Genomic DNA, 42,721 nt, shown 5'->3' with positions numbered 1-42,721 from the left:
AATCCGGATGGTCCTGGGCCTGCCCGAAGTCAAAGCCCCGCACTGGATCGACCCCACCGGCACCTGGCGGAAACCACCCCAACACCGAGCCCACGACCCACGCACTCGACGACGCGGCGAGGGGCCACCGCCTGAGGGTCCACCGGTGGTGTGAGCGCTACGGCGCTCGAGCAATTACCGCCCGTCAACCGGCCTTCGTTAGGGTCGAAGGAGAAGCATGACAGCGACAACGAAGGTGCTTCGGAAGAAGGATTCACCATGACGACCTCCGAAAACTCGGCCGGCACCATCGGCGAAAGGATGGCCGGCGCTGATATCGAGGCCGACCTCCAGAACATTCTGCAGGCGGTTCCCGAACCTGTTCCCGAGACTGAGGCGCACGCCGTTCTCGGGCGCGTGTTCCAGGGCGTGCTTTTCGACATGGACGGCACCCTGGTCGACTCGACCAAGGCCGTGAACCGGTCCTGGCAGCAGTGGGCGGACGAAATGGGCTTCGGCGCCCTGTTCTCCGGCATCCAGCACGGCCGCCCGGCCCGCGAGATGGTGGCCGACCTCGTATCACCCGAGCAGGTCGAATCCTCGATCCTCCGCGTCAATGAGCTTGAACTCGCCGACACCGACGACATCACCATCCTGCCCGGTGCCGCAGAACTGATGGCCGCCCTCCCCGAAGACCGCCGGGCCATCGTCACCTCGTGCGACAGTGCCCTCTGCCGCATCCGTCTCGACGCCGCCGGCTTCAGCGCCCCGGCCACCGTGGTCACCATTAATGACACCGTCAAGGGAAAGCCGGCACCCGACCCGTTCCTCGAGGCGGCCGACCGGCTCGGCCTCGACGCCCGCCAGTGCGTTGTCGTCGAAGACGCTCCCGCCGGACTCGCCGCGGGTCGTGCGGCCGGCTGTGCGACCATCGGCGTTGTCGGCACCCACTCCGCCGACGAACTGGACGCCGACCTCGTTGTGACCAGCCTCGATCGCCTACGCATCGAACTGCACGATCACGGCGTGGTTTTTGTTCTCCAGACCCAGCCGAGGTAGTAGACAGGACACATGACAGGGCGAGAGCAGACCGAGATCGAGCGCAAGTACGACGTCGAGGGGCTCCGGCCCGTTCCGTCGCTGCAGGGGCTCGATGGCATCACCGCCGATCCGGCCGAGGCGCCCTTTGTGCTCACGGCCGTGTACTACGACACCGCAGACCACGACCTGGCCCGCCACCGCATCGTTCTGCGCCGTCGCGAGGGAGGCGGCGATGCCGGCTGGCACCTGAAGATGCCGGCCGCCGAGGGGCGCACCGAGGTGCACTGGCCGCTTGATGTCGGCGCTGCAGAGAGCTCTGAGCACATCCCGGACGAGGTGCTCGAGCCCGTGCGCGCCATTGTGCGCGACCGGCCGCTCACCCCGCTGGCCAGGGTCAGCACGGTGCGCACCACGGTGCGACTCACCGATGCCGACGGCCACGCCCTCGCCGAGATCGCCGATGACCTCGTCTCCGCTTCTGATGTGCGCGGGGGAACGTACCGCAAGTGGCGTGAATGGGAGCTCGAACTGCTGGACGGCGCCCCCGACACCCGCAAGAAGCGCACCAGACTGCTCGATTCCGTCGAACAGGTGTTGCTCACCGCGGGTGCCACTCCGTCCACGAGTGCGGCCAAGATCGCCCGCGCCGTGGGCGTTGAGTCCCTGACCGAGCTCGACCGCGCCGAGGTGCTGCCGGGTCTGCTCCCCGCCCCGGCCCTGCAACACCCGGACTCCGCCGGCGCCGTCGTCGTCGGAGCGCTGCGCGACCTGACCGCCGCCCTCATCGATGATGACCCCCGGGCCCGAGCGGATGCCCCGGACGCGGTCCATCACATGCGCACCACGGTGCGCCGCCTGCGCAGCGTCCTCGCGGTCTACGGCCGGCTGTTCGAGACCGCGGCCGTGAAGGAGCTCCGTTTCGAGCTCAAGCACCTGGGCACCGAGTTGGGGCACGCGCGCGACGCCGAGGTGCGCGGAAGCCGAGTGGCCGCGGAACTCGACGGCGTCGACCAGTACACCACCGACGATGCCGAGATCCGGCTCGTGGGCGGTGCCAGACGTGACTACGCGGAGGCCCTCGCCTCGGTGCGCGACTACCTCCTGAGCACCCGCTACTACAGGCTGCTCGATTCCCTCGAGAACTTCACGGCCTGGCCGCCGATCACCCCGAAGGCCGAGCGTCCCGCCGCCACCGAGATCAAACGCGACCTCGGCAGGGCCGTCGCCGCGCTCGAGCAGCTCAGCACCGCAGTGACCAACGCGGATGAGCCGGAGGCGGCGTTGCACGAGGTGCGCAAGGCGGCTCGCCGGCTGCGCTACGCCGCCGCCGCGGTGGCGTCTGCCGAACCGGTGGCCGAGGGCCCGGCGACGAAGCCGGCCAAGAAGTCAGCCAGGACGGCAGCGAAGAAGGCGGCCGCGAAGCGCGCCAGGGCCACCGCCCGATTCGCGAAGCTCCGCAAGCGTTACGCCCACGTGGCCCGGGTGGCGAAGCCGCTCGTGAAGCGGCTCGGCGACCGGCACGACAGGCTGCTCTACATCGAGGAGCTCGACCAGGCCGCACAGGCGGCTCATGAGAGCGGCGAGAACGCCCTGGTCTACGGCCTGCTCGTGGCGCGTGCCGAACGCCTCGACGACACCGTGCAGGTTGTCCTCAGCGAGGCCGACCGCTCGGTGCGACACCTCAAGCGGCTCGTCCGCGAGCTCTGAGGCCTGATGACTGCGCCTCGTGACCTGCTCCGCCAGAGCACCGTGCTGCTGAGCGCGATCCTCGCCTTGGCCGGGTCGTTCATCGGGTCCGGAGCCGCGGGCGGCACGCCCATCCAGGACGCCTCCGGGGGAGCGCTGGCCGCCGATGCCACCCCGATCGCACCGGGCGGACCGGCCTTCGCCATCTGGACGCCGATCTACGCCGGCCTCGTGCTCTACGCGATCTGGCAGTTCCTGCCGCGACAGAAGACCGACCCCCGACAACGCCGGCTCGGCTATCCGATCGCAGCCTCGCTGCTGCTGAACGCGGCCTGGATCCTCAGCGTGCAATTCGACCTGCTCTGGCTGAGCGTCCCGGTCATCGCCCTGCTGCTGGCCGTGCTGGTCTGGGCGTTCCTCATCATCCTGGACACCCGCCCACGCACGCTGGTGGAGACTGTCCTCGTCGACGGCACGATGGGCCTGTACCTGGGCTGGGTCTGCGTGGCCACGGCCGCCAACATCACGGCCGCCCTCGTCGCCGCCGGCTTCGACGGCTTCGGCCTGCCCGCCGATGTCTGGGGTGTGCTGATCATCGCGGTAGCCGGTGTGGTCGGTGTGCTCCTCGCCGTTGCCGGTCGTGGCCGGCTCACCCCCGCCCTCGCCCTCTGTTGGGGCCTGGCCTGGGTGGCCGTAGCCCGGCTCACCGGCGACCTGCTCTCCACCCCCACGGCGATCACCGCCATCGTGGCCGTCGTCGTGGTCGTCGCCGTCACGCTCGTGCTGCGCATCAGGGCGCCGCGCACATGAAAACAGCCCGCCCGCCGAAGGCGAGCGAGCTGTAACAGGTAACGCGGAGTGCTACTCGGCGTCGAGGTCAGTCTCGAGGATCGTGACGAGGCCGGCGAGGGCCTCATCCGCTCCGTCGCCCTCGGCGCGCAGCACGACGACCTGGCCGTTTGCGGCACCCAGGCTCATGAGCGACAGGATGCTCGACGCGTCCATGGCGTCGTCGGCCGGGTCGCCCTCGAGCGCGATGGTGACCTCGACCGGCAGTGCGCCGACGGCCTCAGCGAAGATCGCTGCGGGACGGGCGTGCAGGCCGACGCGGCTGGCGATGGTGGCGGTACGTTCTGACATGGTTCCTCCTGAAACTGTACGGATTACAACTGTATTGCCCGCGCGATGTGCACACGCCTTGAGGCGGGAACACATCGCGCGGTTGACGCGTGGGGCTTAGAGTCCCAGTTCGTCGAGAATGGGCAGTTCGGCGCGGACCCGGGCGCGTGCCTCGAGTGCGCTCGGTGCGGCCAGGGCGATGCCGGCGAGGCGCTGTGCCTCGACGACGGTGACCTTCGCCAGCACTGCCGCGACGGCAGCGAGGGCACGGGCGGTCATCGACAGGGTGTTCACGCCCAGGCCCACGAGCACCACGGCGAGTGCCGGGTCGGCCGCGGCTTCGCCGCAGACGCCGACGGGCTTGTTGTTGCCCTCGGCGACGGAACCGGCCACGGTGAGCTGGATCAGGCGCAGCACGGCGGGCTGCCACGGCGTGTTCAGCGCGGCGAGCGGGCCGAGCTGGCGGTCGGCGGCCATGGCGTACTGGGTGAGGTCGTTGGTGCCGAGGCTCGCGAAGCTCACCTCGCCCAGGATGGTCTCGGCCGTCAGCGCGGCGGAGGGAACCTCGACCATGACACCGGGGGTCTTCAGCCCGGCCTCGCCGCACATGCGGGCGAAGTCGGCGGCCTCATCGGCGGTGGAGATCATCGGGGCCATGACCCAGACATCCGCTTCGGTGCCCTCTGCGGCAGTGGCCACGGCGGCCAGCTGGCGCTTGAGCACGCCGGGCGAGGTGAAGTCGGTGCGGTAGCCGCGCACGCCGAGAGCCGGGTTCGGCTCGGACGCGTCGGTGAGGAACGGGAGCGGCTTGTCGGCGCCGGCGTCGAGCGTGCGCAGGACGACCTTCTTGCCGGGGAACGCGTCGAAGACGCCGCGGTACGCGGTGACCTGCTCGTCGAGGGTGGGTTCTTCGTCGCGGTCGAGGAAGCAGAACTCGGTGCGCAGCAGGCCCACGCCCTGGGCGCCGGCGGCGGCGGCCTTGACGGCATCCGCTGCACCGCCCACGTTGGCGAGCAGCGGCACGAGGTGGCCGTCGGCCATAACGCCCTCGCCGGAGAATACCGCGAGGGTGGCGGCGTTGGCGGCCCAGGCCGTGGCGGCCTCGAGCTGTTCGGCGTCGGGGTCGACGGTGATGCTGCCGGCTGCGCCGTCAACGTAGACCGCGGTGCCGTCAGTGATGGACTCGACACCGACCGCGGCGACAACGGCCGGCAGGCCGAGGGCGCGGGCGATGATCGCGGTGTGCGACTGCGGTCCGCCACCGGAGGTGACCAGGGCCAGCACGACGGCCGGGTTCAGCGTGGCCGTGTCGGCCGGCGCCAGGTCGTCGGCAACGAGGATGAACGGTTCGTCGGAGGCGGGGATGCCCGGTGCGGGCACCCCGCGCAGCTCAGCGACGATCCGGGAGCGCACGTCGAGGACGTCCGTGGCCCGCTCGGCCATGTAGCCGCCGAGGTTGTGCAGCATTTCGGCCACGGAGGCCGCGGACTCCCAGATTGCCCGCTCAGCGGAGGTGCCGGTGTTGATCAACTTCACGGCGCCCTTGATGAGCATGGGGTCCGCGGCCATCAGTGCGGTGGCCTCGAGAACCGACTTGCCCGCTCCGGTGGCGCTGACCGAGCGCTGCTTGAGCTCGGCCTGCACCGCCTTCGCGGCTGCGCGCAGGGTGACGGCGGCATCCTCTGCCGTCGTCGACGAGGCCAGCTGTTCTCCTGCTGGCGGCTCGCTCACGGCTTTGGGCATCTGCCGAACGGATCCGACGATCCGACCGGGGCTGACCCCTACTCCTGTGAAACTCTGCACGGAACTTCCTCTATTCTTCGGCGTTAATGGTGCCCACTAATGTTAGGCGTTCACCAGGGTGTTGTTCTGCTTGATAGAGCCCGTAGTCGGGGCCTTTCGGACGTAGCGCTTGAGCGCGATTACCGCTATGGCCGTGATGGCCGTACCGATGAGAATCGCCAGAATGAAGCCCAAAACGTTCTCGATGGCGAAGAACACGAAGATTCCTCCGTGCGGCGCCTTCGACGTGACACCCCAGGCCATGGTCAGCGCACCGGTGGTAGCCGCGCCGAGCATGCTCGCGGGGATCACGCGCAGCGGGTCTGCCGCGGCGAACGGGATCGCGCCCTCGGAGATGAACGAGGCACCGAGCAGCCAGGCCGCCTTGCCGTTGTCGCGTTCGACCGGGCTGAAGAGCTTGCGGTCGAGCACGGTGGCCAGGGCCATTCCGAGCGGCGGCACCATGCCGGCGGCCATGACCGCGGCCATGATCTGCCACGGCGCCTGGTTGGCCAGCGTTGCGGCACCCAGGCCGGCGACGGCGAAGGAGTAGGCAACCTTGTTGACCGGGCCGCCGAGGTCGAACGCCATCATCAGGCCGAGGATCAGGCCGAGGATGACGACGGACGCGCCGGTCATGCCGTTCAGCCAGTCGTTCAGGGAGACGGTGAGCCAGGCGATCGGGCCGCCGAGCACCAGGAACATCAACCCGGAGGCGAAGATCGAGGCGAGCAGCGGGATGATCACGACGGGCATCAGGCTGCGCAGCCAGCGCGGAACGGTGAAGGAACCGATCCAGGCTGCCGCGAGACCGGCGAGCAGTCCACCGACGATGCCGCCGAGGAAGCCGGCGCCCATGAAGCCGGAGACCGCACCGGCGACGAAGCCGGGAGCGATGCCGGGGCGGTCGGCGATGCCGTAGGCGATGTAACCGGCCAGAGCGGGAACCAGGAAGCTCATCGACAGCTGGCCGATCTTGAAGAAGACCGCACCGAGGTAGATCAGCATGCCGCCGTCAGGCAGGTTCCAGAGGCTGTTGTCCAGCACCACCTTGTCGGCGACGTCGGTGATGTCGTAGCCGCCGAGCAGGAAGCCCAGGGCGATCAGCAGGCCTCCACCGGCGACGAACGGGATCATGTAGCTGACACCGGTGAGGAGGGCGCGCTTGACCTTCTGGCCCACGTGCTCGTTCTCGGACACCGAATCGGATGCCGCGGCGGCGCCACCGCTGACGCGGCGGGCGTTCGGGTTGTCCACGGCCGCGAGGGCCTCCTGGACCATCTTCTTCGGTTCGTCGATGGCGCGCTTGACGGGGGACTGGATGAGGGGCTTGCCGGCGAAACGGCCCTTGTCGCGCACGTCGACGTCAACGGCGAAGATGACGGCGTCGGCCGAGTCGATGACCGAGGCGGCCAGCGGGGTGGCTCCGGCGGAACCCTGCGTCTCGACCTGCAGGTCGATACCCATCTCCTTGGCAGCCGCGACGAGCGCATCCGCTGCCATGTAGGTGTGGGCGATGCCGGTGGGGCAGGCGGTGACGGCGACGATGCGACGGGCCCCGTTGCTCGGAGTCCCCTCGGTGCCGGCTCCGGTGGGCGCCGCGGTGACGCGCGGGGCGGCCGGGGCGGTGCTGGCGGAGTGCGCTCCGGCTGCGGCCGCTGCGGGAGCCGGCGCGACGATGTCGGTGACCAGGGTCACGATCTCTTCGGGGCTCTTCGCGGCGCGGAGAGCGGTGGTGAAGTCGGCCTTCATCAGCGAGCGGGCCAGCTTCGACAGGATCTTCAGGTGGTCCTGGTCGGCGCCTTCGGGGGCGGCGATCATGAAGATCAGGTCGGCGGGTCCATCGGCCGAGCCGAAGTCGACAGGCTGGGAGAGGCGGGCGACGGCCAGCGTCGGCTCCGTGACCGCGGCGGAGCGGCAGTGGGGGATCGCGAGTCCGCCGGGGATGCCGGTGGAGGTCTTCGCTTCGCGGGCGAGGGCGTCGGCGTACAGGCCGTCGATCTCGGTGGCTCGGCCGGCTCCGACGACGAGCTCGGCGAGGTGCCGGATCACGGTCGACGGTTCGGCACCGAGGTTTTGGTCCAAAGCAACGAGCTCTGGGGTAATCAGTGCACTCACTGGTCATCCTCCTTTGGATGGGTAGCACATGCCGTCACTGTGACGGCGCTGGGATCGGTTTGGGACACGGCCGGCACTGTCGAGCCGGGCAGGGATGCGGCAGCGGCGCCGTGGGCGACGGCCTGACGCAGGCAGTCCGGGGCGGATGCTCCGGCCAGGTCGCTGAGCAGGAAACCCGCCAGCGAGGAATCTCCGGCGCCGACGGTCGAGACCGCGACGATCGGGGGACGAGTGGCGAGCCAGTAGCCCTCCGCGGTGACCAGCAGGGCGCCCTGGGAACCGAGGGTGGCCAGCACGGCGCCGACTCCCGCGGTGATCAGGGTCTGCGCGGCGCGCGCGGCCAGGTGCGGGTCAGCCTCGAGGCTGTCCGGGTCAGAGATACCGGTGAGCTCCGCGAGCTCGTCGGCGTTGGGCTTGAGCAGGTCGGGGCCGGCGCTGATGGCCGCGGCCAGGGGAGCGCCGGAGGAGTCGATGGCGACCTTGGGGGCCGCCGCGCCGAAGCGGGTCTTGAGCTCCCGGGTGAGGTCGGCGTAGAAGGTGTCAGGCACCCCCGGTGGCAGCGAACCGGCCAGCACCAGCCAGCTGGCGCCCTGGGCCTTCTCGAGGACGAGCTCCACCAGAGCGGCCTGCTGCTCGGTGCTGAGCACCGGACCGGGCTCGTTGACCTTGGTGGTGGTGCCGTCGGGTTCGGTGATGGCTATGTTGCTGCGCAGGGTCGCGCCGATCGGCAGGCCGAGGTGCGGGATGCCCTGCATGGTCAGCGCGAGCAGCACCGGGTCCTCCGCGTCGCCGGGCAGGATCGCGAGGCTCTGAATGCCGGAGGCTGCGAGGGCGCGGCAGATGTTGACGCCCTTGCCGCCGGGTTCCTGATGGGCGTCCAGGGCGCGTTGCACGTCGCCGCGGGCGAGCGGGCCGGCGAGCTCGATGGTGCGGTCGAGGCTGGGGTTGGGGGTGAGTGTGACGATCATGCGATTACGACCTCGACATCCGCCGCGGCCAGGGCTGCGGCAAGTTTGGGGGAAGGGGGAGCGTCGGTGATGAGCGCGTCGATGTCGCTCAGGGCGGCGAACCTGACCAGGGTCTCCTGGTCGAGCTTGGAGGAGTCGGCCAGCGCGACGACGCGGCGGGCGGAGCGCACGATGGCGGTCTTCACGGCGGCCTCGACCGAGTCGGGGGTGCTGAAGCCGAAGTCGGCGGCCACGCCGTTGGCGCCGACGAAGGCGATGTCCGGGCGCATGGCGTCGAGCTGCTGGGTGGTGCGGGTGCCCACGATGGCGCGGGTGAGGCCGCGCACCCGGCCGCCGAGGATCTGCAGCGAGATGGCCTCGTTGCCGGCCAGCTTGTACGCGATCGGCAGGGCGTTCGTGATCACCAGCAGCTGGTCACCGGCCTTGGCGGGCGTCCACTCGAGGAGCCTGTCGGCGAGCAGTTCGGTGGTGGTGCCGGAGTCCAGGATGATCGACCCCGTCGTGCTCGCGGGAATCATGGCCAGGGCGGCATCGGCGATGCGGGCCTTCTCGTCGTGCCGCTGGCTCTGTCGTTCCTCGAGGCTCGGCTCCGACATGCTCAGCCGGTCGATGGCCACGGCACCGCCGTGCACGCGGCGCAGGTGCCGGCTCAGCTCGAGGGCGGAAAGGTCGCGGCGCACGGTCTCCGGCGTGATGTCGAAGCGCACAGCGAGTTCGTTCACGGTGACCCGGCTGCGGTCGGACACCATCTCGGCGATCATCGACTGACGCTCTTCGGCGAACATCGGGCCTCCTCGACGGTGAGAGCTAGGGGCAGAGCGCGGCCCGGGGGAGCCGCGCAAAAGTTTGTATGCCTGACTTTAGACCCGTTTGTTTTTGCTTGTCAACATAAACGCAGATAAACAAAGATCCCTGCGTGCGAACGAGTTCCCGGCGAGGCCGGGTGTGTGGAGAACTTTGGCGGGATGGAGGTGGTTTGGGGCACTCTCGACCGGTGACCGCACGCATCCCGCTCCCCGACGGATGGGCCGACCGCCCGTTCCGCATCGGCGATGCCGTGCGCGCCGGGGTGAGTACCTCCCGGCTCGACGGTGGTGACCTCGACCGGCCGTTCTGGGGCATCCGCACGCCGGCAACGGGGAGTGCAACGCCGGCCGGCCGCCCCCAGAATTACCCAGCGCGTCGCAGTGACGTCGAGGCGCTCTGCCGGGCATTCCAGGTGCGGATGCCGAAGGACGCCTTTTTCACCCACATCACTGCTGCCCTGGTGCTGGGTTTGCCCGTGCCCGGCCGGCTGGCGCGGCTGCGACCGCTGCACGTCGGCTGTGTCGCTCCAGGCCGGGCGATGGTGGCACGCGACATGGTCGGCCACAGCCTGCGGATCGACCCCGATGACCTCGTCGACCGGGGCCCAGTGCGGCTCACCGGCCCGGCGCGCACCTGGCTGGACCTGGGCGCGTTGCTCACCCGGGGGGAGCTGGTGGCTGTCGGTGACTACCTCCTGTACTGGGAGGCCCCGATTCTCACGCGGGGCGAGCTCGCGGACGCGCTGGAAAAATACCCGAGCCGCAGTGGTCTCACGCGCGCCAGGACCGCCCTGCCGCTACTCCGCACCCGCTCGGAATCGCCGCGGGAGTCGATGCTCCGGGTGATCATCGTGCTCGCTGGCCTGCCGGAACCCGAGTGCAACTACAGGGTGTTCGACGAGCAGGGCCGGTTCCTGGCCAGGGGAGACCTCGCCTACCCCGAGTACAAGCTGCTCATCGAATACCAGGGCGACCACCACCGCACCGACCGGGCGCAGTGGCGTGCGGACATCCGCCGGATCGGCCGTCTCGAAGACCACGGCTGGCAGGCGTTGCAGTTCACCGACGATGACCTGCAGGACCCGGCCGCGCTGGTGGCGCGGATCGCGCTGCGGTTGCGGGCCCGAGGACGGTGAGGGCTATTGGTAGTGCGACAGTCCGCTCAGCTCGCCGCCGTCGGTGAGGAACTCGGCTCCGGTGGAGAAGCTCGATTCGTCACTTGCCAGGAACAGCACCAGGTTCGCCACCTCGGTGGCCTGGCCGAGGCGGTGCAGCGCCACGTGGTTCTGCGGCATGTCGAGCCCGGCGGTCATCGGGGTGGCGATGCCGCCCGGATGCACCGAGTTGACCCGCACGTTGTACTTGCCGAGGTCCAGCGCCACGGACTTGGTGAGCCCGCGCACCCCGAACTTCGCCGCCACGTAGCCGGGCAGCGCCTCGTAGCCTTGCAGGCCGGCGGTCGAGGACACGTTGATGATCGAGCCGGCCTTCGACCGGATGATCATCGGCACCGCCGCCTTGATACCGAGGAACACCCCGGTGAGGTTGACCGCGATGATGGTGTTCCAGGACTCCAGGGTGTACTCCTCGATGGGACCGAAGTTCACGATCCCGGCGTTGTTCACGAGCACGTCGAGGCCACCGAATTCGTCCACCGCCACGGCGACGGCGGCGTCCCAGTGCTGGGCGCGGGTCACGTCGAGGTGCACGTACCGGCTGGCCTCGCCCAGTTCTGCCACGAGGGCCTTACCGTCCTCGTCGAGCAGATCGCCGATCACCACCTGGGCGCCCTCCTCGACGAGGCGACGGGCCATCGCGGCACCGAGTCCCCGTGCTCCACCACTGATGAGTGCGACCTTGCCGCTGACACGGGCCATGGTGTTACCTCCATTCCAGTCGTCATCGAAGAAACGAGTTCGACGGGGAATGTACACGCGCAGGGCTCTGGCCAGTACTGTCGGTGGCCGACGGTAGCGTGAGTGACATGAAGATCCTGCACACGAGTGACTGGCACATCGGGCGCACCTTCCACACCCACCAGACCCTCGACCACCTACGTGTCGTGCTCGACGCCCTCGTCGACATCGTGCGCGAGCGTCAGGTCGACGTGGTTGCCGTGGCCGGTGACATCTTCGATTCCGCCACACCGTCGGCCGACAGCTACGCCCTGCTCAGCGGCACCCTGGCGCGCCTGCACGCCACCGGCGCCCGCGTGGTGATGACCAGTGGCAACCACGACTCGGCGACCCGGCTGGGCTTCCAATCGGAATGGGCGGGACTGGCGGGCATCCACGTGGTCACCGGGTTCGACCAGTACCGCACCCCGATCTCGATCGACGACGAACACGGCCCCGTGCACTTCTACGGCATCCCCTTCCTCGAACCGGCCCTGGTGCGCCACCACTACCCCGACGAGCTCCTCAAGACCCACGAACAGGTGCTGGGCCTGGCCATGCGGCAGGTCCGGGCCGACCTCGCCGACCGCGGCGGCCGCTCGGTGGTGCTCTCACACTGCTTCGCGGCGGGCGTTGCCGCCAGTGATGTGGAGCGCGATATCAGCGCCGGCGGCCTGGACCTCGTGCCGGTGTCAGTCTTCGACGGCCCCGACTACGTGGCGCTGGGCCACATCCACGGTCGCGCGCAGATCACCGACCGGGTGCGCTACTCGGGAGCTCCGCTGCACTACTCCTTCGCCGAGGCCGACAAGCCCCGCGGCGGCTGGCTCGTCGAGCTCGACGCGACCGGACTCGCCGAGACCCAGTGGGTCGACCTGCCGATTCCCCGGCGCCTGCGGGTGCTCACGGGAGAGCTCGAGACCCTCGCGCACGACGACGACTTCACCCCGTTCGAAAACGACTGGGTCGCCGCGGTGCTCACCGACCGGGTGCGGCCGTTGGACGGCATGCGCACCCTGCAGAAGCGCTTCCCGCACTGCGTGGCCCTCGAGCACCGACCGACCATCACGCAGACGGCCGAGGAGTCCACCTACTCCGACCGGGTCAAGCACAAGAGCGACCCCGAAATCGTGGCCGGCTTCCTGGAGTTCGTGCGCAACGGCGTGGGCCTGAGCGCCTTCGAGCGGGAGCTGGTCGCCGAGGTGCTGGGCCAGAATCCGGATGCCGCCGCCGAGACGAGCGCGGGGGCCACCGTATGAAGATCACCCGGCTGCGCATCGCGGGCTTCGGCCCGTACAAGACCGAGCAGGAGGTGGACTTCACCCGCTTCGACGCCGACGGGATCTTCCTGATCACCGGCAAGACCGGCGCGGGCAAGTCCAGCATCCTGGACGCCATCTGCTTCGCCCTCTACGGCTCGGTGCCCCGGTTCGACGGCAGCGAGCTGCGGCTGCGCAGCGACCACTGCGACCCGGCCGACCCGAGCTTCGTCGAGCTCGAGTTCACCCTCAAGGGCGATACCTACCGGGTTTACCGCACCCCTGCATACGACAAGCTGAAGAAGAACGGCAGCGGGACCACGCCCGCGAAGCCGGAAGCCCAGCTAGACCGTCTCGAGGCCGGTGGTTGGGTGGGCATCGCCGCCAAGCCCGTCCTCGTTGGTCGCGAGCTTGAGAGCATCCTGCCGCTGAAGCAGGACCAGTTCCTGCAGGTGATCCTGCTGGCCCAGAACCGGTTCCAGCGGTTTCTGCTGGCCAAGACCGACGACAGGCTCACCGTGCTCCGCACGCTGTTCGGCACCCTCCGGTTCCAGCAGCTGGAGGCCGAACTGCTCACCCGCCGCAAGGTGCTCGACGACGAGCTGACGCTGGTGCGGCACGAGATCGACGGCATCGTGGCCGCGACCCTGCGCCTGCTGTGGCGCGAGGACGACGCAGCGGCCGATGACGCCGGGGAAAGCTCTCGACCCGAGTCCCCGGTCGACCCCGGCCTCGACTGGTTCGACGCGGCGCTGGGCATCCTCGACGAACGCCTGGCGGCCGCCACCCGGCACGCCGGGACCGCCTCGGCCGCTCTGACCGCGGCCACCACCGCGTACCAGGCCGCCGAGGACCGGCGCCGACGCCAGGACCGCCGGGATGCGGCCGCCCGCACGCTGACCGCCCTCGAGGGCCGCGGAGACGAGATCCTCGACAGCCGCCAGGCCCTGCGCCTGGCCGAGCACGCCGCCAGGGTGTGGCCGCAGGTGCGGGCCCGCATCGACGCCGAGGCCGCGGTCACCACGGCCGAGGCCGCCACGACCGCCGCCCGGGCCACCTGGCAGCGGCTCCTGGCCGACGACGCGGACTCTGCAGACTCTGTTGCGTCCGCGGATGCCGCCGGCCTCACCGCCCTGATCGACGACAGGCTGCGCCAGCTCGGTGGCCTGGACGACCTGCTCGTCGAGGAACGCCGGCTGCCCGCGCTCGACGAGCAGATCGCCGACCTCGAGCGCCGCACGGCCGCCCAGATCCAGGCGCTCGACGACGCCAGGCTGCTGCTGCTCGCGCTGCCCGAACGCATCGACGCGGCAACGGATGCCCTCGCCGCGGCCACCCTCGGCGCCGCCCGTGCCCCGGAGGCCGAAGCGGCGCTCGCGCGGGCGGGGGCGGCGCTGGCCGCGGCCGATGACGTGCGCCGGCTGGAAACCGAGCTGGTGGGTGTGCACCGCGCCGAGCGGGAGTCCGTGGCGGAGAACACCGCGGCCGCCCTGCACTATCAGCAGCTCGTGGATGCCCGGCTCGGCGGCTTCGCCGTTGAGCTCGCCGCCGGACTCGTCGACGGCGAGCCCTGCGCGGTGTGCGGGGCCACCGAACACCCGGCGCCCATGACCGGCGACGCCGAACCCGTGACCGAGGCCGACCTCGACGACGCCCGCGGCCTGATGAGCCGCCGGCAGGCCGTCGTCGATGACGCCCGCAGCCAGTCCCGGGCCGTCGACACCCTGCTCACCGCCGCCCGCACCCGCGCCGGTGACGCGGACGTCGACGAGCTCGACGTCGCGCTCCGGCGGGCCAGGGACACCCTCACCGCGGCCACCGGCCACCGCTCCAGGCTGCCCGCCCTCGAGGCCGAGCTCGCCGGCCTTCGCGCCGACCAGGCCGAGGCTCAGGCCGCCATCGCCCCGCTCCAGCTGGTGCGCGACGAATCCGCCGTGCACCTGGCGGAGCGCCGCACCGAGCGCGACGGTATCGCCGCCCGCGTCCAGGCCCAGCGGGCCGGGTTCGACAGCGTCACCGAGCGGGCCGGCCGGCTGCAGAGCGAGCTCGACGCTGCCCGGGCCCTGGCCGCCGCGCTGGCCGCCTCAGTGTCGGCACGACGCGCGGCCGAGGCCCGCACCGCCGAGCTGGCGGTCCAGCTGCAGGAGGAGGGCTTCGCCGACGAGGCCGCCGCCGGCTTCGCCAGGCTCACCCCGGCCGAGATGCAGGCCGGCCAGGCCGCCATCCGCGCCTACGACGACGAGCTCGCCGCCGCCCGCGGGGTACTGGCCGAGGGCGACCTGGCCGGGCTGCCCGAGGACCCCATCGACCTCGGCCCGACCAGGCTCGCTCTCGAGGCCGCCGGCACCGCCCGCGACGACGCCCTGGCCCGGCGCGAGTCGCTGCGTGAACGCGCCGCCGCGCTCACCGCGCTCGTGGCGGATGCGCGGGCCCGGTTCGCCGTCGCCGCCGACCTGCTCACCACCCAGGCCCAGGTGCGTCAACTCGCCGCCGTGGTGCACGGCGACGATCCGAACACCAAGCGCATGAAGCTCGAGACGTACGTGCTGGCCGCGCAGCTCGAGGAGATCATCGCCGCGGCCAACAACCGGCTGCGCACCATGACCGGCGGCCGGTACGCGCTCGAACACGACGACGCCCTGCAGTACCGCGGCAGCCAGGCCGGGCTGGGTCTGGCGATCCGCGACGAGCACACCGGCCGGGCCCGGGCCACCCACTCGCTGTCCGGCGGCGAGACCTTCCTCGCGTCGCTCGCCCTGGCGCTGGGGCTGGCCGAGGTGGTCTCCAACCAGGCCGGCGGCATCGCGCTGGACACCCTCTTCGTGGACGAGGGGTTCGGCTCGCTCGACGCGGAAACCCTCGAGACGGCCATGAGCACGCTCGACAGTCTGCGGGCCGGGGGCCGCACCATCGGCCTGATCAGCCACGTCGAGTCGATGAAGGAGCAGATCCCGGCGAAACTCGCGATCCGGGTGACCGCGCAGGGCTACAGCGAGATCGTCCCGTAGGCACGCCGCGATCGTGCGGATCGCGGCACACTGTGTTCATGAGCCGAACCGAAGCGCAGCCCGCCCCCTCATCGTCCGCCGCCGCAGGCTGGACCACCCTCACCTTCGTCTACCTGGCCCTGGCCATCGTGGGCCTGATCGGCACCTGGACCTGGAACATCCAGGCGATCATGCAGGCCAGTGACTTCATCGGCGACTGGACCATGAGCGGACCGGCGGTGTCGTCGCTCACCACCGACCTGCTCGTGGCGGCCATCGCGGGGAGCGTGTTCATCATCGTGGAGGCCCGCCGACTGGGCATGCGGGCCGGTTGGGCCTACGTCGTGCTCGGGTTGGTGACGGCGTTCGCCTTCACCTTCCCACTGTTCCTGGCCATGCGGCAGCGCCGGCTGGTGATGACGCGCTGAGGCTTAGCTCGCGGCTCAGCTCACATCCCCGGCCGCGAGGCCGGCGTCGTCGCCCGCGAACCGCTCCCGCAGGGCATGGAAGTGCGACACCGTCAGGCCGTGCCGCAGCAGGTACGGTTCGGTGCCGCCGAGGGCGTCGATGGCGGCCAGGGCTTCATGCAGGGCGGCCGGCCGCGGCTCGGCGAGCAGGGCGGCGGCCACGGCTTCGTCGTGCGGCAGGCCGGCGGCGAGCAGGGTCAAGGCGAGAACCAGGCCGGCCGGATGTTCGCCGCCGGGGCCGTGCGCCACGAGCGGCCCGTCGCCCGCGGCGAGAACGGCCACGGCCTCCGTCAGCTCACGGCCGCCATGGGCGACCAGGTCGGTGTAGCCCTGTTCTCTCTGCGCGACGGGATTGGTCATGCTGCAGTATCCGTCGCCGAGGTGAACGGCAGGTGACGCTCAGGCCAAACCCGGCTGCAGTTCCGGGGGAGTGCGCCGGCCCAGCCGGCTCAGCCCGATCGCGATGGCCGAGATGCCGACGATCACGACGGCGATCACCAGGATGTAGAGCACCACCGACGGCCAACCGCCCGGCTCGCCGGGGTTGAGAAACGGGTAGGTCCACCAATCGGTGAACGTGCCGCGCAGCAGCGCATAGGCCAGCCAGGCCAGCGGGTAGATCAGTGCGAACCAGATCCGCTTCCAGGCCAGCGCCGGGCGGCCCGGAGCCAACAGCCAGTCGAGCAGGATCAGCGCCGGCGCCCACACGTGCAGCACCTCGTTGGGCCAGTCGAGCCCCACGAAAGTGCCGTCGGCGGGCTGGTTGCGCAGCAACAGGTTGTAGACCACCCCGGTGATCACGGCGTACGCGAGCGTCGACATCCGCACCCGTGCCAGCAGCTCGGGTTCGGCGGCCACCCGCAGCGCGAGAACGCCGCCGACGAAGAGCACCACCACGTTCATCAGGCTGGACTGGATGGTGAAGAAACCGAAATACGCGGCCGGGTCGAACGCGTCGTTCAGGATCTGATCGGTGATCTGGGTCACGATCGCGGCCAGCACGAGCACGGCGAGCAGGATGCGCAGCACCCCCACCATGCGTCGGAGGGGGGACGGGGAGTCGTCGAGCCCGGCGGGCACAGCAGCAGAATTCACCTGATCAGGTTAGTGCAGGGGGCGAACTAAAACGGGAAGAGCAACCGGTGCAGGAACTGGCGGGTGCGCTCGTGCTGCGGGTTCCGCAGCATCTCCTTGGGATCGCCGTGCTCCACGATGGTGCCCCCGTCGACGAAGGCCACCTCGGAGGCGACCTCCCGGGCGAACTCGAGCTCGTGCGTGACGATCACCATTGTCCAGCCCTCGGCGGCGAGCTCCTTGATCAGGCGCAGCACATCGCCGACAAGCTCGGGGTCCAGGGCGCTGGTGGGCTCGTCGAAGAGCAGCAGGGTGGGGCGCAGGGCCAGGGCCCGGACGATGCCCACCCGCTGCTGCTGCCCGCCGGACAGCTCGAACGGGTAGCTGTCGCGCTTCTCGCCGAGGCCGACCCGCTCCAGCAGCGCCAGGGCCTCGGCCTCGACCTCGGCGCGGGGGCGCCGCTGCACGACGACGGGTCCCTCCATCACGTTCTCGAGCACCGTCTTGTGCGGAAAGAGGTTGTAGTGCTGGAACACCATCGCCGAGCGGTCCCGCAACGTGCCGAGGGTCTTCTTCGGCACGCCGGAGCGGGAGCCGTGGGCGGCGGCGAAGTCGATGGTGACGGGCGCGTGAGTGGCGTCATCCGCGCCGATGATCTCGATGGTGCCGCCGTCGGCGATCTCCAGGCCGTTCAGGCAGCGGAGCACGGTGGTCTTGCCCGAACCCGACGGCCCGATCAGCGCCAGCACCTTGCCGCGCGCGACCGTGAGGTCGATCGATTTCAGGACCTGGTTGTCGCCGAAGCTCTTCTGCAAGCCTCGAACCGTGAGCAGGGCCGGAGCGCTCTGGTCGGGGTTCCGGTCAGTGGGCGACATAACGGTCCAATCGCTTTTCGAGCACGCCCTGGCCGCTGGAGAGCACCAGGCAGATGAGCCAGTAGAGCAGGGCGGCCTCGAGGTACAGGGCCATGAACTGTTGGCTGAACGCGGCCACCTGCTGGGCCTCGCGGAACAGCTCGGTGACCAGGATCAGCGAGGCCAGGGAGGTGTCCTTGACCAGGCTGATGAAGGTGTTCGACAGCGGCGGCACCGACACCCGGGCCGCCTGCGGCAGGATGATGCGGGTGAGGGCGCGCCGGTGCGACATGCCGATCATGTACGCGGCCTCCCACTGCCCCTTGGGCACCGAGAGGATGGCGGCGCGGATCACCTCGGCCGCGTAGCCGCCGACATTGATCGAGAAGGCGATGATCGCGCTGGGCCACGGGTCGATGACGACGCCCAGCGACGGCAGGCCGTAGAAGATCACGAACAACTGCACCAGGAGGGGCGTACCGCGCACGATGGAGATGTAGACCTGCGCGATCGACGACAGCCACCGCCGCCTCGACAGGCGCATCAGGGCCAGGCCCAGGGCCAGCACCAGTCCGATCGCGAATGACGCCAGCGCCAACGGGATCGTCCCGGTGATGGCGCCGTGGATCAGCGGCCACAACGAATCCAGCAGGAGCTGCCAGGTGGACTCGGTCACTGAGAGACGTCGGCCCCGAAGTAGGTGTCGGAGATGGCGGCCAGGGTGCCGTCTTCGCTCAGCGTGGCGAGGGCATCCGACACGGCATCGGCCAGGGCGGTGCCCTCGGGGGCGAAGGCGAAGGCGCTCTCGGAGCGTTCCTCGGTCTCGGCGGCGATCTTCAGGCCCGCGGCGCCGGTCTGCTTCTTGTAGTCCAGGTAGGTGAGCTTGTCGTTGACGGTGGCGTCCACGCGGCCCTGCTCAACGAGGGCAACGGACTGGGCCCAGCCCTCGACGCCCTGCACGGTGGCGCCGCTCTCGGTGGCCAGGGTATTCCAGTTGCTCGTGAGCGACTGGGCCGTGGTCTTGCCGGCCAGGCTCTTGAAGGAGGTGATGTCGGTGTTGTCTTCCGGCACCACGATGACGCCGGTCGAGTACGTGTAGGGGGTGGAGAAGGCATAGGCCTCTTCGCGCTCCGGGTTGATCGACACCTGGTTGGCGATGGTGTCAAAGCGGCCGGCCTCGAGGCCGGCGAAGATGGCGTCCCACTGGGTCTCTTCGAATTCGGCCTCGACGCCCAGCTGGTCGGCGACGGCGCGGGCCACCTCGACGTCGTAGCCGGTGAGCCCGCCGGAGCCGTCGGCGTGGAAGGAGAACGGTCGGTAGGTGCCCTCGGTGCCGATGGTCAGGGTGCCGGATTCGAGGACCGAGCTCAGCGACTCGTCGGTGCCGGCCGTGGCGCCGTCGCTGCCGGAATCACCGGCGGAGGCGCTGCATCCGGTCAGGGCCACCGCGGCGGCAATAGTGAGGACGGTGGCGGAGACGAGGTGGCGCTTCATGTATGTGTTCATCCAATGTGCTGATCAAGGTGCTGGTGGCTGGCTCATGTTACTGCTGGCGCTGGTGCTGCGGCTGGGAATACCCGTACACCGAGGTTAACAAGCCCGGGCCCGCTGGGAATATTCCGATGACGCCGGATGACATACACGACGGCTCCCCGTGACCCCCCCCGTTCGAGAACCTGTCGGCTCCGGGGCATTCGGCATAGGCTGCCGCCGTCGCACTCAACCCGAAGGAGTACGCGTGAAACTCTCGATGGCTCAGCATGATCGTTCGGCCGCTGTTTTGCTCGGCATGGCTTGTGGCGATGCCCTCGGTGCCGGATTCGCCTCCGCGGGTGCGCTGTCACCCACCGTTTCGGTGGGGATGCGCAGCGGAGGCGGCACGAACTGGGCCCGCGGGGAGTGGACCGACTACACGGCCCTGGCTATCCCGGTAGCGCGCGCCGCGGCCGACGGACTCGACCTGCGCCAGGAATCCACTCTCGACCTCATCGCCGCGGAGTGGGTGGACTGGGCCGCCACCGCGCCGTACTCCGGCAACCAGCTCGACGCCGCGTTGTCCGGGCCGGAGCGGACGGCCGCCGCAGTGCGGTCGGCCGCCTGTGCCCGGCACGACAGCGTGGGCCGAAGCGCCGGCACCGGCTGCCTGATCCGCACCGCCCCGGTGGCTCTCGCGTTTCTGCACGATCCCGATGGCCTCGCCGACGCCGCCCGCCGGTTGAGCGAGCTCACCCACTGCGAGCCCGACGCGGGGGACGCCTGCGTGCTCTGGGGGCTGGCCATCCGGCACACCGTCCTGACCGGAGAACTGGACCTGCGGGTGGGCCTGGGCACCCTGTTGCCCGGCCGGCGTGAACTCTGGTCGGCGCGCATTGACCACGCCGAACGCCGGCAGCCCCGCGACTTCTCGCGCAACGGCTGGGTCGTGCAGGCGTTGCAGGGCGCCTGGTCGGCCATTGTGCAGACCAACACCGAGCTCGGCGAGGGCGCTGACGCCGGCCAGTACCGTCTGGGCGTTGAGACCGCAGTGCGCGGCGGCGGCAACACCGACGCCGTGGCCGGCATCGCCGGTGCGCTGCTCGCCGCCCGGTGGGGGCTGGTCGCGGTGCCCAACGAATGGCGCCGACTGGTGCAGGGCTGGCCGGGCCTGCGCGGAGCCGACCTGGTGCGCCTGTCGGTGCTCGCCGCGCACAGCCAGGACACCGACGAGGCCGGCCAGCGTGAGAGGTTTCGGCTCCACGCGGTGAAGTAGGCGCCGTGAAGTAGGCGCCGCTAGGACCGCAGCGCCAGGGTGAACGGCAGCACCGCCGGAGCGCCGGCTCGGCGGAGCAATCGGCCGGCGACGGTGAGGGTCCACCGGCTGTCGCCGAGGTCGTCGACCAGCAGGACCGGCCCGTCGGCGCCGGCGAGGTTCGCGGCCAGCTCCGGGCCCACCTCGAAGGCGCCCCAGACGTTGGAGAGCCGATAGGCGCTGTTGCCGCCGGATTCGCCGGTCGGCCCGCCACCCACCAGGCTCAGTGTGCCCAGCTGCGGCAGCCGGCCCACCCGGCTGAGTTCGGCGGCAACCGAGGCCACCAGCAGCGGATGCTGCCGGGACGGCATGGCCACAACACCCACGGGCCGCTCGGCCCAGCCCCACTCGGCGAGCACCCGCACGCAGGCGGCCAGCAGCGCCGGGGAGGCCGGCGCATCCGGTGTGCCCGGAGCGAAGATGTCGCGCAGGGTGTTGCCCCAGCCCAGGTCGGTGAGCCGGGCCAGGGAACGGCCGGGCAGCACCCTGTCGCCGGCGTCGATGCGGCCCTTGGCGCTCACGCCGAGCCTGTCGGCGCCGGTGGGCCACTGGGCGCGGGGTTCCAGGGCCACGCCCACCCGGTCCAGGGCGGACGCCGCCGTGCTCGCCGCGTCGGAGCGGACATCGGTGGGGTACCACGGCGCCGTGCAGGTGTCGCAGCGGCCGCAGGGCACCGCGGTGTCGTCGTCGAGGGCGCGCTGGAGGAACTCCATCCGGCAGCCGCTGATGCGTTCGTAGTCGAGCATGGCGTTCTGTTCGGCAATGCGGGCCGCGCCGATGCGCTCGTAGCGATCGCTGTCGTAGACCCAGGGCTGCCCGGTGGCCAGCCAGCCGCCGGTCACCCGGCGCACGGCGCCGTCGACGTCGAGGACCTTCAGCAGCAGCTCCAGCGGGGAGCGGCGGAGGTCCACCCGCGCCTCGAGGGCTGGCGTGGACAGTGGGGCGCCACCGTTGGCGTGCAGCGCCGCGAGGACCGCCTCGGCCTTGTGCTGGCTGGGCATCGACGAGGTGGCGAAGTACTGCCAGATGGCCTCGTCTTCCACGCCGGGCAGCAGCAGCACGTCGGCGTTCTCGGTGGCGCGACCGGCGCGACCGACCTGCTGGTAGTACGCCACCGGAGAGCTGGGCGCGCCCAGGTGCAACACAAAGCCCAGGTCGGGCTTGTCGAAGCCCATGCCCAGGGCGCTGGTGGCCACGAGGGCCTTCACCTGGTTGGCCTTGAGCAGCCCCTCGGACTCCTCACGTTCGGCGGTGTCGGTCTGGCCGGTGTACGCGCGCACCGCGTGGCCGGCATCACGCAGCAGCCGCGCGGTGTCCTCGGCGGCCGAGACGGTGAGGGTGTAGATGATGCCGCTGCCGGGCAGCTCGGCCAGGTGGCTGAGCAGCCAGGCCAGCCGGGCGCGGGAGTCGGGCAGCCGCAGCACGCCCAGGCGCAGCGAGGCGCGGGCGAGCGGGCCGCGGATGGTCACGACGTCGGTGCCGCCTCTTGCCACCTGCTCCGCCACATCCGTTACCACCCGGCTGTTGGCCGTGGCCGTGGTGGCCAGCACCGGCACGCCGGCCGGCATGGCCGCGATCAGGTCGCGCAGGCGCCGGTAGTCCGGCCGGAAGTCGTGGCCCCAGTCGGAGATGCAGTGCGCCTCGTCGACCACGAGCAGGCCCACCCGCTCGAGCAGTGCGGGCAGCTGCTCGTCGCGGAAGGACGGGTTGTTCAGGCGTTCGGGGGAGACCAGCAGCACGTCGACCTCGTCGGCGCGGAGCGCAGCGAGCACGTCGGTCCACTCGTGCGCGTTGGCGGAGTTGATCGAGACCGCCCGCACGCCGGCGCGGGCGGCCGCGGCGACCTGGTCTCGCATCAGCGCCAGCAGCGGCGACACCAGGATGGTGGGGCCGGCGCCCTGGCGGCGCAGCAGCAGGGTCGCGACGAAGTAGACCGCGGACTTGCCCCAGCCGGTGCGCTGCACCACGAGGGCCCGGCGGCGCTGGTCGACGAGGGTCTCGATGGCCTCGTACTGGCCCTCGTGGAAGTCGGCGTCGGGCCGGCCCACCAGGGTGCGCAGGATCTCGAGGGCGGCCTCGCGGGTATCCGTCACGGCGTCCACGGTCTCGGTGTCCGGAATCACTGGGCGTCGAGCCTGGCGGCCACATCGGCGGGGAAACCGCCGGTCGCGATCGGGCTCCACCGGGTGGGCGTGATGCGGATCAGGGACTTGTCCTGCAGGGTCATGGCCCGGCGGTACTCCGCCCAGTTCGGGTGTTCACCGGCGATGCAGCGGTAGTAGTCGACGAGCCCGTCGCCGGCATCCGGCATGTGCAGGATCTCGGCGGTGCCGTCGACCTGCACCCAGGCGCCGTCCCACTCGTCGGAGAGCACGAGCACCGAGGTCTGCGGGTCACGTTCGGCGTTGCGGGTCTTCGCCCGGGACGGGTATGACGAGATGACCAGGCGGCCCGCATCATCGACCCCGCCGGACACCGGCGACATCTGCGGCCGGCCGTCGCTGCGGGTGGTGGCGAGCAGCATCCGGTGCCGAGGCCGCACGAAATCGAGCAGGTCGGGCAGGGAGACGGTGGTGCTGGTTGCGAGGTTTCTGGCCATGACCTCAGGCTAGCGGGGCGGACTGACAGACCCCTCGGCCGCGTTCGGCAGCTCGGGCAGGTGCTCAGGCACGGCCGTCAGGTCCATGTACACGGTCTCCCAGAGGTGCCCGTCCGGGTCCTGGAAGCTGCGGCTGTACATGAAGCCCATGTCCTGGGGCTCGTAGGAGAAGCTGCCGCCGACCGCGAGGGCCCGCTCTGCCAGCGCGTCGACCCCGGCCCGATCGTCGGCAGTGATGGAGAAGATACCTTCGGAGGCTGTCGTCGAATCGACGATCGACTTGCTGGTGAACCGGGCATAGCTGTCATGGGTGAGCAGCATCACGTAGAGGTGTCCGTCGTCGAGCACGATGCAGGCCGCGGAGTCATCGGTGAACTGCGGATTGACCTCGAATCCGAGGTCGACATAGAACTTCTTCGACCGCTCGAGGTCGGTCACGGGGAGGTTGAGGAACATCATCATCGACATGGGGAACAGTCAAATCCCGAGCGCCGAAACCTGCAACCCCTACGGTGTGCCGAGCACAAAATCGTGGGTCTGCCCCGGATGCAGCTGCGCGTCGCGCCCCTCGACGCGCACCCGGATGGGTGTGGCCCCGCCGCTGGGCAGCCGCAGCCTGAGACTGCTCGGTGTGACCTCGACGTGGATCGGTTGGTCGCGGTAGGTGATGCTGAAGGTGATCTTCTCCAGCTGGGTCGGCAGCACGGGGTGCAGCCAGAGCAGGTCGTCGCGGATCTCCAGGCCCGTGTAGCAGCGCACGACCATGTCGACGGAGCCCGCCATCGCGCCCAGATGGATGCCCTCGTTGGTGGTGCCGCCCTGGCCGTTGTCGAGGTCGCCGGTCAGCGCCCGGCAGAGCGAGTCCCAGGAACGTTCGCGGTCGGCGCGGGCATCCACCCAGGAGTGCACCACGTTGCTCAGCGTCGAGCCGTGCGTCGAGCGGGTCCGGTAGAACTCGACGGTGCGCCGGATCTGGTCGGGGGAGAGCGAGTAGCCCAGCTCCTCGACCAGGTCGCGCAGCTCCTCCGCCGAGAACAGGTACAGCAACATCAGCACGTCGGCCTGCTTGGCGACCCTGTAGTTGTTGCTGCTGTCGCCCTCGGCGTTGAGGAGCAGGTCCAGGCGGCCCAGCGAGCGGTCCGTCGTGCCGTAGGTGTCCCGGTAATGCGCCCAGTCCAGTTCGGGCAGGTCCTCGTAGCCGTGAAACTGGCTGACCACCCCGTCGGCATGGAAGACCAGACGCAGCCGCCGGCCGATCCTCTCCCAGGTGTCCACCTCGTCGGGCCCGAGCCGCAGCCGGTTCCACAGTGGCCGGCAGGCCCGGCCTTCGAGCACGGCAACGGTGTCGACGGCGCGGCGCATCAGCCAGGCGACCATGACGTTGGTGTAGGCGTTGGAGCGCACGCCCTCGCCGGGGTGGCCGGGCAGTCCGTCGTGGAACTCGTCGGGCCCCATCGTGCCGCCGATGTCGAACCTGTCGGACGCCTCGTCGTACTCCGTGAGGGAGGCGAAGAACCTGGCGATCTCCAGCAGTAGCTCGGCGCCCTGTTCGACCAGGTATTCCACGTCGCCGGTGGCCTGGTAGTAGCCCCAGACGCTGTAGGCGATCGCCAGGCCCACGTGGTGCTGCAGGCCTGAGTGGTCGGGCATCCACCGGTTGGTGCGCGGGTTGAACAGCTCGGTGGGGGTGACCTCGCGCCCGTCGATGCCGCTCTGCCACGGGAACCTGGCTCCCTGATGGCCGGCAGCGCGCGCGGCGGCCCTGGCCTCGCCCAAGCGGCGGTACCGGTAGCCCAGCAGCGCCCGGCTGAGGTCGGGCCGGCGCAGGGTGAGCACCGGGTAGACGAACAGCTCGTCCCAGAAGACGTGGCCGCGGTACCCCTCACCGTGCAGCCCCCGGGCGGGCACGCCGGCGTCGAGGTCGGCATCCCCCGCGGCGACGGTCTGCAGAACGTGAAAGGTATTGACGTTGAGCGCGAGCGACTGTCGCGAACCCTTGTGCAGGTGCACCGCGAATTCGTCCCAGAGAACCTCCCATTCCCGCTCGTGCGCGGCCAGGAGCTCGGCGGTCTGCGGGAGCCGGCCGAGCCAGGTGGCCACCGCCATCGAGGGGGAGAGGATCGCACGGTCCCTGGAGGTGCTCACGACGACGACCTTCTCGACGCGCAGGGGGACGCCCCGCTCGAGGGTGAGATCGAACTCGTGGGCGACCCAGCGGCTGGAGTCGGTGAGGAACCTCCTCTCGGGGTCGAGCAGGGTGCCGCCGGAATAGGCCCGGGTGCGGGCGGCCATGGCGATGTGGATGCCCGACCGGCTGGTCTCCACCTCCAGCAGCACCGCATCCCCCCTCAGTTCCCGCGTGGTGCGGGGCATCAGGTGCAGGTGGGCGAGCAGCCTGTCGGTGGCCACGTTGCGGTTGGCCACCCTGCCGTCGATGGCCGAGCGCACGGTGAGCGGCCCCGACCAGTCCTCGGCGACGAAGGTGGTCTCGAGCACCGCAACATGCGGCGCCGCCTGGGACACGAACCGCCGGCTCTGCACCCCCGTGACGCGGCCGCGCGCATCACGGAACCGCATCAGCCGGGTGAGCACGCCCCGGCGCAGGTCGAGTTCCTGGCTGTAGTCCAGCAGGTCGGCGGTCTCCGGGTGGAACCAGCCGGTGTCGGGGGCGGCGAAGTCGCCCACGCTGCTGCTCCCGACGCCGCCGGCGGTGCGGAACCAGAGGGAGAGCCAGTTGGGGGCGTTCACCAAGTGCTCGTCGTCGCGCACGTGCTCGCCGACGGCCACGGAGTCACCGACGGCTTCGCCCACGTGCACCTCGGTGCTCAACGGGTTGTAGACCCCGGCCAGGTAGGTGCCCGGGTAGTGCACCGCATCCGTGCGCGCCTCCGGAGCGGCGCCGCGGGTGCCCCAATAGCCGTTGGCAAGGGTGCACAACGCTTCGCGGTAGCCCTCCGCCGCCGGGTCGAACCCGTCGAAGCGCAGCAACCACGGGTCGACCGGGCTCTCGTTCTCGGTTTCGGTCACGGTGGCCTCCTCATCTGGTGCCGAGAGTCGCACCGCTGGCCGCGCTTGTCGAGGTGCGGGTGGTTGGATGGACGCATGACTTCACTCTCGGCATACATCGACGATTTCGCCAGCTTCATCACCGCGTCGCCGTCGTCGTACCACGCGGCCGCTGAGGCCGCCCGGCGGCTCGACGAGGCCGGCTTCGAGCGCCGTGACGAGTCGGAGGACTGGACGGCCAGCACGAGCGCCGGTCGCTTCTACGTCGTGCGGGATGGCGCCATCGTGGCCTGGGTGCAGCCGGCCGGGGCCACCCCGACCACACCGTTCCGAATCCTCGGGTCGCACACCGACTCGCCCGGCTTCAAGCTCAAGCCCAAGCCCACCACAGGGTCATACGGCTGGCTGCAGGCCGGTGTCGAGGTGTACGGCGGGCCGTTGGCCAACTCCTGGCTCGACCGTGAACTCGAACTCGCCGGCCGGCTGGTCAGCACCGACGGGGTGGCGCACCTGGTGCGCACCGGCGCGTTCCTGCGCATCCCGCAGCTGGCCGTGCACCTGGACCGCACCGCCAACGAGGCCCTCAGCCTCGACCGGCAGCGGCACCTCAACCCGGTGTTCGGGGTGGGCGACCTCCGCCAGGCCGACCTGGTCGGACACCTGGCCGCGCTCGCCGGGCTGGCCGCTGAGGATGTCGCCGGTTACGACATCCTCACCGCCGACACCAACCCGCCGGCCCGGTTCGGCCTGGACAACGAGCTGTTCGCCGCGGGCCGGATGGACAACCTCTCCTCGGTTCACGCCGGACTGGTGGCGCTCATCCAGGGGGCAGAGAACACCGAGACCATCAACGTGCTCGCCGCGTTCGACCACGAGGAGCTGGGTTCGCAGTCTCGGTCCGGGGCGAGCGGGCCGATGCTCGACGACATCCTCAGCCGCATCGGCGACGACCTCGGAGCCACCATGTCCGAGCGCAAACGCGCCTACGCCGACTCCTGGTGCGTCTCGGCCGACGCCGGCCATTCCGTGCACCCGAACTACCCCGAGCGGCACGACCCGGCCAACCTGCCGCTGGCGGGCCGGGGCCCGCTGCTCAAGATCAACGGCAACCAGCGCTACGCCACGGATGCGGCCGGTGCCGCCCTTTGGGCCCGCTGCAGCGCGGCCGCCGGTGTGCCGTACCAGGAGTTCGTGTCGAACAACACCGTGCCCTGCGGCTCCACGATCGGCCCGCTCACCGCCACCCGGCTGGGCATCCGCACCGTGGATGTGGGCATCCCGCTGCTGTCGATGCACTCGGCGCGCGAACTCGCGCACGTGAACGACCCGTTCTCGTTGTCCGCCGCGATCGGCGCGTTCTTCGCCGGCGCCTAGGGCGGGCTCCCGCGGCGCAGGTTAGTGCTCGCGGCGCAGGTTAGTGCCGGGTTGAACCTGCGCCACGAGACGTAGGGTGCGCCACGAGCACTCGGGTGCGCTGCGAGCGGGCGGATGACCGTGGTGGCGGCTCGCAGGCCGGACTACAACTGCCCGGTCAGCCGCCCGTGCATGGCCCGGCTGCGCTCGTCGAGGCCGTGGAAGGTGACCGTGGCGCCGTGCTGGCGGTACTTGGTTTCCACGGAGTCGAGCACGGCGACGGTGGAGGCATCCCAGATCTGCGCCTGGGACAGGTCGACGTCGACCGTGGCGGGATCGACCCCGTAGGAGAACTGCTCGACGAGGTCGTTGCTGCTGCCGAAGAACAGCGGCCCGCTCACCGCGTAACGCACCGACCGGCCGTCGTCGGCGAGCACCCGGTCGACCCGCACAACGTGTGCCACCCGCCGGGCGAACAGCACCATGGCCAGCACCACGCCGGCGCCGATGCCGATGGCCAGGTTGTGGGTGGCCACGACCACGATGACGGTGGTGAGCATCACGACGGTCTCGGGCACGGGCATCCGCCGCAGGGTGGCCGGGCGCACGCTGTGCCAGTTGACGGTGGTGACGGCCACGACCATCATCACCGCGGCCAGCGCCACCATCGGGATCTGCTCCATCAGGCCGCTGAGCGCGGTGACCAGCAGCAACAGGAACGCACCCGCCACGAAGGTGGAGATGCGGGTGCGGGCCCGGCCGAGCTTGACGTTCACGACGGTCTGGCCGATCATCGCGCAGCCGGCGATACCGCCGTAGAGGCCCGCGAGCATGTTCGCGATGCCGAGCGCCCACGCCTCGCGGCCCTTGGGCGAGCGGGTGTCGGTGATGTCGTCGACGAGCTTGGCGGTGAGCAGGGTCTCCACCAGGCCCACGAAGGCCACGCTCAACGCCGTGGGCCAGATGATCTGCAGGGTCTCCAGGTTCACCGGCACGAGTAGCGGCGTGATGCCGGGCAGGCCGCCGGAGACGTCGCCCTGGTCGCCCACGGTGGGCACGGTCAGGTGCCAGGCCATGGCGATCGCGGTGACCACCACGATGGCCACGAGCGGCGCGGGCACCACCCTGGTGAAGCGGGGCAGCCCGAGCACGATGAGGATGGTGAGGGCGAACAACGGGTAGACCAGCCACGGCACGTCGAGAAGGTGCGGCACCTGGGCGATGAAGATCAGGATGCCCAGCGCGTTGACGAAGCCGATCATCACCGACCGGGGGATGAACCGCATCAGCCGGGCGAGGCCCGTGACGCCGAAGAGGATCTGCACAAGCCCGGCCAGCAGCACCGCGGGCAGCAGGTACGAAACGCCGTGGTCCTTCACGAGCGGCGCCACCACGAGGGCGACGGCGCCGGCGGCGGCGGTGATCATGGCGGACCGGCCGCCGAGGAACGACATCGAGACGGCCAGCACCACCGAGGCGATCAGGCTTACCTTGGGGTCGACGCCGGCGATGATCGAGAACGAGATCACCTCGGGGATGAGCGCCAGCGTGGTGACGACTCCGGCGAGCACCTCGACGCTGAGCGCCTTCGGCCGCCGAAGGGTGGCGCGCACGGTCGGCGGGGTGGGGATGGCTGCGGACGGCGCGGCGGTGGGGCGTGGGTGCACTGTGCAACTGTAATCGGCACAACTGCAATCGGCGCCGCGGCGCTCACCTGAAGGCCGAAACTATAGACAGCAACACTATCCGATAGTTACACTATCCATATGAGGATGGCGCAACTGAGCACGGCCAGCGGGATCCCGGTGGCCACGATCAAGTACTACCTGCGCGAGGGCCTGCTGCCCGCGGGGGAGCGGTCGGGCCCGAACCAAGCGCTGTACGGGCCGGAGCACCTGCGCCGGCTGCGCGTCATCCGGGGTCTGCTCGAGGTGGGCGGGCTCAGCATCGCCGCCGCCCACCAGGTGATCGACGCCATCGACTCCGACCTGGGCCTGTCCCACACCTTCGATATCGCCCAGCGCACGGTCTCGCCCCAGATCGACCTCGCGGCCCTGTCGCCCGAGGCCGTGGCGCAGGTCGATACGGTGCTGAGCGGATGGCACGTATCGCCGGACAACCCCGGCCGTCTGGCCGCGGCCCGGGTGCTGCAGACCTTCGCCGAGCTCGGCCAGCCCGACCTCAGCGGTTGGGTGCCCGGCTACGCGGCTGCGGCGCTCGCCGTGGCAGAGGCCGACCTCGACGAGGTCGACGCCCGCTCCGACCGCGAATCCAAGACCGAGATGGTGGTCGTCGGCACCGTACTCGGCGATGCCCTCTTCGCCGCCCTCCGCCGAGCGGCGCAGGAGCACGTCTCATCCCGGCGGTATCCAGCACCGCCCAACCCGTAAGTCACCCCATCCCGTAAGGAGTCCGTCATCATGGCCAGCACTCGCACCGGAACCGGAACCACCTTTCGCAGCACCCTGCTCAACGGCCCCGCGCTCGGCGCACCGCCCGCCATCCGCTGGCACCGGCCGCTGCTATGGCTCGCCCTCGTCATGGCCGTCGTCGCCGCCGGGGCGCTGGTGGGCCTTCTCGTCGATCCCCGCACGGTCACCGGGGCGCCGCTCTGGGCCAAGCCGCTCAAGTTCGCCATCTCGGTGGGCATCTACGCGGTGACCCTGTCCTGGCTGATCGGGCTGTTGCCCGGCGCTCTCGCGGGCCGCCGCCGGCTGGCCTCGTATCGGCTGGCCTGGTGGGCCGGCACGGTGGCGGCGGTGTGTCTCGTCGTGGAGATGGTGGTCATCGTGGGAGCGGCCGCGGCCGGCCTCACCAGCCACTTCAACGTGACGACGGGCTTCCACGCCGCCCTCTGGTCGGTCATGGCGGCATCGATCGTCACGGTCTGGGTCGCCGCCGTTCCCATCGCCATCCTGCTGCTCCGCGCCGACCTCGGCGACCCGGGCCGGGCCCTCGCGATCCGATCCGGCCTGCTCATCGCCCTGCTGGGCATGGGCCTGGCGTTCCTGATGACCGGACCCACCGCTGCCCAACTCGATGACTACCAGGGCATCGTGGGCGCCCACACCGTGGGTGTCCCCGACGGCGGCCCCGGCCTGCCGCTGCTGGGCTGGAGCACCGTGGCCGGCGACCTGCGGATCCCGCACTTCGTGGGGATGCATGCCCTACAGGTACTGCCGCTGGCGGCCCTGCTGCTCGAAGTGCTCGCCCGATGGATGCCCGCCGTCGCCCGTCCGCTCGCCCGCCGCGGCATCCTGCGCGCGCTCGTGGGTCTCTACCTGGGTGTGCTGGCGCTGGTGACCGGGCAGGCCCTCGCCGGCCAGTCCATCGTGGCGCCGAGCGCCCCGGTCCTGGCCGTCGCGGCGGCCCTGTTCGCCGCCACTGCCGTAGGCATCACCCTCACCCTGCTCCGGGAATCCCGCCGCGTGCGCGGTTAGGGTACGGCCAGGCGGGCTATCCGCGCCCGGGCGGCTTGCTCCGACGTGGAGGATCCGCCGAGCAGCAGTCGCACCAGGCCGAGCACCGCGCCGGTGGCCCAGATCACGGGCAGGGGGCTCCGGCGAAGGCCCAGCATTCGCCGGTATTCGACCGGGATCGACGCCACGGCGCCGGCGAACATGATGCGGTAGAACGGCAGCATGCCGCGCCGAAGAGGCGGGTGGCGGATGAACCGCACGGCCTCGGCCACCCGGTCGCCGCCCATCAGCACTCCGGCGTCGGAGAACGCCTTCAGTTGCGCGGTGAGCTCGGCGTCGGACCGGGGCGGGTCCTGCACTCCCACGAGTTCGCCGGCCGTGGCCCACTCCCGCACGTACCGGTCGGCGCCGCCGGGGATCGGGCCGCCCCAGAGTGTGTGGCTGGCCAGGAAGGCATCCGTGAACACCACGTGCACCCAGGAGAGCAGCTCGGGGTCACCGGCGGAGTACGGCCGCTCGACCCCCTGCGCGTCGACGTAGCTGCCCACCACCCTGTCGTGGAACCGGCCCACCCGGCTCGACTCGCGCTCGGCCTGCTCGGTGGCGGCGAAGGTCACGGTGAGCAGCCACTGGATGGTGCCGCCGAGCCGCCCGAGCGGATCCTCCCGGTACCGGGACCAGTCGTGCACCCCGGCCATGGCGCCCGGGTGCAGGGTCTGCATGAGCAGCGCCCGGATGCCCGCGACCATGGTGGCCAGCCCGCCGTGCACCGCCCAGGCCGCCGAACCCGGCCCGAAGAAGCCGGCGTCGTCACCCAGCTCCATGGTGCCTACCCAGGCCGGCCGGCCCTCGTCGTTGCCGGACAGCGTGGCGAGCAGGTGCGAACGCCAACTGTTCACGAATCCCTCGACGAGCCTGCTCATTCTTCGACCGTAATCGACGAGACCGGGCGGATGGCTGGGGATGCGCCCCGAAATCCGGTGTGGCTAGACTCCGTTCATGAAAAGCGGCGAGCCATGAGAATCGAGAACATCGAGCTGCGCCGGGTCAGCCTGCCGCTGGTGCGGCCGTTCCGCACCTCGTTCGGCACCATCACCGAACGGGAAATCACCCTGGTGCACGTGTCGACCGCCCACACCGAGGGCTGGGCTGAATGCGCCGCCGAGGTGCGGCCGCTGTACAGCTCGGAGTTCATCGATGCCAGCGACCTGGTGATCCGCGACCACCTCATCCCGCGGTTGCAGGCCCTCGGTGACGACCTCACCGCCGAGAGGGTGGGAACCGCCCTCGCCCCGGTCAAGGGCCACCAGATGTCCAAGGCCGTGCTGGAGGCGGCGATCCTCGACGCCCAGCTGCGGGAGAGCGGCCAGTCCTTCGGCGGCTACCTCGGCGCCGTGCACGAGAGAGTGCCGGCCGGCGTCTCGGTGGGCATCATGGACACCATCGACGAGCTGCTCGAGGCCGTGACCGGCTACCTGGCGCAGGGGTACCTGCGCATCAAGCTCAAGATCGAACCGGGCTGGGATCTCGCCCCGGTGCGGGCCGTGCGCGAACGGTTCGGCCCCGACCTGCTGCTGCAGGTCGACGCGAACACCGCATACACGCTGGCGGATGCCCGGCACCTCGCCCGGCTCGACCCGTTCGACCTGCTTCTGGTCGAGCAGCCCCTGGGTGAGCGGGATCTGCTCGGGCACGCGGCGCTGGCCCGGCTCATCCGCACCCCGGTGTGCCTGGACGAGTCGATCGAATCGGCGCAGGACGCCGCGGCGGCGATCAGCCTGGGCGCCTGCAGCATCATCAACGTCAAGCCGTCCCGGGTGGGCGGCTACCTCGAGGCCCGCCGCATCCACGACATCGCGGCCGCCCACGGGGTGCCGGTGTGGTGCGGCGGGATGCTCGAGACGGGCATCGGCCGGGCCGCCAATGTGGCCCTCGCCGGCCTGCCGAACTTCGTGCTGCCGGGGGACACCTCGGCCTCCGACCGCTACTACGCCCAGGACCTCACCGCCCCGTTCGTGCTCGAGGACGGCCACCTGCGGGTGCCGACCGGTCCGGGCACCGGGGTGGAGGTACTGCCGGACGTGCTGGCCGAGGTCACCCGGTCGCGCCGCGACATCCGCTTCTAGCGGCCGATGCCGGTCGGTCGTAGGCTGCCCGCCATGGACATGAAAATCGAACTCGTCAGCATCCCGGTCACCGACGTCGACAGGGCCAAGACGTTCTACGTCGACCAGGTCGGCTTCAACGCCGACTACGACCAGAGAGTCAACGAGGCCATGCGGTTCGTGCAGTTGACCCCGCCCGGGTCGGCCTGCTCGATCGTGATCGGCGAGGGCATGACCGACATGCCGCCCGGCTCGCAGCGCGGCATACAGATGGTGGTCGCCGATGCTGACGCCGCCCGGGCGCAACTGGTGGCCGCGGGTGTCGAGGCCAGCGAGGTGGACGAGCAGGCCTGGGGCCGGTTCGTGTACTTCGCCGACCCCGACGGCAACACCTGGTCGCTGCAGCAGCTGCCGGCCCGCGACTAGGCGCGCCGGGTCCGCCGCATACGCTGGAGGTATGCCCTCCTACCGCGTGACCATGACCATCGGCGCCCTGCAGCCGGGGGTGCGGCCGGACGCGGTCCTGCCCGCCGCTGCGGCCGCGGCCGCGGAGCGCACCACTGTGGAGGCCTCCGACCTGGCCGTGGTGGCCGGGTCGGCGCGCGCCACGGTGCGTTTCATCGCCGACGACGGCGATGCGGCGCTGAAGGTCGGCGACCACGTTGTGGCTCAGACCCGGCTGGTGGCCGTGCCGGTGACCTGGCTGGTCACCGAACGGGTGAAGGGGCGCTGGCTGCCGGTGCGCTGACCGCTTCGGCACCGAGCGCGGCAGCCCGGACACGGTCGTCGCCGCGACGCTGCTCCGGCCGGGCCGGCGCGATGATGGTGCCCCGGCGGCCGTCGACGACCAGCGGATCTGCGGCGCCGAGGATCTGGCTGCGCGCGGTGCCGTAACGGTGCCAGAGGGAGGCCGTCCAGGCGCACAGCAGCGCGTCGATGAGGTCCTCGCGGTGCTTGTAGGCGGCGTCGGCCAACGGTGTCGCTTCGGTGACCAGGCTGTCGGTCGCCTCGTGGGTGGCCAGGTTCAGCGGCGGCGCGGCGGCGTGCAGGCGCCACATCCGCTCGATGAGGTCGTCGCAGACCAGGGCGCGTTGGGCGCGGCGTTCAACGATCGGCAGCGCCGACCCCATCCTTTTGTAACGGGGGCGCCTGTCGTCGTAGCCGAACTCCGCGGCGCCCACCAGCGTCGTGTACGGGTAGCACTCGAAGAAGTTCGGGGCCCCTGCGGCGACGGGGTCGAGTCCGTCGGTGTAGGTCCAGCCGAGCTCCTCGAGCCGGCCACGCAGGGTGACCCCGCCGAGGTGGGGCAGGGCCTGGTTGGAGGCGTTGGCCGACACATGCCAGCGACCGTACCGCGATCCGGTCTCCCGTTCGCACTCGCGCATGCCGCGGGGATTGTTCACCACCAGCGGGGCGTCGACGGCGAGCACCGCGCCGGGTTCGACCATCGACTGCACCCAGTCGATGACCTCGTCGATGCCGCGGGCCCAGCCCGCGTGGATCACCCGCCCCGTGTCGTCGATGCAGGCGAGCCCGCTTTCGTTGGCCGGTTTCGCGGCCGTGCCTTCTGCCCAGGCCAGATCCACCCCGAGGAATCGTGTCATGGCACATACGTACCACGCCCCGAGCGCCCGTGAAAGGTGCGGCGGGTGAGTGCCGACGGCGCGCTCCCGCCGACCGGTCACCCCCGAGTGCGGGCCAGGCGTAAGATTTTCAGGTTGCCCACACGGCGAAGACACCAGCGAATACGGGGGAAGTGGCGATGAACCACACGACAGGACCGAAGAAGAACCGGATGCCGACGGACAAACCGGCGACAAATCGTAAGGTCATCGCGCTGGCAATCGCCGGCGCGTTCGGAGGGTTCCTCTTCGGATTCGACTCCTCGGTGATCAACGGCGCGGTCGAGGCCATCCAGGGCCAGTTCGGCCTCACCGAAGCCATCACCGGCTTCGCCGTCGCCAGCGCCCTGCTCGGCGCGGCGACCGGCGCCTTCCTCGGCGGCCGATTCGCGGACAGGTTCGGCCGCATCCCGGTGATGCTCGTCGGCGCGATCGTGTTCTTCGCCAGCTCCATCGGCTCCGGACTCGCGTTCGGCGTGGTCGATCTGATCGTCTGGCGCGTCGTCGGCGGCATCGGCATCGGGCTCGCCTCGGTCGTGGCTCCCGCCTACATCGCCGAGATCTCGCCCCGGCAGATGCGTGGGCGGCTGGGTTCCCTGCAACAGCTCTCCATCACCATCGGCATCTTCGCCGCCCTGCTCTCCGACGCCGTGTTCGCGTCGACCGCCGGCGGCGCCAGCGAGATGTTCTGGTGGGGCCTGGAGGCCTGGCGCTGGATGTTCCTCGTCGCGGCCATTCCCGCGGTGATCTACGGCGTGATCGCCCTGCTGCTGCCCGAGTCGCCGCGCTTCCTGGTGCTGCACGACAAGGAGGACAAGGCCCGCGAAGTGCTGCAGAAGGTGTGGCCGCACGGCGACGTGGACCGTGAGCTGCGCGACATGAAGGCCTCGATCGAGGACGACACCCGCGCCAAGCGCACCGGGTCGCTGCGTGGCACGGCGTTCGGTCTCAAGCCCATCGTCTGGGTGGGCATCATCCTGTCGGTGTTCCAGCAGTTCGTGGGCATCAACGTGATCTTCTACTACTCGACCACCCTGTGGAGCGCGGTGGGCTTCGAGGAGTCCAGCTCGCTGGCCATCTCGGTGGCCACGTCGGTGACGAACATCCTGGTCACCCTGGTGGCGATCGCGCTGGTCGACCGGATCGGCCGCCGGCCCATCCTGCTGACCGGTTCCATCGGCATGACGGTGTCGCTGGCCACCATGGCCATCGCGTTCAGCCAGTCGGCCATGGTCGACGGTGAACTCGCCCTGCAGGGCGCCTGGGGTCCGATCGCGCTCGTCGCCGCGAACGTCTTCGTCATCTCCTTCGGCGCCTCCTGGGGCCCGGTGGTCTGGGTGCTGCTCGGCGAGATCTTCCCGAACACCATCCGGGCCAAGGCCCTGGGCCTGGCCGCCGCCGCGCAGTGGATCGCGAACTTCCTCATCACCGTGACGTTCCCGCCGATGGCGGCGCTGTCGCTGCCGCTCACCTACGGCATGTACGCCCTGTTCGCCGCGCTGTCGTTCCTGTTCGTGCTCACCAAGGTGCCCGAGACCAACGGCATGTCGCTGGACGAGGCGAACACCCTGCTGCCGAACAAGAACGCGGCAAAGCCGAAGCCGAAGATGCGGCGTTAGCTAGATCAGGTCGCGGAGCAGCTCTTCGGGGCTGACTCCGCGGCTGGTCGCGCGGCGCTTGAGCCGGCCGAGCTCCTCGGCGCTGAGCGCCACCTGCACGGTGTGCGGGCGGTCGACCTCGAAGTCGAACAGGCCCAGGTCGGCGGATGCGCGCGGCGCGGCGACCTTCGCCGCCGCGGTCTTCACGGCCGTGGTCTTCGTGGCCGGGGTCTTCGCGGGGGCGGTCTTCGTCGCGGGCGCCGGCCCGCCGGCGACAAAGCCCGGCCCGATGGGGATCGCGCCGTTTCGCTGGTACGCCTCGGAAACCGCGCGGGCGCGGGAGTCTGCGGCCTCGTTGAGTGGGTGGTTCGCGTGACCCTTGACCCACTCGAAACGGTATTTGCGGCCCACCAGGGCTTCGTCGAGCTCCTGCAGCAGGTCGAGGTTCATCACGGGTTTGCCGTCGGCCTTGCGCCAGCCCTTGGCCTTCCAGCCGCGCATCCACTTGGTGATGGCGTTGATGACGTACTGACTGTCGCAGAGCACGAGCAGGTCGTCGTCCACGTGCGCGGTGGCGCGGAAGAGTTCGAGGACGGCCTTGAGCTCGCCCTGGTTGTTGGTGGCGTGCTTCCAGCCGCCGGCGGCCCAGTTGTTGTCGTCGATGTACCAGGCCCAGCCGGCCGGTCCGGGATTGCCAAGGGCCGAGCCGTCTGCGGCGGCGGTGATAGTCATGGATCCAGTCTGCCAGCCCAGGAGCGCCGTCACTCCCGGTCGGCGGCGGTGACCGCGGTCAGGGCCCGCGCGACGGCGTCGACGGCCACGGCAACGTCGGCGGCATCCGTGGACCAGTTGCTGACCGAGATGCGCAACACCGCCCGCCCGGACCAGACCGACCCGCTCATCCAGACCGCCCCGTCCTCGATGAGCGCCTGCGTCACCCGCACCGTGCGGTCATCGGTGCCGAACGAGACCGATACCTGGGTGAAGACCACCTCGTTGAGAACCTCGACGCCCGGCAGCGACGCCAACCCCTCGGCGAGAGCCCTGGCGTTGTCGGCGAGCCCCTCGACGAGGGCCACCGTGCCGCTGCGGCCGAGTGAGCGCAACGCCGCCCACACCGGAACACCCCTGGCGCGTCTGGACAGTTCGGGAACCAGGTCCATCGGATCGGCGATGCCGGCGTCGTCCCGCACGAAGTAACTGGTGTGTGCCGCGAACGCGGACCGGGCGGCGGCCGGGTCGGCGACCACGGCGATGCCGCAATCGTAGGGAACGTTGAGAGTCTTGTGCGCGTCCGTCGCCCACGAATCGGCGGTGTCCAGTCCGGCCAGGACGGCTGCCCAGCGCGGGCTCGCGGCCGCCCACAGCCCGAAGGCGCCGTCGACATGCACCCAGGCCCCGGCGTCGTGGGCCATCCGGATCAACTCGCGCATCGGGTCGAAGCTGCCCGAGTGCAGGTTCCCGGCCTGCAGGACGACCAGGCTGGGACCGGTGACCGTCGCCAGCGCGTCCGCCAGGGCGGCGGGACGCATGCGCCCCTGCCGGTCGGCGGCGACGAGGGTCGGCTCGCCCAAGCCCAGGTAGCGCAGGGCGAGGATCACCGAACTGTGCACCTCGGCGCCGGCCAGAACGCTCACCCGGGGCGCGCCGGTCAGGCCATCCCTGTTGACGTCCCAGCCGGCCGCGCGGAGCACCGCGCCTCGGCCGGCGGCCAGGCCGACGAAGTTCGCCATCGTGCCGCCGGTGGTGAAGCCCACCGCGCTCGAGGCGGGCAGGTGCAGCAGGTCGAGGATCCAGGCGCCGGCCCGTTCCTCGATCGCCGCGGTCGCCGGCGTCGCGTAGCGCAGGCCGCCGTTCTGGTCCCACGCGCTCACCAGCCAGTCCGCCGACAGGGCAGCGGGCAGGGTGCCGCCCATCACCCAGCCGAAGAAGCGGCCGGAGCCGATGGCCATCAGCCCGGGTTCGGCCAGGGTGGCCAGCTCGGCCACCACAGCGGCGGGATCGGCGGGGACCTCCGGCAGGGCGCGGGCGAAGGACGCCGCCAGCCGGTCGACCGGCGCCGCCGGTTTCACGGGCCGGGACGGCAGCGAATCCAGCCACTCCCGGGCAGACCGAACCGCCTGCTCGAGGGGTTCCCGGTAGTCCTCCGGCCGGAAAGTCATGCGGTCACCATACCCCCGCCCAGAACCTCGCCTGCGGTGGACCTAACCCTGGATGCAGGTACCGGAACTGACCGTTGCGGAGAGGCCGTCGGCTTGGGCGACGACCGGGGCGACCTCGGACATCGCCAGGGCGTAGCCCACATTGGCGGTGTTGGCGGCCTTGGCGAAGATCACGCCGGCCACCCGGCCGTCGACGTTGAGCAGCGGGCCGCCCGATTCGCCCTGCTGCACGTCGGCGGCGAGGGTGTACACGGCGCGATCGGTGGGGGACTGGCCGTAGATGTCGGCGACGAGCATCGAACCGACCGACATGACCCGGGCCGGATCGGAGTCGAACGGGCCGCCGAAGGGGTACCCCAGGCTGACGCCCTCGCTGTTCACGGCCAGGTCGCCCTGCAGGGTCAGTGGTGCGGCGGCCAGTCCGGGCACGGCGATGATCGCGAGGTCGTCGACGGGGTCGAAGTAGACGATGTCGCCGGTCAGGGCGCCGGCTCCGGGCACCTCCACGACGGCTTCGGTGACCCCGGCCACGACGTGGGCGTTGGTCATCACGCGCTCGGGGGCCACCACGAAGCCCGACCCGGACTGGCTCTGGCCACAGGCGACGGCGTTGCCGGTGATGCGCAGAACGGATGCCGCCGCCGTGTCGAGCGCGGCACTGTCGAGTTGAGCCTCCGGCAAGGCCGGGCTCTGGCCGCCGAAGGCATCCGAGATGAGGGGCAGGCCGTCCTCGACGACGGTGGAACGCAGCTGGGCGAGGAAGCTCTTCACGGGGTCGGGGGTGACCGAGTCGATGGTGCGCACCACCCCGGAGGAGGCGATGGCGGAGGTGAGCGGGGGGATGCCCAGCGCGCCGACGCTGAACGCGACCATCGACATCACCGCGGCGGCGGCGGCCACGCCGATCACGGCGCCGAAGAGCCTGTCGACGCCGCGCAGCTTGCGCGGGGTGCGGCGGCGGAGGGCCCGGCCGATCGACTCCCCGATGGTGAGTCCACTGATCACCAGCAGCAGCGCCGCGGCGATCGATGCCGGGGTGCGCCACTCGGCGGCCGGCACCCAGGTGGGCACCAGCGGCACCACGAAGTACGCCGCGACGGCGCCGGCGACGAGGCCCAGCACACCGCTCAGGCTGCCGATCAGGCCGCTGCGGTAGCCGGCGCCCAGACTGGCGACGAGCAGCACGACCAGAATGACGTCGAGGATGATCGATCCCTGCATGCACGCTCCCGCTAGAAGGGGCGGAGGGTCCGCCGATCCCAGCCTAGGCGGGCGTACGCGGGTTTTAGCTGGGAAGCCCGTCAGCCGCGTCGGAGCTCGACGAAGCTCATGCCCTGCAGGTCCAGGAAGACGCTGTCGCCGGTGTCCACGAGCCGCATCAGGATCTCGGTGCAGCCGGGGCAGCGCAACAGCAGGCCGTGCGAGTTGGGGGACAGCCGGGCGGTGGCCAGGGCGTCGGTGCGGCCGCAGGAGGCGCAGCGGCAGCGGGCACTGACGACATCCGTGCTGAAGAACTCGCTGAGCGGGCCGGCGGCGGCGTTGCCGTCCAGGTAGTCCAGGTCGTTCACGTCGCCGGTCACGGTCTGGTCCCGGTGTCGCCGTAGCGTTCGGTTTTGATGCGGGCCGGGGAGTGGCCGCCCAGCACGAGCCAGTCCGCGACGGTTTCGACGAAGGCGGTGGCCCCGCAGACGAACACGGCGGGATTGTCGGCCGCCGGCCAGACACTCTGCATCAGCGTCGCCGCATCCAGGCGCCGGGGCGGCCTGTCGTTGCCGGCCGGTGCCGCACGGGTGTACAGAACGGTGACGTCCACGAGCGGCGACCGGGCCAGGGCGTCGAGTTCGCTGCCGTAGTAGACGGCGTCGGGTCCGCGCACCGAGTAGAGCAGCCGGAACGGGGCGGCGGCGCCGGGGGAGGCGGGGTCGGCGACCGCGTGGGCGCGGAGCATGGCCATCAGCGGCACCACTCCGGAGCCGCCGGCGATGAGCTGCACGGGCGAGGAATCGGCCGGGTCCCAGACGAACCAGCCGCCGACGGGCCCGCGCACCTCGAGCTGGTCGCCCACGGCCACCTGGTGCACGAGATAGGGCGACACCTCACCATCGGCCAGCTCCTCCACCGTGAGGTCGAGTTCGTCACCGGGCGACGCGGATGCGACGGAGTAGGAGCGCACGGCGGTGTAGCCATCCGGGGCGGTGAGGCGCACGTCTACGTGCTGGCCGGCGCGATGCCCGGTCAGGCCGGGCAGCCGCAGCCGCAGGGTGCGGGCGGTCCGGGTCTCCGGGGTCACTCCGATCACCTCCGCCACTCTCCAGCTGCTTCTCACCAGTAGCGCTCTTCGCGCCAGGGGTCGCCGTACATGTGATAGCCGTTGCTCTCCCAGAAACCGGGTTCGTCCTGGCGGAGCAGTTCGAGGCCGCGCACCCATTTGGCGCTCTTCCAGAAGTACAGGTGCGGCACCAGCAGCCGGGCCGGTCCGCCGTGCTCCGGTTCGAGGGGCTCCCCGTCGAACTCGTGCGCGATCCAGGCCTTGCCGCCGAGCAGGTCGTCGAGCGGAACGTTGGTCGTGTAGCCGCCGTAGGAGTGCGCCATGGTGAATTCGCAGTCGGACTCGACCGACTCGAAGAGGGTGTCGAGCGAGACGCCGCGCCAGCTGGTGCCGAGCTTCGACCAGCTGGTGACGCAGTGGATGTCCTGGCTCACGTCATCCTGCGGGAGCGCGAGGAACTCCGCCCAGCTCCAGCGGTGCACCTGCCCGGTTTCGGTGGTGATGGTGAATTCCCACTCGTCCGGGGTGATCCGGGGGGTGGGGCCGGCCGAGAGCACCGGGAACCCCTCGGTGAGGTGCTGGCCGGGCGGCAGCGCCGGGTCGTCGCGGCGGCCGCGGCCGAAAAAGCCTGGAGAGACGATTCCCATGGCGGGGTCCTTTCTGCGCCGGATTGCTGTGTCACCCCGTTGTACCGTGTGCCGGCAGGATTCACCAGTGTCACGGCTCCGGCCAGGCGAGGCTCTCAGCCGTCATCGGACGGTTGGGCCTGGTCCATCCACCACTCGATGAACTCCCGGGCCCGGCCGTCGGGAGCCCAGCGGATCACCCAGAGATTGCTGTAGACCCGGCCGGCCGCGTAGCGCGTGACGCCCTCGATGATGGACATCTCGGGGGTGATCGCCAGCGGCGACCACTCGAAGGTGAAACTGTCGGGCTCGTCGGCATGATCCAGCCACCCGGCGACAATCGCCGGGCGACCGCGCCACGGCTCGCCGAACGGGTCGGTGAAGTACTGGGCTTCCTCGGTGAAGAGAGCGTTGATGTGATCGGGATCATTCGAGGACCAGGCCTTGAGGTACCCCTGCATCCATCGGGTGGTGGCGTCCGGGTTGTCGGCGGGCTCGCTCATGCCTCAGTTGTAGCGCGTGCGCCATCGTCTGGCCAGGGGCCCGCGATCAGAACGGGAGCGGGTCGTCGACGCCGTGTCGAGGCGCGGGCGTGGCCGAGCGGATCAGCTCGCTACGGGCTGTTCTGGTACACGTCGCTGACCGCCCAGGCCGTGACGAAGACCTCGCCGCCGGCCACGATGTCCAGGGTGATCGGCCAGGAGCCACGCTCCAGCCCCGGATACAGTGCGGAGTACAGCGTGTACGTGGCCAGTTCGCCGTCGGTGGCCATCGCGTTCCAGCCGATGCGGGTCACGCCGTAGCCCTGGGCCGGCACGGTGATCGGCATCGCACCCGGGTCCTCGGCCATGAACGATCCGCCGTGGGTGACCGTCACGTCGATGGCGGACCCGTCCGCGTCGGCGAACGCGAGGTCGGGGTACCCGTCGAGCACACAGGGGGTGTCGGAGAAGTTCATCACCTCGATGGTGAGCACCCGGTGCCCGGTGGCGGCATCGGTCTCACCGAGCAGCGGAGTGGCCTGCTCGGGAGTGCACCAGGTGGGGTCGATGTCATCGGGGTCGGCGTCCGGAGCGATCGTCGGCGGCGGTGTGGACTCCACGTCGGGATCGGGAACGGCACCGAGGGTCTCGCCCTCG

At 70.5% G+C, this 42,721-nt stretch carries 41 protein-coding genes (1 of these 41 running past the window's edge); 15 read left to right on the top strand and 26 right to left on the bottom strand.

Annotated elements, in window-relative coordinates:
- Positions 1-258 precede the first annotated feature (258 nt).
- From CXY76_RS19140 to CXY76_RS19130, 3 genes are read left to right on the top strand one after another with little or no spacing between them, the layout of a single operon-like run.
- On the top strand, positions 259-1,038 hold the full coding sequence (locus CXY76_RS19140) for an HAD-IA family hydrolase (protein WP_199190366.1): 780 nt from the start codon (positions 259-261) through the stop codon (positions 1,036-1,038).
- A gap of 12 nt (positions 1,039-1,050) precedes the next feature.
- A complete protein-coding gene (locus CXY76_RS19135; protein ID WP_104167284.1) occupies positions 1,051-2,727 on the top strand; it encodes a CYTH and CHAD domain-containing protein in 1,677 nt (558 codons plus the stop codon).
- Between the two features lie 6 nt (positions 2,728-2,733).
- Positions 2,734-3,516 carry a tryptophan-rich sensory protein gene (locus tag CXY76_RS19130; RefSeq protein ID WP_104167282.1) on the top strand — a complete coding sequence of 261 codons (783 nt, stop codon included), beginning with the start codon at positions 2,734-2,736 and terminating at the stop codon, positions 3,514-3,516.
- 51 nt (positions 3,517-3,567) lie between these two features.
- Here CXY76_RS19130 and CXY76_RS19125 read toward each other — a convergent pair whose 3' ends face one another.
- From CXY76_RS19125 to CXY76_RS19105, 5 genes are all read right to left on the bottom strand, one after another.
- The gene (locus CXY76_RS19125; protein WP_104167280.1) at positions 3,568-3,846 is read right to left on the bottom strand and encodes an HPr family phosphocarrier protein; all 279 of its coding nucleotides are present in this window, start codon (positions 3,844-3,846) and stop codon (positions 3,568-3,570) included.
- 96 nt (positions 3,847-3,942) lie between these two features.
- On the bottom strand, positions 3,943-5,628 hold the full coding sequence (gene ptsP, locus CXY76_RS19120) for a phosphoenolpyruvate--protein phosphotransferase (protein WP_104167278.1): 1,686 nt from the start codon (positions 5,626-5,628) through the stop codon (positions 3,943-3,945).
- A gap of 42 nt (positions 5,629-5,670) precedes the next feature.
- Complete coding sequence (locus CXY76_RS19115; protein WP_104167276.1) at positions 5,671-7,725, bottom strand: fructose-specific PTS transporter subunit EIIC; 2,055 nt, start codon at positions 7,723-7,725, stop codon at positions 5,671-5,673.
- Entirely contained in the window at positions 7,722-8,693 is a 972-nt protein-coding gene (locus tag CXY76_RS19110) for a 1-phosphofructokinase family hexose kinase (RefSeq protein WP_104167274.1), read from the bottom strand. Before CXY76_RS19110 ends, CXY76_RS19115 begins: the two co-directional genes overlap by 4 nt.
- Positions 8,690-9,478: a DeoR/GlpR family DNA-binding transcription regulator gene (locus tag CXY76_RS19105; RefSeq protein WP_104167272.1), complete on the bottom strand. Its 789-nt coding sequence runs from the start codon at positions 9,476-9,478 to the stop codon at positions 8,690-8,692. The genes CXY76_RS19110 and CXY76_RS19105 overlap by 4 nt, the downstream gene beginning before the upstream one ends.
- 209 nt (positions 9,479-9,687) lie before the next feature.
- On the opposite strand from CXY76_RS19105, the gene CXY76_RS19100 reads away from it, so the two are divergent.
- On the top strand, positions 9,688-10,635 hold the full coding sequence (locus tag CXY76_RS19100) for an endonuclease domain-containing protein (RefSeq protein ID WP_104167270.1): 948 nt from the start codon (positions 9,688-9,690) through the stop codon (positions 10,633-10,635).
- Between the two features lie 3 nt (positions 10,636-10,638).
- Here CXY76_RS19100 and CXY76_RS19095 read toward each other — a convergent pair whose 3' ends face one another.
- Complete coding sequence (locus CXY76_RS19095; RefSeq protein WP_104167268.1) at positions 10,639-11,376, bottom strand: glucose 1-dehydrogenase; 738 nt, start codon at positions 11,374-11,376, stop codon at positions 10,639-10,641.
- Positions 11,377-11,483: 107 nt separating this feature from the next.
- Here CXY76_RS19095 and CXY76_RS19090 point away from each other — a divergent pair, with 107 nt between their 5' ends.
- Genes CXY76_RS19090 through CXY76_RS19080 form a run of 3 tightly spaced genes read left to right on the top strand, consistent with a single transcriptional unit; the run spans position 11,484 to position 16,068 of the window.
- Positions 11,484-12,653, top strand: a complete 1,170-nt coding sequence (locus CXY76_RS19090; protein WP_104167266.1) for an exonuclease SbcCD subunit D — start codon at positions 11,484-11,486, stop codon at positions 12,651-12,653.
- Entirely contained in the window at positions 12,650-15,661 is a 3,012-nt protein-coding gene (locus CXY76_RS19085; protein ID WP_104167264.1) for an AAA family ATPase, read from the top strand. The genes CXY76_RS19090 and CXY76_RS19085 overlap by 4 nt, the downstream gene beginning before the upstream one ends.
- Positions 15,662-15,699: 38 nt before the next feature.
- Positions 15,700-16,068 carry a DUF2834 domain-containing protein gene (locus CXY76_RS19080; RefSeq protein WP_104167472.1) on the top strand — a complete coding sequence of 123 codons (369 nt, stop codon included), beginning with the start codon at positions 15,700-15,702 and terminating at the stop codon, positions 16,066-16,068.
- Between the two features lie 15 nt (positions 16,069-16,083).
- Here CXY76_RS19080 and CXY76_RS19075 read toward each other — a convergent pair whose 3' ends face one another.
- The 5 genes from CXY76_RS19075 to CXY76_RS19055 are packed head-to-tail and all read right to left on the bottom strand — an operon-like array spanning position 16,084 to position 19,541.
- On the bottom strand, positions 16,084-16,467 hold the full coding sequence (locus tag CXY76_RS19075; RefSeq protein ID WP_104167262.1) for a hypothetical protein: 384 nt from the start codon (positions 16,465-16,467) through the stop codon (positions 16,084-16,086).
- Positions 16,468-16,506: 39 nt separating this feature from the next.
- Complete coding sequence (locus CXY76_RS19070; RefSeq protein WP_146073505.1) at positions 16,507-17,202, bottom strand: Pr6Pr family membrane protein; 696 nt, start codon at positions 17,200-17,202, stop codon at positions 16,507-16,509.
- Between the two features lie 26 nt (positions 17,203-17,228).
- Entirely contained in the window at positions 17,229-18,056 is an 828-nt protein-coding gene (locus CXY76_RS19065; protein WP_104167258.1) for an amino acid ABC transporter ATP-binding protein, read from the bottom strand.
- Positions 18,043-18,711 carry an amino acid ABC transporter permease gene (locus CXY76_RS19060; RefSeq protein WP_199190365.1) on the bottom strand — a complete coding sequence of 223 codons (669 nt, stop codon included), beginning with the start codon at positions 18,709-18,711 and terminating at the stop codon, positions 18,043-18,045. Before CXY76_RS19060 ends, CXY76_RS19065 begins: the two co-directional genes overlap by 14 nt.
- The gene (locus tag CXY76_RS19055) at positions 18,708-19,541 is read right to left on the bottom strand and encodes an amino acid ABC transporter substrate-binding protein (RefSeq protein ID WP_369826187.1); all 834 of its coding nucleotides are present in this window, start codon (positions 19,539-19,541) and stop codon (positions 18,708-18,710) included. The genes CXY76_RS19060 and CXY76_RS19055 overlap by 4 nt, the downstream gene beginning before the upstream one ends.
- A 232-nt stretch (positions 19,542-19,773) precedes the next feature.
- Here CXY76_RS19055 and CXY76_RS19050 point away from each other — a divergent pair, with 232 nt between their 5' ends.
- On the top strand, positions 19,774-20,784 hold the full coding sequence (locus CXY76_RS19050) for an ADP-ribosylglycohydrolase family protein (RefSeq protein ID WP_104167254.1): 1,011 nt from the start codon (positions 19,774-19,776) through the stop codon (positions 20,782-20,784).
- 20 nt (positions 20,785-20,804) lie between these two features.
- Here CXY76_RS19050 and CXY76_RS19045 read toward each other — a convergent pair whose 3' ends face one another.
- Genes CXY76_RS19045 through CXY76_RS19030 form a run of 4 tightly spaced genes read right to left on the bottom strand, consistent with a single transcriptional unit; the run spans position 20,805 to position 26,449 of the window.
- Complete coding sequence (locus tag CXY76_RS19045; protein ID WP_233200077.1) at positions 20,805-22,943, bottom strand: ATP-dependent DNA helicase RecQ; 2,139 nt, start codon at positions 22,941-22,943, stop codon at positions 20,805-20,807.
- Complete coding sequence (locus tag CXY76_RS19040; RefSeq protein ID WP_104167252.1) at positions 22,943-23,422, bottom strand: PPOX class F420-dependent oxidoreductase; 480 nt, start codon at positions 23,420-23,422, stop codon at positions 22,943-22,945. The genes CXY76_RS19045 and CXY76_RS19040 overlap by 1 nt, the downstream gene beginning before the upstream one ends.
- A 9-nt stretch (positions 23,423-23,431) precedes the next feature.
- Positions 23,432-23,890 (bottom strand): VOC family protein, encoded by a 459-nt coding sequence (locus CXY76_RS19035; protein ID WP_104167250.1) that lies wholly within the window; start codon positions 23,888-23,890, stop codon positions 23,432-23,434.
- Between the two features lie 39 nt (positions 23,891-23,929).
- Complete coding sequence (locus tag CXY76_RS19030) at positions 23,930-26,449, bottom strand: glycoside hydrolase family 65 protein (protein WP_233200051.1); 2,520 nt, start codon at positions 26,447-26,449, stop codon at positions 23,930-23,932.
- Between the two features lie 75 nt (positions 26,450-26,524).
- On the opposite strand from CXY76_RS19030, the gene CXY76_RS19025 reads away from it, so the two are divergent.
- On the top strand, positions 26,525-27,802 hold the full coding sequence (locus CXY76_RS19025; protein WP_104167246.1) for a M18 family aminopeptidase: 1,278 nt from the start codon (positions 26,525-26,527) through the stop codon (positions 27,800-27,802).
- Positions 27,803-27,945: 143 nt separating this feature from the next.
- Here the strand turns inward: CXY76_RS19025 and CXY76_RS19020 are convergent, their stop codons facing one another.
- Complete coding sequence (locus CXY76_RS19020) at positions 27,946-29,448, bottom strand: SulP family inorganic anion transporter (protein WP_369826186.1); 1,503 nt, start codon at positions 29,446-29,448, stop codon at positions 27,946-27,948.
- Positions 29,449-29,547: 99 nt separating this feature from the next.
- Between CXY76_RS19020 and CXY76_RS19015 the strand changes: the two genes are divergently transcribed.
- Positions 29,548-30,171 (top strand): MerR family transcriptional regulator, encoded by a 624-nt coding sequence (locus CXY76_RS19015; RefSeq protein ID WP_104167244.1) that lies wholly within the window; start codon positions 29,548-29,550, stop codon positions 30,169-30,171.
- Positions 30,172-30,201: 30 nt separating this feature from the next.
- Positions 30,202-31,221 carry a hypothetical protein gene (locus CXY76_RS19010; RefSeq protein ID WP_199190364.1) on the top strand — a complete coding sequence of 340 codons (1,020 nt, stop codon included), beginning with the start codon at positions 30,202-30,204 and terminating at the stop codon, positions 31,219-31,221.
- On the opposite strand, the gene CXY76_RS19005 is transcribed toward CXY76_RS19010, so the two are convergent.
- Positions 31,218-32,123 carry an oxygenase MpaB family protein gene (locus tag CXY76_RS19005; protein WP_104167242.1) on the bottom strand — a complete coding sequence of 302 codons (906 nt, stop codon included), beginning with the start codon at positions 32,121-32,123 and terminating at the stop codon, positions 31,218-31,220. The two genes, CXY76_RS19010 and CXY76_RS19005, sit on opposite strands and share 4 nt — an antisense overlap.
- Positions 32,124-32,216: 93 nt before the next feature.
- Here CXY76_RS19005 and menC point away from each other — a divergent pair, with 93 nt between their 5' ends.
- From menC to CXY76_RS18990, 3 genes are read left to right on the top strand one after another with little or no spacing between them, the layout of a single operon-like run.
- Positions 32,217-33,326: an o-succinylbenzoate synthase gene (menC, locus tag CXY76_RS19000; protein ID WP_104167240.1), complete on the top strand. Its 1,110-nt coding sequence runs from the start codon at positions 32,217-32,219 to the stop codon at positions 33,324-33,326.
- Positions 33,327-33,359: 33 nt separating this feature from the next.
- On the top strand, positions 33,360-33,731 hold the full coding sequence (locus CXY76_RS18995; RefSeq protein ID WP_104167238.1) for a glyoxalase superfamily protein: 372 nt from the start codon (positions 33,360-33,362) through the stop codon (positions 33,729-33,731).
- Between the two features lie 31 nt (positions 33,732-33,762).
- Positions 33,763-34,053: a hypothetical protein gene (locus CXY76_RS18990; RefSeq protein ID WP_104167236.1), complete on the top strand. Its 291-nt coding sequence runs from the start codon at positions 33,763-33,765 to the stop codon at positions 34,051-34,053.
- On the opposite strand, the gene CXY76_RS18985 is transcribed toward CXY76_RS18990, so the two are convergent.
- Complete coding sequence (locus tag CXY76_RS18985; protein ID WP_104167234.1) at positions 34,013-34,909, bottom strand: DUF429 domain-containing protein; 897 nt, start codon at positions 34,907-34,909, stop codon at positions 34,013-34,015. The two genes, CXY76_RS18990 and CXY76_RS18985, sit on opposite strands and share 41 nt — an antisense overlap.
- Before the next feature lie 191 nt (positions 34,910-35,100).
- On the opposite strand from CXY76_RS18985, the gene CXY76_RS18980 reads away from it, so the two are divergent.
- Complete coding sequence (locus CXY76_RS18980; RefSeq protein WP_104167232.1) at positions 35,101-36,546, top strand: sugar porter family MFS transporter; 1,446 nt, start codon at positions 35,101-35,103, stop codon at positions 36,544-36,546.
- Here CXY76_RS18980 and CXY76_RS18975 read toward each other — a convergent pair whose 3' ends face one another.
- From CXY76_RS18975 to CXY76_RS18940, 8 genes are all read right to left on the bottom strand, one after another.
- Positions 36,547-37,257 (bottom strand): RNase H family protein, encoded by a 711-nt coding sequence (locus CXY76_RS18975; protein WP_104167230.1) that lies wholly within the window; start codon positions 37,255-37,257, stop codon positions 36,547-36,549.
- A gap of 29 nt (positions 37,258-37,286) precedes the next feature.
- A complete protein-coding gene (locus tag CXY76_RS18970; RefSeq protein WP_104167228.1) occupies positions 37,287-38,687 on the bottom strand; it encodes an aminotransferase class V-fold PLP-dependent enzyme in 1,401 nt (466 codons plus the stop codon).
- Between the two features lie 42 nt (positions 38,688-38,729).
- Positions 38,730-39,908 carry a MarP family serine protease gene (locus CXY76_RS18965; protein ID WP_104167226.1) on the bottom strand — a complete coding sequence of 393 codons (1,179 nt, stop codon included), beginning with the start codon at positions 39,906-39,908 and terminating at the stop codon, positions 38,730-38,732.
- 80 nt (positions 39,909-39,988) lie between these two features.
- On the bottom strand, positions 39,989-40,267 hold the full coding sequence (locus CXY76_RS18960; protein ID WP_233200047.1) for a DUF6510 family protein: 279 nt from the start codon (positions 40,265-40,267) through the stop codon (positions 39,989-39,991).
- Positions 40,264-40,986: a ferredoxin reductase gene (locus CXY76_RS18955; protein WP_369826185.1), complete on the bottom strand. Its 723-nt coding sequence runs from the start codon at positions 40,984-40,986 to the stop codon at positions 40,264-40,266. The genes CXY76_RS18960 and CXY76_RS18955 overlap by 4 nt, the downstream gene beginning before the upstream one ends.
- 23 nt (positions 40,987-41,009) lie before the next feature.
- Positions 41,010-41,603, bottom strand: coding sequence for a sulfite oxidase-like oxidoreductase (locus tag CXY76_RS18950; protein ID WP_104167222.1), 594 nt, complete (start codon positions 41,601-41,603; stop codon positions 41,010-41,012).
- A 95-nt stretch (positions 41,604-41,698) separates the two neighbouring features.
- Entirely contained in the window at positions 41,699-42,085 is a 387-nt protein-coding gene (locus tag CXY76_RS18945; RefSeq protein WP_104167220.1) for a nuclear transport factor 2 family protein, read from the bottom strand.
- Positions 42,086-42,195: 110 nt separating this feature from the next.
- Positions 42,196-42,721, bottom strand: the final stretch of a protein-coding gene (locus CXY76_RS18940) for a DUF4232 domain-containing protein (protein WP_104167218.1). The gene runs 629 nt beyond the window's last position; the window shows 526 of its 1,155 coding nt (coding positions 630-1,155); the start codon falls outside the window, past its right edge — the gene reads right to left on this strand; the stop codon is at positions 42,196-42,198.

It is taken from the genome of Cryobacterium sp. N22 (assembly GCF_002929555.1).
Lineage (GTDB): Bacteria > Actinomycetota > Actinomycetes > Actinomycetales > Microbacteriaceae > Cryobacterium.
The sequence above is the reverse complement of the archived record's forward strand: the minus strand, read 5'-3'. Positions and strand labels throughout refer to the sequence as shown.

What these genes read in the sequence shown, in the direction of transcription:
- CXY76_RS19140 (WP_199190366.1), top strand. Translation starts at nt 259, where the DNA reads ATGACGACCTCCGAAAACTCGGCCGGCACCATCGGCGAAAGGATGGCC.
- CXY76_RS19135 (WP_104167284.1), top strand. Translation starts at nt 1,051, where the DNA reads ATGACAGGGCGAGAGCAGACCGAGATCGAGCGCAAGTACGACGTCGAG.
- CXY76_RS19130 (WP_104167282.1), top strand. Translation starts at nt 2,734, where the DNA reads ATGACTGCGCCTCGTGACCTGCTCCGCCAGAGCACCGTGCTGCTGAGC.
- CXY76_RS19125 (WP_104167280.1), bottom strand. Translation starts at nt 3,846, where the DNA reads ATGTCAGAACGTACCGCCACCATCGCCAGCCGCGTCGGCCTGCACGCC.
- CXY76_RS19110 (WP_104167274.1), bottom strand. Translation starts at nt 8,693, where the DNA reads ATGATCGTCACACTCACCCCCAACCCCAGCCTCGACCGCACCATCGAG.
- CXY76_RS19105 (WP_104167272.1), bottom strand. Translation starts at nt 9,478, where the DNA reads ATGTTCGCCGAAGAGCGTCAGTCGATGATCGCCGAGATGGTGTCCGAC.
- CXY76_RS19095 (WP_104167268.1), bottom strand. Translation starts at nt 11,376, where the DNA reads ATGGCCCGTGTCAGCGGCAAGGTCGCACTCATCAGTGGTGGAGCACGG.
- CXY76_RS19090 (WP_104167266.1), top strand. Translation starts at nt 11,484, where the DNA reads ATGAAGATCCTGCACACGAGTGACTGGCACATCGGGCGCACCTTCCAC.
- CXY76_RS19085 (WP_104167264.1), top strand. Translation starts at nt 12,650, where the DNA reads ATGAAGATCACCCGGCTGCGCATCGCGGGCTTCGGCCCGTACAAGACC.
- CXY76_RS19080 (WP_104167472.1), top strand. Translation starts at nt 15,700, where the DNA reads ATGAGCCGAACCGAAGCGCAGCCCGCCCCCTCATCGTCCGCCGCCGCA.
- CXY76_RS19075 (WP_104167262.1), bottom strand. Translation starts at nt 16,467, where the DNA reads ATGACCAATCCCGTCGCGCAGAGAGAACAGGGCTACACCGACCTGGTC.
- CXY76_RS19065 (WP_104167258.1), bottom strand. Translation starts at nt 18,056, where the DNA reads ATGTCGCCCACTGACCGGAACCCCGACCAGAGCGCTCCGGCCCTGCTC.
- CXY76_RS19055 (WP_369826187.1), bottom strand. Translation starts at nt 19,541, where the DNA reads ATGAACACATACATGAAGCGCCACCTCGTCTCCGCCACCGTCCTCACT.
- CXY76_RS19040 (WP_104167252.1), bottom strand. Translation starts at nt 23,422, where the DNA reads ATGGCCAGAAACCTCGCAACCAGCACCACCGTCTCCCTGCCCGACCTG.
- CXY76_RS19035 (WP_104167250.1), bottom strand. Translation starts at nt 23,890, where the DNA reads ATGTCGATGATGATGTTCCTCAACCTCCCCGTGACCGACCTCGAGCGG.
- CXY76_RS19025 (WP_104167246.1), top strand. Translation starts at nt 26,525, where the DNA reads ATGACTTCACTCTCGGCATACATCGACGATTTCGCCAGCTTCATCACC.
- CXY76_RS19015 (WP_104167244.1), top strand. Translation starts at nt 29,548, where the DNA reads ATGAGGATGGCGCAACTGAGCACGGCCAGCGGGATCCCGGTGGCCACG.
- CXY76_RS19010 (WP_199190364.1), top strand. Translation starts at nt 30,202, where the DNA reads ATGGCCAGCACTCGCACCGGAACCGGAACCACCTTTCGCAGCACCCTG.
- CXY76_RS19005 (WP_104167242.1), bottom strand. Translation starts at nt 32,123, where the DNA reads ATGAGCAGGCTCGTCGAGGGATTCGTGAACAGTTGGCGTTCGCACCTG.
- menC (WP_104167240.1), top strand. Translation starts at nt 32,217, where the DNA reads ATGAGAATCGAGAACATCGAGCTGCGCCGGGTCAGCCTGCCGCTGGTG.
- CXY76_RS18995 (WP_104167238.1), top strand. Translation starts at nt 33,360, where the DNA reads ATGGACATGAAAATCGAACTCGTCAGCATCCCGGTCACCGACGTCGAC.
- CXY76_RS18990 (WP_104167236.1), top strand. Translation starts at nt 33,763, where the DNA reads ATGCCCTCCTACCGCGTGACCATGACCATCGGCGCCCTGCAGCCGGGG.
- CXY76_RS18985 (WP_104167234.1), bottom strand. Translation starts at nt 34,909, where the DNA reads ATGACACGATTCCTCGGGGTGGATCTGGCCTGGGCAGAAGGCACGGCC.
- CXY76_RS18980 (WP_104167232.1), top strand. Translation starts at nt 35,101, where the DNA reads ATGCCGACGGACAAACCGGCGACAAATCGTAAGGTCATCGCGCTGGCA.
- CXY76_RS18975 (WP_104167230.1), bottom strand. Translation starts at nt 37,257, where the DNA reads ATGACTATCACCGCCGCCGCAGACGGCTCGGCCCTTGGCAATCCCGGA.
- CXY76_RS18970 (WP_104167228.1), bottom strand. Translation starts at nt 38,687, where the DNA reads ATGACTTTCCGGCCGGAGGACTACCGGGAACCCCTCGAGCAGGCGGTT.
- CXY76_RS18965 (WP_104167226.1), bottom strand. Translation starts at nt 39,908, where the DNA reads ATGCAGGGATCGATCATCCTCGACGTCATTCTGGTCGTGCTGCTCGTC.
- CXY76_RS18950 (WP_104167222.1), bottom strand. Translation starts at nt 41,603, where the DNA reads ATGGGAATCGTCTCTCCAGGCTTTTTCGGCCGCGGCCGCCGCGACGAC.
- CXY76_RS18945 (WP_104167220.1), bottom strand. Translation starts at nt 42,085, where the DNA reads ATGAGCGAGCCCGCCGACAACCCGGACGCCACCACCCGATGGATGCAG.